Raw genomic sequence first — 56,710 nt, 5'->3', positions numbered from 1 at the left:
GCGGTCGCGAGTGGAGCCTCGCCGAGCTGGCCGCCGCCTACGCCTACCCCGTGCCGGAGCCGGGCGCCCCGCGGCCGTGGCTGCGGGCCAACATGGTCTCCTCCCTCGACGGGGCCGCCCAGCACGACGGGCACTCACAGCCCATCTCCAGCGCCGCCGACATGCGGATCTTCGGCACGCTGCGCGCGCTCGCCGACGTCGTCGTGGTGGGCGCGGAGACGGTGCGGCAGGAGGGGTACCGGCCCGCGAAGGCGCGGGCCGAGTTCGCGGGCGCCCGCAAGGCCGCCGGCCAGGGCCCGGCGCCCGCGATCGCCGTCGTCACCGCCGGCCTGGAGCTGGACTTCTCCCTTCCCCTGTTCACCTCGCCCCTGGTCCCCACGCTCATCCTGACCGGCGCCGCCGCGGCCCCCGAGCGGATCGCCGCCGCCGAGAAGGCCGGCGCCCGAGTCGTGATCGCCGGCGAGGGCATGGGCGTCGAGCCCGCGCGCGCGGTGGCCGCCCTCGCGGGCCTCGGGCACACCCGGCTGCTCACCGAGGGCGGCCCCCGGCTGCTCGGCCAGCTGATCGCCGCCGAGGTGCTGGACGAGCTGTGCCTGACGGTCTCGCCCACCCTCACCGCGGGGAACGCGCAGCGGATCGCCGGAGGGCCGTCGGTCGCCGTGCCGCACCGCTTCGAGCTGGCGTCCCTGCTGGAGGAGGACGGATTCCTGTTCAGCCGCTACCGCCGTCCGTGACATTAGGGGAATGTGCCGTTCCGTCCTGGTTTCCGCAGGCAGACTTGGTCCGGCAGTACCCGTGCGATCACGGGGAAGGATGGTTTCCGCAGAGGCCCTGCCAGGGCCCACGGAGGAGAAGAGGCGTTCGGTGTTCACAAGCGTTCTGATGATCGAGAAGGCCTTGACGTCCGCCGACGTGGAGTTCGTCACGACCTTGCACGGAGAGGAACCGGTGACCTTCCACGTGCTGCTCCAGCCGCGTGGCGACCAGGCGGACCGCCTGCTGCGGGCCATCGACGACATCGCGCTCGGCGAACTCGACGAGGCGGTCCGCGAGGGCGGGACACCTGAGGGCGAGGAGGCCCGGAGCGTCGGCGAGCGGGCCCTCGACGTGTCGTTGCAGGCCCTCCGCTCGGCGGGGAGCGCGGCACAGGGCCGGCTGGTCGAGGACCATCCGCTGGACGCGCTGAAGGGCCTGGTGGCCGAGGTGTCCGCCGACGAGGTGATCGTGCTGACGGATCCCCACTACGTGGAGGAGTTCTTCCACCGGGACTGGGCCTCCCGGGCCCGGCACAAGGTGGGGGTGCCCGTGCTCAAGCTGTTCTCGCACAGCAAGGCGTGAGCGCCGTCGGGGCTGCGAAGGGCCTGCCACCCGAGCGCATAGGCTAGGGACGCTCTGGCACGTACCGTCTCTGGGGAGAAACGCATGGCACCCGGCATTCCTACCGCCATGGACCGACCGCACTTCATCGGCATCGGCGGCGCCGGCATGTCGGGGATCGCCAAGATCCTCGCCCAGCGCGGGGCGAAGGTCGCCGGCAGCGACGCCAGGGAGTCCGCGACCGCCGAGGCGCTGCGGGCGCTCGGCGTGACGGTGCACATCGGGCACGCCGCCGAGCACCTCGCCGACGACGCGAGCTGTGTCGTCGTGTCGTCGGCCATCCGCGAGGACAACCCCGAGCTCGCCCGCGCCGCCGCGCTGGGCATCCCGGTGGTCCACCGCTCCGACGCGCTCGCCGCGCTGATGACGGGGCTGCGCCCGATCGCCGTGGCCGGCACCCACGGCAAGACCACCACCACCTCCATGCTGGCGGTCTCCCTGACCGAGCTCGGACTGCGGCCGTCGTACGCCATCGGCGGCGACCTGGACGCGCCCGGCTCCAACGCGTTGCACGGCGACGGCGACGTCTTCGTCGCCGAGGCCGACGAATCGGACCGCAGCTTCCACAAGTACGCGCCCGAGGTCGCCATCGTCCTCAACGTCGAGCTGGACCACCACGCCAACTACGCCTCGATGGACGAGATCTACGAGTCCTTCGAGACCTTCGCCGGGAAGATCGTCCCCGGCGGCACCCTGGTGATCTCCGCCGACCACGACGGGGCGCGCGAGCTGACCCGGCGCCTCGCCGGGTCCGTCAGGACCGTGACCTACGGCGAGGCGGCCGACGCCGACGTGCGCGTCCTGTCGATCGTCCCGCAGGGGCTCAAGAGCCGGGTCACCGCGGTGCTGGACGGGCAGGAGCTGTCCTTCACGGTGTCCGTGCCCGGGCGGCACTACGCCCTGAACGCCGTCGCCGCGCTCGCCGCCGGCGCCGCCCTCGGCATCCCGGCCGACGGACTGGCCCCCGCGCTCGCCGCCTACACCGGCGTCAAGCGCAGGCTGCAGCTGAAGGGGGAGGCGGCGGGCGTCCAGGTGATCGACTCCTACGCCCACCACCCGACCGAGATGACCGCCGACCTGGAGGCCATGCGGGCCGCCGCCGGCGACGCGCGGATCCTCGTCGTCTTCCAGCCGCACCTGTTCTCCCGCACCCAGGAACTGGGCAAGGAGATGGGCCAGTCGCTGGCGCTCGCCGACGCCTCCGTCGTGCTCGACATCTACCCGGCCCGCGAGGACCCGGTTCCCGGCGTCACCAGCGAGCTGATCATCGAGGCCGCGCGCACGGCCGGCGCCGAGGTGACCGCCGTGCACGACAAGGCGGAGATCCCCGCGGTGATCGCGGGAATGGCCAAGCCCGGTGATCTCGTTCTCACCATGGGCGCGGGCGACGTGACCGACCTGGGCCCGAAGATCCTGGACCGCCTGTCGCAGCAGCAGTGAAGGGGCTGGAACCCATGTCGTACGAGGTCGAGAAGCCGGACGAGCAGTGGCGCGCGGAGCTGACCCCGGCGGAGTACGCCGTGCTGCGCCAGGCCGGCACCGAGCCGGCCTTCACCGGTGAGTACACGGACACCAGGACCAAGGGCGTCTACTCCTGCCGTGCCTGCGGTGCCGAACTGTTCACCTCGGGCACCAAGTTCGCGTCGCACTGCGGCTGGCCGTCCTTCTACGACCCGAAGAACACCGACGCGGTGGAGCTGATCGAGGACCGTTCCCACGGCATGGTCCGCACCGAGGTGCGCTGCGCCCGCTGCGGCTCCCACCTCGGGCACGTCTTCGAGGGCGAGGGCTACCCGACGCCGACGGACCAGCGGTACTGCATCAACTCGGTCTCCCTGCGCCTGACCCCGGACGAGGACTGACCGCACCGGGCGAGGACTGACCGCACCGGGCGACCCCGTGCCATCCCGGTGCCGTGCCGTGCCGTGCCGTGCGGTGCCGTGCCGTGCCGTGCCGTCCCGGCGCCGCGACCCTCGCCGTCTAGACTCGGCCCGCAACGGCCCGCGCGTCGACGACCGTGGCCGCAAGCGGGCGGACGTCTGCCACACCGAAGGGCTTCGGCGTTTTGATTCGGATAGATTCAGTCACGAAGCGGTACCCGGACGGCACGGTCGCGGTCGACCGGTTGTCGCTGGACATACCGGACCGCGCGATCACCGTCCTCGTCGGGCCCTCGGGCTGCGGCAAGACGACGACCCTGCGGATGATCAACCGGATGGTGGAGCCCAGCGAGGGCAGCATCCTCCTCGACGGCCGCGACATCCGGCAGCAGCCGGTCAACACCCTGCGCCGGTCGATGGGTTACGTCATCCAGAACGCCGGGCTCTTCCAGCACCGCACCATCCTCGACAACATCGCCACCGTGCCCCGCCTGCTCGGCTGGAGCAAGCAGAAGGCGCGGGACCGGGCCGCGGAGCTGATGGCACGGGTCGGTCTGGACACCTCGCTGGCCAAGCGGTACCCGTACCAGCTCTCCGGCGGCCAGCAGCAGCGCGTCGGCGTGGCCCGCGCGCTCGCCGCCGACCCGCCGGTGCTGCTGATGGACGAGCCGTTCTCCGCCGTCGACCCCGTCGTCCGCAAAGGACTCCAGGACGAACTCCTGCGCATCCAGGACGAGCTGGGCAAGACCATCGTCTTCGTCACGCACGACATCGACGAGGCCGTCAAGCTCGGCACCATGGTCGCCGTCCTGCGCACCGGGGGCCGGCTCGCCCAGTTCGCCCCGCCCGCCGAACTGCTCAGCGCGCCCGCCGACTCCTTCGTCGAGGACTTCCTCGGCGCCGACCGGGGCATCCGGCGGCTCTCCTTCTTCTCCGCCGGCTCACTGGAGCTGCAGACCGCTCCCGTCGTGTCCGTCGACGCGGACGCCGCGACCCTCGCCGCCCGTGCGGAGGCCGCGCCCTACCTCCTCGTCACCGACTCCGACGGCAGGCCGCTCGGCTGGAGCGAACCGGACGGGCTCACCGCCGGAGCCGTCGACCGGGACCGGCTCCTCGACCACGGACGGCCGTTCGCGCCCGCCACGGACTCGCTGCGCGCGGCGCTCGACGGGGCCGTGCTCTCGCCGACCGGGTGGGCCGTCGCGGTGGACGGTGAGGGCCGCGTCGTCGGCGTCGTCTCCCAGCAGGTCATCGGCGAGGCGATCCGCGCCGCGCACACCCGGGTGGCGCGGGACTCCGCCGTGAAGGCCGCGCGATGAACGGCTTCTTCGACCTCCCGAGCGACCTGCAGTACGGCTACCTCGGACTCGTCGGCCTGCACCTGCGCGAAGGCCTGATCCCGGTGCTGGCGGGCCTCCTGATCGCCCTGCCGGTGGCCCAGCTCTGCGTCCGCTTCCGCTGGGTCTACCCGCCCGTCCTCGGCCTCACCACCGTTCTCTACTCCATCCCCTCGCTGGCCTTCTTCGTCGTCCTCATCGACTACTTCGGCCAGAGCGAGACCACGGTGATGGTGCCCCTCGCGATCTACAGCCTGGTGGTGCTGGTCCCGGCGATCGTGGACGGCGTCCGCTCGGTCCCGCAGGACACCCTGGCGGCCGCGCGGGCCATGGGCTTCGGGCCCGTACGCCGCTACCTCCAGGTGCAGTTGCCCATCGCCGTCCCCGCGATCATCGCCGGCCTCCGGGTGGCCACCGTGTCCAGCCTCTCCCTGGTCAGCGTCGGCATGCTCATCGGCAACCAGGGCGCCCTCGGCAACATGCTCTACTCCGCCACCACCTACAACCGGCCGGCCCTGGCCGTGAACTCGGTGCTCACCACCGCCGTGCTGGGCGTCCTCGCCGACGCCCTGCTGGTCCTCGTCCGCCGCCTGCTCACCCCCTGGATGCCGCCGACGAAGGGTGCCGCCCGGTGAACGTCCTTCACTTCGCCCAGGCCTTCTTCAGCGACGGCTCGCACTGGCACGGTCGCGACGGCATCCCCACCCGGCTCTCCGAGCACGTCAAGTACTCCCTGGAAGCACTGCTGTTCGCCGCCGCGGTCGGCCTGCCCGTCGGCCTCGTCACCGGTCACTACGGGCGGGGCGGCAACGCCCTCGCGCTGATCGCCACCGCCGGCCGCGCGCTGCCCAGCTTCGGACTGCTGGTGCTGATGTTCATCTGGATCGGCTTCGGCATGGTGCCGGTGATGATCCCGCTGGTCGTGCTCGCCGTGCCGCCGATCCTGGTCACCACCTACGAGGCGGTCCGCTCCGTCGACCCGTCCCCGGTGGACGCCGCGCGCGGCATGGGCATGCCCGAGTCACGCGTGCTGCTCCAGGTGGAGCTGCCGGTCGCGCTCCCGCTGGTCCTCAGCGGTCTGCGCACGGCGGCCATCCAGATCGTGTCCACCGCCACCATCGCCGCCTACGTCAGCCTCGGCGGCCTCGGCCGGTACATCATCGACGGCCTCTACCAGCGCGACTACGAGAAGGTCGTGGGCGGCGCCGGCCTGGTCGCCGGGCTCGCCCTCGCCACCCTCGTGGTGTTCTGGGCCGCGGCCCGGCTCGCCGTCTCCCCGGGGGTGCGCCGCAGCGGATGAAGGCCGCCCGCCGGCCCCCTTGCCCGGCTCGCGAGGGGGCGCCTGGCGTTCCTCCACCCGCCGATCCGCCGATCCGGTGATCCGAAACACTTGACTGACCGAGAACCGGCTGGATTGGATCGACGGGTGACTTCAACGACCCACATCAGCAGGTCCATCCGGAGGAACCGAGGCGTGGCGGCGATCGCCCTCGCGGCGGCGACGGCTCTGCTGGCGGGCTGTTCCTCCAGCGACGGCAAGGCCGACAACCCGCTGTCGGACGGCGGCCAGGCGAGCGGCGACAGCGTGGTCGTCGGATCCAACAACTTCCCCGAGAGCACCCTGCTCGCCGACATCTACGGCGAGGCGCTCAAGGCCAAGGGCATCAAGGTCACGTACAAGCCGAACATCGGCAGCCGCGAGACCACCTACGGCATGATCAAGAACGGCACCATCTCGGTCCTGCCCGAGTACAACGGCGCGCTGCTGGCCTACCTCGACAAGAAGGCGGCCCCGAAGACCGCCGACGCCACCACGGCGGCCATCGAGGCGAAGCTGGACTCCGGGCTGACCCTGCTGAAGCCCGCGGCCGCGCAGTCCAAGGACTCCGTCACGCTCAGCGCGGACACCGCGAAGAAGTACGGCCTCACCGGGGATTCGTCCATCGCGGACCTCAAGGACGCCGCCGGGGACCTGGTCATCGGCGCCTCGCCGGAGTTCCAGACGCGGCAGCAGGGTCTGGTGGGCCTCAAGTCCGTCTACGGCCTGGAGTTCAAGTCCTTCAAGGCGCTGGACGCGGGCGGCCCGCTCACCCGGACCGCGCTGCAGAAGAACGCCGTGCAGGTCGCGGACATCTTCACCACCGACCCGGTCATCTCCAAGGAGAAGTTCGTCGTCCTGAAGGACCCGAAGAACCTCTTCGGCTTCGAGAACGTCCAGCCGCTCGTCCGCAAGGGCGCGCTGAACCAGAAGGGCGCCGACGCGCTCGACGCGGTCTCGGCCAAGCTGGACACCGCGACGCTGCTGGACCTGGACACCCAGGTGCAGGGGCAGAACAAGGACCCGCTGGACGTCGCCAGGGCCTGGCTGAAGTCCGCCGGCCTCGCCTGACCGCGCGGCCGCGGACGACCTGACGCGGGTGCCCCCGAACTCGGGGGCACCCACACCACGTTCGTCCCGCCGTCCGTGTGACGGGTGCCTTCACGCCGTGGTCCCCGCACCCTCCGGAGCCGCCGCCCGCGCCGCCCTCGCCTGCCTGCGGCGCTTGCGGCGGCTGACGCGCGGCTCCTGGTCCGGCAGCCAGCCGAAGGCCAGGCAGCTGCCGGTGACGCCGAGCAGGAGACCGAGGAGGAAGCCGCCGAGGTTCGAGGTGAGCCAGGTCCCCAGCGAGAGCAGGACGCCGGTGATGGAGTAGAAGAGCCGCTGGCCGGGATTGAAGAGGATCAGCAGGCCCAGCAGCAGCATGAGCGTCGGCAGCAGGTAGCCGGCCAGGCCCTGCATGCCGATGTGCATCACGACCTTCAGCGAGGCCTTCTCGGTGAGCAGGATCTCGCCGCCCCCCAGCGCGAGCAGCAGCCCGCCCCAGAAGGGCCGGCGGGCCCGCCAGCCGCGGAAGGCGCGCCTCGCTCCCTGACGTGGCCGGTCCGGCACGGCGATCAGCAGCCCGAGTCGCTGAAGCGGAGCTTGAGACCGGGCAGCTTGAACACTCCGGCGGTCGTCGCGTAGTTGGTCTGGCGCAGGTTGCCGATGCGCACGGTGTCGGCCTGCTGGCTGAAGACGCCGATCGGTCCCTTCACCCCGGCCTTGGTCAGCGTGCTCGCGTCGTTGCCGATCTCGATGTTGTCGAACGCCGCGTTGCCCGACAGTTCCGTGGAGTCCGTGGTCAGGTCGGTCGCGGTGACCTTGTCCGCCCCGCTGCCCGCGGTGATCAGCAGGTTGGTGCCGCCCAGGTCGACGCTCTGGCACAGCTTGTCGAGCGTGGCGTGCTTGATCGCGGAGGTGACGACGAGCACCTGACCGCCGGTGTCCCCGGCGTTCGGGCTGCCTTCGGCCATGTTGTCGAGCGCGCCGAACTGCTCGAACCCGGTGCCCCTGAGTTCCGTCGCGGTGACCGTGAACGGCATACCGGAGACGGCGAACTGCACGCCCAGCGCGCCCTGGGCGGTCAGGACCGCGAGGCCGGCGGCGACGAGGGTGGCGGGTACCGCCATCACCGCGGCCCGGCGCGCCCGGACCCGCCCCCGCCTCTCGCCGCCGGCCCCGGCGCTGCTCGGTGCTTCGGACGGTGAACCGCTACCCGGGTTCCCGGGGGTGTTGCCGGTGGACGAGACGTCCGGGGACGAGGCCATGTCTGCTCCCATGGGCATGAATCAATGCGGATCGGGCTTCAGTGGCGCGGTGTCCTGGCGCGGACAGCGGCTGCCGCGTACACCTCCCCGCACTCCCGGCGGCTGCAAGGGCTTTCTCGTTACGCGGCGGTAGCTTTTCAGGAAGTTACCGCCGGTTACATTGAAGGGTCAAGGGAGTTGTGGAAAAAGCGTGTGGGGTGTGCGCGACCGTGCCCGCATGCCACAACTCACGTCCGGAACCTTGACGTTGACGCGTGGTCAGGTCTACAACTTGCCCTGTTTCGCGGATCCGTGGCGCCGGATCCGTCGGGCGGAACCGGCCCCGTTCCCGGCCGTGTCACGGCAACCGCTCACACCGGCTCACAGCAACCGCTCACGGTGGCCGCACGCACCGGTTCACCGCACCCCGCACGTCGGCGCGACTCGGACGCGGTTCCCTTCCTTCCCGCGTCCGGCCGCGTCGTGCCCGGCCCGGCCGCAGGCGCTCCCGCGAGGCCCGCGGCCGGATCCCGGCCTGCCGCCGTCGCGGATCCGTCGTGCACGGAGAAGGCGCGTCGGACCCGCGGCGGCGGCCCCCATGGTCGCCACCCCCCACATCACCTCCTCCTCACCCCACTCAGGAAAGAGGCACCCGCATGCACAAGCGCGCACTTCTCGCCCTCGCCGGCGCCGCCACCGCGCTCGCCCTCGCCACGGCCGGACCCGCCTCGGCCGGCGCCGAAGCCGGCGCCGTCCTCACCACCGGCAGCGCCGGCGGCACCGCCGCCGCGGTCGGCGACACCCTCACCGCGCCCCTGGCCTCCGGCACCTCCGCGACGTTCTACTCCAGCGCGACCGGCACCAGTGGAGTCAAGTGCACGGGCTCCCAGTTCACCGCCAAGGTCACCGACAATCCGGCCGCCCCCGGCACGGCGACCGAGTCCGTCACCGCCCACACCTTCGACAGCAGCAGCTGCACCAGCAACGTCACCGGGGTCCTCGGCGTCAGCGGCATCACCGTCGACAACCTGCCCTACACGGCGACCGTCACCTCCGACGGCACCCTCACCGTCAAGCCCGCCAGTGGCAGCGTCGTCCAGACCACGGTCAAGCTGCGCACCCTGCTCGGCACCGTCACCTGCGTCTACCAGGGGGCCGGTCTGACCGGGAAGGCCGACAACGCCGACAGCAGCATCACCTTCGCGAACCAGCAGTTCACCAAGACCTCCGGCTCGTCGCTGTGCTTCGCCAACGGCTACTTCACGGCGAAGTACGCGCCGGTCACCGACGCGGGCGCCCGGGTCTACGTCAACTGAGGCATCACTGCGGTGACTTCAGCGTCGCCGTAGCCGCAAGCCCAGGGCGGCGCCCCCGGTGAGCACCAGCACCGCGGCGGCGCCGCCCGCCACGAGAAGTGCCGAGGGGCCGGACCCGCCGTCCGTCGCCCCGGCCACCGGAGTGCTGTCCCCGGCGGCGGAGGCGTGTTCCTCGCGCGGGGCCGGCGTGCCCGGGCGAGCCGGCTCCGCCTCCGCCGTCCTCGTGGCCTTCGCCGCCCCGGCGGCCTGTCCCTTCCCGGGGAAGACCACGTCGGAACACGAGTAGTAGGTGTCCGGCGTGCTGCTGTTCTGCCAGACCGTGTAGAGCACCTGACGTCCCGTCCGGTCCGCGGGCAGCGTCACGCCGATGTGGTACGCGCCGTTCCTCAGGGGCGGGTCCGCGACCTCGGCGAAGGGGCGCCGGGACAGGTCGGACCACTTCAGCGGCTTCGCCGGGTCGTAGCCGGGCCTGGTCAGGTACAGCCGGAACGTGCCGGCGTGCGCGATCGTCGAGGCGTATGTCATCGTCAGCCGGCCGCCGGGCCTCAGGCGGGTCGCCGGCCAGTCCCGCCGGGCCAGGTCGAGCCCCCGGTAGGCCGGCAGGTTCCCGCTGCACAGCCTGCCGTCCGGAATCACCTGCCGGTCACGGCCGTTCACCCCGGCCACGCGCAGGTTGTCCCACGCCGTGAACGGAGCACCGTTCGACGCGACCGCCGCCTCGCAGGCCGCCGAGCGGACGGCGCCGCCCTCGGGGGAGCAGGCGTAGACCCGGCTGACCGGGTCCGTGGGGGCCCCGTGCGCCTGGGCCGGCGCCGCCGCCGCCCACGACAGGAGCAGGAGCGGGACCGCCACTGCGGTCGCCGTGGCGCTCAGGGCGGTCGTCCGGGTCATCCGGGAACGTCTCCTCGGCAGGCGGGAAAGGGGTCTGCGGCCTCCAGTACGTCCGCCGCGTCCAGCGCGTTCAGCGCGTTCGGCGACGGGCGGGGCGTCCGTCCGTGGGGGGCGCGAAGGCACCGACCGGTTCGGCTGTTTCGCGCCTGCCCCGAGACACCGTTGAGGAGCCGGGCGTCCGCCTCGTATCGTGGCGATCATGGGTGCGGCACCCGCTGCCCGGCGGCGGTCTGGGACAGTGGGGTGACGGAGGGGGGAGGCGGTCCGGTCTTGTCCGTTCACAGGATGCGAAGGGCTCGTGCATCCGGTGCCGCCCGAAGCGCCGGCCTGCGCCCGGAACGTGCCGAACCGTGCGGTCCCGCCCTGGATCTCCGCTGCCGCCCGGTGAGTTATCGTATGCAATGGGTCAAAAACAAACCGCATGTCCCGTTCGTTGAGTCGCAAGGAAGGGTCCACGATGGCGAGGCAGTTACGTGCTGAGCAGACCCGGGCAACGATCATCACGGCTGCCGCCGACCTGTTCGACCGCCAGGGCTACGAGTCCACCAGTCTGAGCGACATCGTCGCGCACGCGCGGGTGACCAAGGGCGCCCTGTACTTCCACTTCGCGGCCAAGGAGGACCTGGCCCACGCCATCCTGGAGATCCAGGCGAAGTCCGCCAAGCAGGTCGTCGCCGACGTCGAGAGCCGGGGCTACTCCTCGCTGGAGGCCCTGATGCGCACCACCTTCGGCGTCGCCCGGCTCGCCGTGGAGGATCCGGTACCGCGCGCCGGACTCCGCCTCGCCACCGCGGACATAGCCGTACGGCCGCCGCTGAACCATCCGTTCACCGCGTGGCTGGACTACGCACACCGGAAGTTCACCGGAGCCGTCAGGGAAGCCGATGTGCACGGCGACCTCGACGTCGGCGTCGTCGCGCACTCCCTCGTCTGCTTCTTCGTCGGCACCCGGGTGGCCGGCCGCTCGCTGGAACCGGTCGGACGGCTGCCACGCCGGATGGCCGAGATGTGGCACCTGATGATCCGCGGCATGGTCCCGGTCCACCGCCGTCCCCGCTACGTCACGCTCGCCACGCAGCTGGAGCGGGAGATCCGAACCGTCTGACGCGCGCGGTACGGTGACGGGCATGCCCGACACCCCGCCCGCACCCGTGATCCGCGGCGACGAGCCCGGTTCCTTCCCGCACAGCGTGCTGGCCGAGCGGCACCCGGCGATCATCAGGCAGGTGCGGGACGCCTTCCCGTACGGCCCCGGGCAGCACCGGGCGCTGGACGAACTGCTCGCCAGCTGCACCGAGGGGACCATCGGGTCCCTCCCCGCCGACGCCCCGGACCGGGACCGCTGGCTCGCATGGGGGCTGGCCGACCACACCGGACGGTCCTGGTACGACGTGCCGTGGCTGTGGTCCGAGAGCTACTTCTACCGCCGGCTGCTGGAGGCCGTCGGCTACTTCGGCCCCGGAGCCTGGCAGGGCATCGATCCCTTCCGCCCGTTCAAGCGTGCCGAACTCGACGCCGCGCAGACCGACGGGGAACTGGCCGCCCTGGACGGCCTCGAGGACCTGACGGAGCAGGAGCGGGCGCGCGCCCTCCTGCACGGCTCGCTCTGGGGAAACCGCGCCGACCTCGGCTTCCGGCTCTCCGCCGAGGGCACCGGGACCCGGGAACCGGTTCCCGCACTGGTGGCCGACGACACCGAGACCCTGTGGTCGCTGCTGCCACCCGACGGCAGGGGCACGCTCGTCCTCGTCGCGGACAACGCGGGCCGTGAACTCGTCCCCGACCTGCTGCTGATCGCCCACCTCCTCGCCGGGGCGCGGGCCGCCCGGGCGGTGCTGCACGTGAAGCCGTACCCGTACTACGTCTCCGACGCCACCACCGCCGACGTGGTGGAGGCCCTGCGCCGGCTGTGCGCGGCCGGAGGCGCGGCCGCCGCCCACGGGCGCGTGCTCTGGTCGGCCATGGCCGACGGCCGGCTCGCCGTGCGCGCCCACCCCTTCTCCTGCGCCCCGCTGCCGTACGAGCGGATGCCCGGGGACCTGCGCGCCGAGTTCGCGGCGGCCACGGTGACCGTCGTCAAGGGCGACCTCAACTACCGGCGCCTGGTCGGCGACCGGTGGTGGCCGCCGACCACGCCGTTCCAGGAGGTGACCGGCTACTTCCCCGGTCCGGTCGCCGCACTGCGCACCCTCAAGTCCGACGTGATCACCGGCCTGTCGGCGCCGGACGAGGCCGCGCTGGAGGCGTCCGGGGACCGGCGCTGGCGCACCAGCGGCACGCACGCGCTGGTCCAGGTGCGCGCCGCCGGGTGAGCACGCGGGTGCGGAGCGGGCCATCGGCGCGGTGTTTCCCGGTCGTTCACGCGATGGTGTGATCATGTCCGGCGCGGCGGATGGCCGTTCGGGCCCACGGGTAGGGCCCGGCCATGACGCAGCCGTTCGAACTCCCGCACTTCTACCTGCCGTATCCCGCGCGGCTCAACCCCCACCTCGACGAGGCCCGTGCCCACTCGACGCGGTGGGCACGCGAGATGGGCATGCTGGAAGGTTCCGGGATCTGGGACCAGGCCGACCTGGAGGCGCACGACTACGGTCTCCTGTGCGCCTACACCCACCCCGACTGCGACGGCCCCGCGCTCTCGCTCATCACCGACTGGTACGTCTGGGTGTTCTTCTTCGACGACCACTTCCTGGACATGTACAAGCGCACCCAGGACCGCGCCGCCGGAAAGGCCCACCTGGACCGTCTGCCGCTGTTCATGCCCCTCGACCCCTCGGCCGCCGCGCCCGACCCGCTCAACCCGGTGGAGGCGGGCCTGAAGGACCTGTGGGCGCGCACCGTGCCGGCGATGTCCGCCGGCTGGCGCCGCCGCTTCGCCGTGGCCACCGAGCACCTGCTCAACGAGTCGATGTGGGAGCTGTCCAACATCAACGAGGGCCGGATCGCCAACCCGGTCGAGTACATCGAGATGCGCCGCAAGGTGGGCGGCGCCCCCTGGTCGGCGGGGCTCGTGGAGTACGCGGCCGCCGAGGTACCGGCCGCCGTCGCCGGCACCCGGCCCATGCGCGTGCTGATGGAGACGTTCTCCGACGCGGTCCACCTGCGCAACGACCTCTTCTCCTACCAGCGCGAGGTCGAGGAGGAGGGCGAGAACAGCAACGGCGTGCTGGTCCTGGAGAAGTTCTTCGGCTGCACCACCCAGGAGGCGGCCGACACCGTCAACGACATCCTCACCTCACGGCTCCACCAGTTCGAGCACACCGCGCTCACCGAGGTCCCGGCCGTGGCCCTGGAGAAGGGGCTGGGACCGGACGAGGTCGCGGCCGTCGCCGCCTACGCCAAGGGACTGCAGGACTGGCAGTCCGGCGGGCACGAGTGGCACACGCGCTCCAGCCGCTACATGAACGAGCGCGCCCGCGCCGGCTCGCCGTGGCGGGTCCCGGGCGGACCCGGCACCTCGGCCGCCGACGTCGGCGCACTCCTCGCCGCCGCCGCGCGGGAGCGCCTGCGCGCCCACTCGCACGTGCCCTACCAGAAGGTCGGCCCCGCGCTGCTGCCCGAGTTCCACATGCCGTTCCAGGTGGAGCTGAGCCCCCATCTCGACAGCGCCCGCCGCAACCTCCTCGCCTGGACACGCCAGGTCGGCATCCTCCAGGAGGGCGTCTGGGACGAGGACAAGCTCGCCGCCTACGACCTCGCGCTGTGCTCCGCCGGACTGGACCCCGACGCCACGCCCGAGGCCCTCGACCTCAGCGCCCAGTGGCTCGCGTTCGGGACCTACGGCGACGACTACTACCCGCTCGTCCACGGCCACCGCCGTGACCTGGCCGCCGCCCGGCTCACGACGGCCCGGCTGTCCGCCTGCATGCCCGTCGAGGGCGAGTCCGCCATCGTCCCCGGCAACGCCATGGAACGCTCGCTGACCGACCTGTGGGCGCGCACCACGGCCGGGATGACGGCCGACCAGCGGCGCACCCTGAAGGCGGCCGTGGACACGATGACCGAGAGCTGGGTGTGGGAGCTGTCCAACCAGCTGCAGAACCGCATCCCCGACCCGGTCGACTACCTGGAGATGCGGCGCGCCACCTTCGGCTCCGACCTCACCCTGAGCCTGTGCCGGATGGGCAACGGACCCGCGGTCCCGCCGGAGGTCTACCGCAGCGGGCCGGTGCGCTCGCTGGAGAACGCCGCCGTCGACTACGCCTGCCTCCTCAACGACATCTTCTCCTACCAGAAGGAGATCGAGTACGAGGGCGAGATCCACAACGCCGTCCTGGTGGTGCAGAACTTCTTCGGCGTGGACTACCCGACCGCGCTCGGCGTCGTCCACGACCTGACCACCCAGCGCATGCGGCAGTTCGAGCATGTGGCCGCACACGAACTACCCGTCCTTTACGACGACTTCGACCTGTCCGAGGAAGCACGGGCCGCCATGGACGGCTACGTCCTGGACCTGCAGAACTGGCTGGCGGGCATCCTGAACTGGCACCGCGGCGTCGACCGCTACAAGGCGGAGTGGCTGGGCCGCCGGGCCCACGGCTTCCTGCCGGACCGCCCCCCTGCGCCCCCCGTCCGGCTCGCCGGCTGACCCCTGCGACCCGTCGGCCGGCCTCCCCGGCGGCGCACGCGCGCGGCCGGGGAGTGGCTCCGCGCGCACTGCGCGCGCCGACCGACTGGGCCTTCACCATTTCGAACCGGCCGGGGTCCCGCCCGCGTCCCCTCCCGTCCATCCCCGCGACGGTCCACCTGCACGTACGACGCCTATGACTACCCTCCGCCACCCTCCGGCCAGTCTCACTCGTTCGTGTCTCGTCGTGGCCCGGTGGTGCGGGTAGAGCACCAGCCGGAGGCGAGCGAATCATGGAACAGAGTGTGTTGCGTCCCAAGCCCCTGCCCGGCCAGGTGCGGCGCGAGGGCGGCGCCCCCGGCGAGGTCCCCCGCCCCCACGCCGCGCCCCGGCGCGGGCGGCTGCCGTGGCGCCTGCTGCCCGGCCTGGTCACCGGCGCCGTGCTGGTGCTGACGGGAATCGGCATCGGCCTCGGCATCGTCGGGACGACGCCGGCCGGTACGGGCGGCCCGGCGGGACCGCCGCCCCCTGCCCAGCGGCCCGCGCCCCGGGCCGCCGGCGCCGCTCCGGCCCCTCCCGGCGCGACCCTGGGCGTGGAGACCGCCGACGCGGAGAAGGCCGGTGCGCTGGTCGTCGGTGTGCACGTGCCCGGACCCGGCTACACGGCCGGTCTGGTCCGCGGTGACGTCCTGCTGCGGTACGGCGGCACCCTCGTCGGCGACGCCGCCGACCTCGCCCGCGCGGTGGCCCGCACCCGCCCCGGCGGAAACGTCCTCCTCACGGTCCGTCACGCCAGCGGCGCATACCAGGAACTGACGGTCCTGCCGGCGGTGACGACCTGACCCACTGCGCCCCCCGTACCGCCGTGGCTGCCAGCATCCGTGCCGCTGGGGCTGCGGGCAGTCGTGCCGCCGGGGCGGTACGGGTGGGCGCTGGGGGCACCCCCTCCGGAGGAGGCACCCCGCACGCGCGGGCAAGCGAGTCACCGCCGACGGCCCGCACCCCACGCACACCGCCCCGGGCCACCGAATGCGCTCGCGCGCCACCGCCCGGACGGGCAAGATGCTGCCCGAGACGCCCGCGCCCGCTTCCCCACCCGCGCTCGGAGGCCAGGATGACCGGTAGCACGCCCGCGCCCTTCACCGCCGCCGACCACAGGACCCGCATGGAGCGCGCCGCGCGCTCCGCGGCCGGCGCCGGCCTCGCCGGCCTGCTCGTGGCACCGGGACCGGACATGGTCTGGCTGACCGGCTACACACCCACCGCCGTCACCGAACGGCTCACGATGCTGGTCCTGGCCCCCGGGCGCGACCCGGTCCTCGTCGTACCCACCCTGGAGGCCCCGGACGCCGAGAAGGCGGCCGGCACGGCCGCGCTGACCCTGCGTGACTGGACCGACGGCGACGACCCCTACGCCGTCACCGCCGGCCTCCTCGACGGCCACGGACGGTTCGGCATCAGCGACAACACCTGGGCGATGCACCTGCTGGGCCTCCAGCGGGCCCTGCCCGGCACCTCCTACGCCGCACTCACCGACGCCCTGCCCATGCTGCGCGCGGTCAAGGACGCGGCGGAGCTGGAGCTGCTGGCGGCCGCGGGCGCGGCCGCGGACGCGGCGTTCGAGGAGATCCGCGAGGTCCCCTTCGCCGGCCGCCGGGAGTCCGACGTCGGCCACGACCTCGCCGGCCTGCTGCGCCGTTTCGGCCACTCCCAGGTCGACTTCACCATCGTCGGCTCCGGACCCAACGGCGCCAAACCCCACCACGAGGTCGGCGACCGCGTCATCCGGCGGGGCGACATGGTCGTCCTCGACTTCGGCGGCCTGAAGGACGGCTACGGCTCCGACACCACCCGCACGGTCCACGTCGGCGAGCCCACCGAGGAGGAGCGCCGGGTCCACGACACCGTGCGCGCCGCCCAGGAGGCCGGCTGCCGGGCCGTACGGCCGGGCGTGCCCTGCCAGGAGGTCGACCGCGCCGCCCGCGCGGTGATCACCGACGCCGGCTACGGCGAGTACTTCATCCACCGCACCGGCCACGGCATCGGCGTCACCACGCACGAGCCGCCGTACATGATCGAGGGCGAGGAGCAGCCCCTCGTGCCCGGCATGTGCTTCTCCGTGGAGCCCGGCATCTATCTCCCGGGCCGGTTCGGGGTGCGCATCGAGGACATCGTCACGGTCACCGAGGACGGCGGTCGCCGCCTCAACAACACCACCCGTGAGATGGTCATAGTGGACTGAGAGGCACGGAAGAGACACCCGCGACGACACCCGGAACGGCACACGCGCGACCCATGACCCACGCACCGACACCCACCGCGGACACCGTCCGCAGACTGGTCCGCTCGCTGCTCGAGGAGGGCACCGGCGGCACCGGCGGACCCGGCCTGCGCCCCGTCGGGGAGGAGCACGAGTACACCTGGTGGGTCGGCACCCGCCATGTGCTGCGCCTCGCTCCCGACCGTGAGGCCTCCGTCCGCCGCCGCCGGGAACTGCGGCTGCGCGAGCTGGTACGCCCGCACGTGCCCGTCGCCGTCCCGGCCAGCGTCGCCCACGGCGACTGGGCGCCGGGCCTCGCCTACACCCTCGACGCCCTGGTGCCCGGCGGCACGGCCGACGAGCACGACGTCTCCGCCGTCGGCGAGGCCGACCTCGCGGGCCTGCTCACCGGTCTGCGGGCGGTGCCGGCACGCCAGGCCGAGGCGATCGGCGTGCCGCGCACCGCCCCCCGCTCCCTGGAGGCCCTGCGCCGGATGGCCGTCCACGCGGCCGAGCGGCTCGCCGCCGCCGACGAGTTCGACGCCGCCCGGCTGCTCCAGCTCACCCCGCCCGGCGCGGCGCAGCTCGCCACGCAGCCCGGCGCCGCCGTCCTGACCCACCACGGGCTGACCGGCGAGCACGTCGTGGTCAGCGCCGACGGCCGGGTTCGCGGCATCCTGGACTGGACCCGGGCGGCCCTGGGGGACCCCGCCGAGGACATCGCCGGGCTGGCCGTCGCCGTCGGCTCCCCGGCGGCCGTCCGCGCCGCCACCCTGGCCGGCTACGGCGCCCGCCCGTGCCTGCGCGGTCTGTGGCTCGCCCGCTGCGACACCGTCATCCGCCTCACCGACCGCCTCGAAGGCCGCGCGGCCGGCACCACGGCCCTGCTGCGCACCCAGCTGCGGCGGGTCTGGGAGCCGATCATGCTGGAGCGGGTGACCGACATCGAGAAGGGCGAACCGGAGCCGTAGACGCGCCGGCGGCACTCCGCGCGCCACCCCCGGCCGCGCCCGGCGGCACACCGGCGTCACCCGGCCGCCCCCGGCGGCTCAGGGCTGCACCAGTACCACGCAGGACTCGCCGGGAACCTGGAGCAGACCGTCCGGGCCCGGTGTCCCGAGCGGCTCCCAGGCGGCCAGCACCTCCACCCGGCCGGTGCCCAGCGGGATCGCCGCCGGCTCCTTGGCCAGGTTCACCGCCACCCGCACGTCCCCGCGCCGGAAGGCCAGCCAGCCGGCCTCCTCGTCGTAGGCCACCTTGGTGTCGGCGAGGTCCGGATCGGTGAGGTCGGGCTGCTCGTGGCGCAGCGCGATCAGCCGCCGGTACCAGGCCAGCACGCGCGCGTGGGGATCGCGGTCCGGTTCCGACCAGTCCAGGCAGGACCGCTCCCGGGTCGCCGGGTCCTGCGGGTCGGGTACCTCCTCCTCCGCCCACCCGTGCGCCGCGAACTCACGCCGCCTGCCCCGCCGTACCGCCTCGGCCAGTTCGGGGTCGGTGTGGTCGGTGAAGTACTGCCACGGCGTGCCCGCCGCCCACTCCTCGCCCATGAACAGCATCGGCGTGAACGGCGCGGTGAGCGTGAGCGTGGCCGCGCAGGCCAGCAGGCCGGGGGAGAGGCGGGCGGAGAGTCGGTCGCCCTGGGCGCGGTTGCCGACCTGGTCGTGGGTCTGGCTGTAGCCGAGCAGCCGGTGCCCGGCCACCCGCGCCCGGTCCAGTGGACGGCCGTGGTGCCGGCCGCGGAAGCTGGAGTACGTGCCGTCGTGGAAGTAGCCGCCGGTGAGCGTCTTGGCGAGCGAGGCGAACGGGTCACGCGCGAAGTCGGCGTAGTAGCCCTGGGACTCGCCGGTCAGGACGGCGTGCAGGGCGTGGTGGAAGTCGTCGTTCCACTGCGCGTGCAGCCCGAGGCCGTTCGCCTCGCGCGGGGTGATGAACCGCGGGTTGTTCATGTCGGACTCGGCGATCAGGAACAGCGGCCGGTCCAGTTCCCCGGCGAGGCCGTCCACGGCCGCCGACAGCTCCTCCAGGAAGTGGCACGCGCGCGTGTCGTACAGTGCGTGCACCGCGTCCAGGCGCAGTCCGTCGACGCGGTAGTCCCGCAGCCACGCCAGGGCGCTGCCGACGAGGAACGCGCGCACCTCGTCCGAGCCGGCCGCGTCCAGGTTCACCGCCGAGCCCCACGGGGTGTGGTGCGTGTCCGTGAAGTACGGCCCGAACCGCGGGAGGTGGTTGCCGGACGGCCCCAAGTGGTTGTGCACGACGTCCAGGACGACGCCGAGGTCGAGTTCGTGCGCCCGGTCGACGAAGCGTTTCAGGGCGTCGGGGCCGCCGTACGGCTCGTGCACCGCCCACAGCGACACTCCGTCGTACCCCCAGCCGTGCCGTCCCGGGAAGGGGCACAGCGGCATCAACTCCACGTGTGTGACACCCAGTTCCACCAGGTGCTCCAGGCGGGCCGCGGCCGCGTCCAGGGTGCCCTCCCGGGTGTACGTGCCCACGTGCAGCTCGTAGAGCACCGCGCCGGGCAGGCCACGCCCGGCCCACCGCGCCCGCCACGTGTACCGTCCGTGGTCCACGACCGCGCTCAGCCCGTCCGGCCCGTCCGGCTGGCGGCGCGAGCGCGGGTCGGGCAGCACCGGCCCGTCGTCCAGCGCGAACCCGTACCGGGCGCCGTGCTCCGCCTCCGCCTCCCCCGTCCACCAGCCGTCGCGTTCGGGATCGCGCGCCAACGCGCGCGTCGCGCCCTCGCACTGGAGCGTCACTCGGTCTGCCTGCGGTGCCCACACCTCGAACTGCACGGACGGTTCCCCTTCGTCTGCTCACCGTGATGTCCCGCGTCCCCATCGTGCCGTCCGCGCGGCCGATCCGCTCCCGAACACGCCCTTTCCCCGCGGGTGTCGCACGAGTACGCACACCCGGGCACCGATCCCGGGTCTTCTGGACACCCGCCGTTCACTGCCCGACAATCACCAGCGTGACGTCGTCCTTCGAGTTCTCCACGTACCCCGCGCGGCTGTCCGACGCGGAGCGCGACAAGGCGCTGCAGGTGCTGCGTGACGGCGTCGCCATGGGCCGGCTGTCCCACGACACGTTCGTGCACCGGATGGAACTGGCGCTCGCCGCCCGCCGCTCCGACGAACTCGCCGTCCTCGTCGCCGACCTGCCCCAGGAGAACCGCTTCTCCCGCGCGGTCCTCGGCACCGTCGAGGCCGTCTCCTCCTTCACCGTACGGCTGCGACGGGCCTGGCAGGCGGAGCGGCTGCCCAAGCTGCTGCTGCCGCACCCGGCGCACACGCAGCCGCTGCGGATAGGCCGGGACCCCGCGAACGGGCTGCGCCTCAACCACGAGACGGTCTCCAGGGCGCACGCGGAACTCAGCCGGCAGGGCGGCATGTGGGTGCTCAAGGACCTCGGGTCCACCAACGGCACCACCGTCAACGGCCGCCGGGTGACCGGCTCGGTCGTCGTGCGCGAGGGCGACCAGGTCGCCTTCGGCAGGGTGGGCTTCCGCCTCGCCACGCGCTGAGGCCATCCGTTCGAACAGGTGCCCGCTACGGGCGCGTGCCCGTTCCGAACGGGTGAGCCGGACTGCGGAACACCGGCGGACCTGCCGATGGAACCGGCATGACGTACATCACCAGAGCGACAGCGGCCGCCGGCGCCCTGCTGGCGGCCGGTCTCCTCGCCGCGGGCCCGGCCCGGGCGGCGACCCATGACACCCAGCCGGGCAACTGGCTCTACCTGACGGTCACCAAGGGCGACGCCCGGTCCGGTGACACGCGCGACACCCTGCTGCTGTGCGATCCGCCGCAGGGCCACGCGAAGGCGGCCGACGCGTGCACCCAACTGGCCGCCGCCGACGGCGACATCGGCCGCATCCCGGCCAGGAACGTCTTCTGCCCGATGATCTGGGCCCCGATCACCGTGCAGGCGCAGGGGCGGTGGGGCGGACGGACGGTACGGTTCGAGGAGACGTACGCCAGCCGGTGCGTCATGACCGCGCGGACCGGAGCGGTCTTCGCCCTCGACGACTGAGCCGCACGGCCGGCCCGGGTGGCGCGGGGCGCGCCACCCGGCCTCACCCCACCTGGTCCCGGGCGTGCCGCGCAGCCGCCAGCACCGTCCGGGACTGGTGCTCCACCTGGTGCTCCAGGGGCACCCAGCGGGCCCGGAAGCGCGTCGCGAAGGCGTCGCACCAGGACGCGACGAGCTGTTCCAGCCGCGGTGCCGCCACGTCGTCCGTCTCCCGCAGCACCCGGAGCAGCATCGCCGCCGCACGCAGCGGCAGCCGCCGCCCGAACGCGTCCACGCTGCCGACGTACGCCATCGTGGTACCGGCCGGAGGAGTGTGGATCCAGTCCGCGGCCAGCCCCGGGGTCAGCCCCAGCACCCACCGCGCGGCCCGCAGCAGCGGGCCGTCCGCGCCGTCCAGCCGGGGCAGCGCCTCGGCGAGCACCCGCTCCACCTCCAGCGAGTCCCGCAGCAGCCGCTGGGCCAGGCGCCGCATCGCCGCCGCCGGCGCCGGGTGCGGCGCCGGATCGCCCACCAGGTCGCTCGCCCACATCGGCACCTCCACCACGGCGGTCAGACCGCCGTGGCGGTGCACGTGGTACCAGGTGCTGTGCCGGGCGTCGTCGGGCATGCTCGGGTAGGCGACGCCCGACTCCGGACCGGGCATCACATGCACCCCGGGTCCGGAGGCCGGCCAGCCCGCCGCGTCCGACGCGCCCGTCTCCACCGGGATGTGCAGCTCCGCCGCTGACTTGCCGAACGGCTCGGCGAGGCCCGGCACGTCCTTCGTCAGCTGCACCCAGCTGCCGCCCAGATCGGTGCCGTGCAGCGTCACCTGGAGGTAGGGGCGCAGCTCGTCGATCACCGCGGTCAGTGCCCGGGTCTCGGGCGGCAGCCGGTCCGGCGGCAGCACCGACGGAGACCACTCCGGCTGCTCGGCGCCCGTCGGCCGGTAGAAGCCCAGGTGGTAGTCGAGCAGGCTGCGCGGCGCCGGTGTCGTGTGCAGGCTCGCGCCGTCCGGGTCCGCGCACAGCAGGAAGTGCCAGGACGTGTCCGCCCGCAGCTCCCGTTCCGCCAGCACGCGTTCGGCCAGCACCCGCAGGGTGGAGCCGCCGGTCGGCTCGTTGGCGTGCGCGCCCGCGACCACCAGCACGGCGCGATCGGCGTGTCCCACCGACAGCAGGTGCAGGGGCCGTCCGGCGCGAGAGCGGCCCACCTGGCGCAGGGCGCACAGTCCCGGCTCCTGTACGGCCAACGCCTCGGCGGAACCGACCAGTTCGGGAACGCTGGGGTAGCGCAGCTCCGGCAGGAGACTCACCCCCGTTGTGTTCCGCCCGGCTTCGCCCCTCAAGTCCCGCACGGGAAGGGTGAGCTGTCAAGCGTCCCGCAGGGGCCGTGACCGGCGCTCGAAGCAGTCGCCCGGCGGCTTCCCGGCCGCTGCGTTCCGTGGGACCACAGCTGATGCGGACGGCGGCCCGCGAGCGCCTGGAACACCGCTCGCGTACCCGTCAGCCCGCGGCCTCGCCGGTCCGTTCCAGCAGCGCCACCGGCAGCCGGTCGAACAGGTCTTCCACGCGCGCATCACCGGTGAACTCGCGGCCCGGGGTGAGCACGTCCGTCCAGCGGCCCGGCGGCAGCGGGAGCCGGGTGCCGTGCCAGCCGCCCGCCTGAGCCAGCCGCAGCGACAGCCGGGTGACCGCCGTGACCACGTCACCGGAGCGCGTGAACGCGAGGCAGTGCTCCGCCGCCGGGCCGTCGGCCGTCAGCGGGGCGTACGAGGCCGTCGCGCCGAAGGCGCCGGGCCGCCGGGCGCGCAACCGCAGCGCCGCCGCGGTCAGCGCGTCCTTCTCGCCGGGCTCCTCGGGCGGGAACGGCACCGGCCGCCGGTTGTCCGGGTCCACCAGGGCCCGGTACTCGCCCTCCGTGCCCTGGTACACGTCGGGCACCCCGGGCATCGTCAGATGGACCAGCGCGGTACCGAGGACGTTGGCCCGCACGTGCGGCTCCAGCGCCTTGCGGAACGCGGTCACCCGCTCACCGGGCGGCCCGCACGGCCCGGCCGCGACGAAGGCCGCCACCGCCTCCTCGTAGGGCGGCTCCTGCTCCGTCCAGCTGGTGTACATGCCCGCCTCGCGCGCGTGCTTCAGCAGCGCCCGACGGACCCGTTCCTCCTCGGCCGTGCCCAGCCCGAACACCGTCTGCCAGGCCGCCCAGGCCAGCTGTCCGTCCGGTACGCCCTCCTCCGGCCGGGTCACCTCGGCGAGCAGCCGCTCCCACCGCTCCGGGCACTGCGTGAGCACGGCCTGCGCCGCGCGGACGTCGGCGCTGCGCTTGGTGTCGTGCGTGCTGACGACGGTCCCGGTGTGCGGCCAGTCGCGCTGCACGCGCGCGCAGTACGCGTGGAAGTCCTCGGCGGACACGCCGGGCCGGCCCGGGTCGCCGCCCACCTCCGTCGCCGAAAGCAGCGGCACGTAGCGGTAGAACGCGGTGTCCTCCACGGCCTTGGCGCGCAGCGCGGACGCCGTCTGCGCGAACCGGGTGCGGAACTCCACCCGGGCGGCGTGGTCCGGCGCCGAGGGGTCCGGGTCCTCGACGAGCAGCCGCCGCACGATGCCGACGGCCGCCGCCTCCTCGGGCACCACGAACGCCAGCCGGGCCTCCTCGGCGGCCTCCTCGGTGATCACGGCGGCCGCGTCCCCGGAGGCGTAGGGCCGGTACACCCGCATCCGCACCAGCAGCTCCTCCAGGGCCGTGCGCAGCGCCCACGGCGCCCGGTCGCGCAGCGAGAGGTCCGGCGAGGAGGCGCACAGCCGGGCGGCGACCCGGGTGAGCCGGTCGGTCTCGGTGGCCAGCTCGTGCGTGAGCACCTTGTAGGCGGCCCGCCGCACGGTGGCCTCCCAGTTGCCGCCCCGGTCGGTCTGGGGCGCCGCGAACCGCCGGTAGGCGGTGAGCAGTCCGGCGGCGCCGGCCCGGTCCGTGAACAGGCCGTCGACGTGGCGCAGGGCGTCGTAGCCGGTGGTGCCCGCGACGGGCCAGGCGGCCGGGAGGCGCTCACCGTCGGCGAGGATCTTCTCCACGACCGTCCAGCGCCCGCCGGTCGCGTCGTTCAGCCGTGCCAGGTAGGCGTCGGGGTCGGCGAGTCCGTCGGGGTGGTCGACGCGCAGCCCGTCGACCACGCCCTCCGCGAGCAGCTGGAGGATCTTGGCGTGGGTGGCGTCGAACACCTCCGGATCCTCCACGCGCAGCCCGATCAGCTCCGAGACGCTGAAGAACCGCCGGTAGTTCAGCTCGGTACGGGCCAGCCGCCACCACACGGGGCGGTACCACTGGGCGTCCAGCAGCCGCGGCAGCGGGAGGTCCTCGGTCCCCGCGCGCAGCGGGAGGACGTGGTCGTGGTAGCGCAGCACGTCACCGTCGGCCACGAGGTGCTCCAGCTGCGCACCCAGGGGGCCGCCGAGCACCGGCAGCAGCACCCGCCCGTCCTGCGCCTCCCAGTCGATGTCGAACCAGCGTGCGTAGGGTGACTCGGGCCCCTCGCGCAGCACCTCCCACAGGGCGCGGTTGTGCCGCGGCGCCATGGCCATGTGGTTCGGCACGATGTCCACCACCAGGCCGAGGCCGTGCTCCCGCGCGGTCCGCGCGAGGGCGCGCAGCCCGGCCTCGCCGCCCAGCTCCTCGCGCACGCGCGCGTGGTCCACCACGTCGTAGCCGTGCCCGGAGCCCGGGACGGCTTCCAGGACGGGCGACAGGTGCAGGTGCGAGACGCCGAGCGACGCCAGGTACGGTACGGCCGCCGCCGCGGCGGCGAACGGGAACGCGGGCTGGAGCTGCAGCCGGTAGGTGGCCGTGGGCACCGCCGGTCCGGGTCGCGCAGAAGTCATGCAGAGCTACGTACCCAGCGCATGGTGTTTCGTGTCATCCGGCTCGCGCGCGGGGGGGCGCGCGGTGAAGCACATGCGCTCCCAGGCGCACGCCCCCCCCGCGCGGACTCACGCCGGCCGCTGCAGCACCGTCAGGCTGCGGTCCGGCAGCGTGAGCCGGTCGCCCGCGCCGACCTTCGCGCCGGAACCGGGCGGCACCCCCTCCGGGCGGGCCGTGTCGACCACGACCTGCCACTGTCGGCCGTGGTCCACCGGCACCAGGAAGCCGAGCGGCTCGGGGGAGGCGTTGAACATCAGCAGGAAGGAGTCGTCGGTGATCCGCTCGCCGCGCGGGCCGGGTTCGGAGATGGCGTTGCCGTTGAGGAACACCGTCAGCGCGGACGCCTGTGCCGAGTCCCAGTCCCGCTGGGTCATCTCCTCGCCCTCCGGGGTGAACCAGGCGATGTCGGACAGCTCGTCGTGCGTGCCCTCCACGAGACGGCCGTGGAAGAAGCGGCGCCGGCGGAAGACCGGGTGGTCACGCCGCAGCCACACCATCGCGCGCGTGAACTCCAGCAGCTCCCGGTCGTCCTCGGGCCACCCCACCCAGGAGATCTCGTTGTCCTGGCAGTAGGCGTTGTTGTTACCGCGCTGGCTGCGGGCGAACTCGTCCCCGTGGCTGATCATCGGCACGCCCTGGGACAGCATCAGCGTGGCGATGAAGTTACGCATCTGCCGCGCGCGCAGCTCCAGCACCCGCGGGTCGTCGGTCTCGCCCTCCGCCCCGCAGTTCCAGGACCGGTTGTGGCCCTCCCCGTCCCGGTTGTCCTCGCCGTTGGCCTCGTTGTGCTTGCCGTTGTACGAGACGAGGTCGTGCAGGGTGAAGCCGTCGTGGCAGGTGACGAAGTTGATGGAGGCGAGCGGGCGCCGCCCGTCGTCCTGGTAGAGGTCCGAGGAACCGGTCAGCCGGCCCGCGAACTCCGCGAGCGTGCGCGGCTCGCCCCGCCACAGGTCCCGGACCGTGTCGCGGTACTTGCCGTTCCACTCGGTCCACAGCGGCGGGAAGTTGCCCACCTGGTAACCGCCCTCGCCCACGTCCCACGGCTCGGCGATCAGCTTCACCTGGGAGACCACCGGGTCCTGCTGGACCAGGTCGAAGAACGACGACAGCCGGTCCACCTCGTGGAACTGCCGGGCCAGGGTCGCCGCGAGGTCGAAGCGGAAGCCGTCGACGTGCATCTCGGTCACCCAGTACCGCAGCGAGTCCATGATCAGCTGGAGCACGTGCGGGGACCGCATGAGCAGGGAGTTCCCGGTGCCCGTGGTGTCCATGTAGTAGCGCGGATCGTCCGTGAGCCGGTAGTACGAAGGGTTGTCGATGCCCTTGAAGGACAGCGTCGGACCCAGGTGGTTGCCCTCCGCCGTGTGGTTGTAGACCACGTCGAGGATGACCTCGATGCCCGCCTCGTGCAGCGCCCGGACCGCCGACTTGAACTCCAGCACCTGCTGGCCGCGGTCGCCCCAGGAGGCGTACGCGTTGTGCGGGGCGAAGAAGCCGATGGTGTTGTAGCCCCAGTAGTTGCTCAGGCCCATGTCGGCCAGCCGGTGGTCGTTCACGAACTGGTGCACCGGCATCAGCTCCAGGGCCGTCACCCCGAGCTCGGTCAGGTGCTCGATGATCGCCGGGTGGGCGAGTCCGGCGTACGTGCCCCGCAGCTCCTCCGGCAGCCCCGGGTGGCGCATGGTGAGACCCTTGACGTGAGCCTCGTAGATCACCGTGTGGTGGTAGGCGGTGCGCGGCGGCCGGTCGTCGCCCCAGTCGAAGTACGGGTTGATCACCACCGAGGTCATGGTGTGCGGCGCCGAGTCCAGGTCGTTGCGCCTCTCCGGGTCGCCGAAGTGGTAGCCGTACACCTCCTCGCCCCAGCGCACGGAGCCGCTGACCGCCTTCGCGTACGGATCGAGCAGCAGCTTCGCCGAGTTGCAGCGCAGCCCCCGCCCGGGGTCGTACGGGCCGTGCACCCGGAACCCGTACCGCTGTCCCGGCATCACGCCCGGCAGGTACGCGTGCCGCACGAACGCGTCGCTCTCGCGCAGTTCCACCGCCGTCTCCGAGCCGTCGTCGTGCAGCAGACACAGCTCTACTCGGTCCGCGGCCTCCGTGAAGACCGCGAAGTTGGTTCCGGCGCCGTCGTACGTGGCGCCGAGCGGATACGCCTCTCCAGGCCAGACCTGCATGGATACGACTCTCCCAGGTGTGCCGCCCCGCCGGGGTCGCGTTGGGTGCGAGTCTGCCCGAAAGTGAGGGAACCTCCGGCGACCCGCACCCCTCTTACCGGCCGACCAGTGCATACGGCGGACCGTGTACCCGCCGTGTGCCGAAACAGTGGGGCGAACGTACTCCCGGTGAGGTTCGGGGAGTAGGGGGAAGATGTGCGCAGGCTAGTGCACCGCCATCTGGGGAAGGTGGTGACCGGTGCGGCCCTGGCCGTGGCCGGCACCGCCGTGATGGTCGGAATCACCCTGCCGGGCACGGCAGGAGCGGACGAGACGGGAGGAGGCGGGGGCGGCGGCCGGGCCGCCCGGCAGACGGGACAGGGGCCGGACGGGGCCCCGCCGGGCGTCGTGGCACAGGCGCCCGCCACGGGGAAGAAGGGCACGGGCCGCGACCCGCTGACCGACGACGAGATGCGGCGCGCCGCCGCCCTCGCCGTCAGCAGGCAGATGCGGAGCGCCGGCGAGGACGTCGGCGGCGGCCACGGGCCGCAGCGGCTGAGCGTCGACCTCGCCGACCCGGAGACGGACGAGCTGGACGATCCGCGGGCGCCGCGCCGGGCGGACGTGAGCTTCTACGACTACGGGAACGACACCCTCGTCACCAGGACGGTCGACCTGGCGACCGGCAGGGTGGAGCGGACCGGCGTCCAGCACGGCGTGCAGCCGCCGCTGAGCCGGGCCGAGAACGCCGAGGCCGCCAGGCTGCTCATCGCCGACCCGCTGGGCGCCGGACTGAAGGCCGACTACAAGGACGCCACCGGGCACGAGCTGACCTCACCGGACCAGCTGCTGCTCAACGGCGCCGTCTACCGGGCCACCCCGGGCGGCCAGCCCGGCGTCCTCGACAAGTGCGGCGAGCACCGCTGCGTGCGGCTGTTCCCGAAGATCAGGAACGGCTCCTGGATCGACGCCCGCTGGCTGGTCGTCGACCTGAGCGCCCGCAAGGTAGCCGAACTCCAGCACCGCTGAGCCGTACTCCGTCCCGTTTCCCACCTTCCTGTGAGGGAGTCTCTTCGTCATGCGCGAGAACAGGACCGGCCGGGCACGCACGCGTGCGGCGGTCGGCCTCACCGCGGCCGCACTGGCCGTCGGCGCCACGGCCGGCACCGGACCCGCCGCCGCCCAGCCCAGGTCCGCGCCCGCAGCAGCCGCCGACTGCAGCGCCGCCTACCGGATCGAGCAGAAGCTCTCGAGCGGCACCACCTGGCGGATGTGCTGGCGCTACGACAGCAAGGCCGGCCTCGTCCTGGAGAACGTCTCCTACCAGCCCAAGGGCGAAGCGAAGCCGATCAAGGTCCTCAACAGCGCCCGTCTCGCCCAGATCGACGTCCCGTACGACGACGGCAGCGTCGAGTACGACGACCTGACCGGCTTCGGCTTCGCCCAGGGCCTGGTCAACCTGGCGCCCGGCGAGTGCCCCGGCGGCACCATCAGGACGATCCGTGTGCCCGACGCCTGGGACCCGCAGCACCCGGACGTCAACGGGCTGTGCACCACCACCCGGTCACGCGGCCACGCCTACCGGATGCAGGGCAACAGCGCCAACAAGGTCTTCCAGGCCCAGGGCAAGGACCTGCTCGTCTACACGGTCAACCAGGTCGGCTGGTACGAGTACATGACGGAGTGGCGCTTCCAGGACGACGGCACCGTCAACATGAACGTCGGCGCCACCGGCAGCCTCTCCTACCAGGACTACGACGCCGGCGACGGCCGCGGCTGGCCCATCGGCAAGGGCGCCAAGGCCTACGCCACCAGCCACAGCCACAACGTCTTCTGGCGGCTGGACTTCGGCCTCGACGGCTCCTCGAAGACCAAGGTCGAGCAGTACGACTCGGCCGTGACGGCACCCGCCCGCGGCCAGCGGGCGCCCACGGCCAGGACCACCCGCACCAAGGTCACCAAGGAACTCGCGGGCGACTACCGGACCTACCGCTGGTGGCGGGTGGTCAGCGCGACCGGCAAGAACAAGGACGGGCACGCCCGTTCGTACGAGATCGTTCCGGGCCCCACCACCAAGTACCCGGGCCGCAGCTTCACCAAGCACGACGTGTACTTCACCGAGTACAACAAGTGCGAGCAGTTCGCCAGCAACAACCCCGGCAACTGCGGCGCGAACGCGGGCAAGTCCGTCGACAAGTGGGTGGGCGGCCAGACCCTCACCCACCCCGTGGTCTGGATGAACGTGGGCTTCCACCACATCGCCCGGGACGAGGACCAGCAGCCCATGCCGATCCACTGGCAGGGCTTCGCCATCGCCCCGCGGGACGTCACGGCTATGAATCCGCTCACGCCGGACGAACTGGCGTGGCAGAACGGCCACTGGCGGCCGCGTAGTTGAAGCGAGTGAGCCGGAAACCGACCTGTCCATCCGGCTGCACCGCCGACCGCTCACGGAGTACCCTTCCTTGATCGTTGAGACGGGAAAGGCCCGGGGGAGCGGAAGGCGGTGCGCGGGTGGGCTCGGGAGGGCTGGAGCTGCCCCCTGGTGACGAGGGTCACGAAGGGAACTCCACAGAAGTCCCGCCCGGCGCGGTGTCCCTGGCCCGGCCGATGGACGCGGGGTCCATCGGGCCGGAGCTCGACTGGGACACCGACGCCTGGCGCGAGGTGCGCACCCGCGCCCAGCGGGCCGGCCGGGCCTACATCTGGCTGAACCTCGTCGAGCAGCGGCTGCGCGCGGTCGTGGCCGCGGTCCTGCGCCCCGTCTACGAACCCGTCCACGGCGACGACTGGGTGGTCGCCGCGGCGGGACCGGCCGGGCAGGAGTGGGTGCAGCGCGCGGTCGCCGTCCGCGAGGTCAGCAGGCGCAAGGGCTATCTGCTCGATCCGGCCGACGACAACGTGCTCAGCTTCCTCACGCTGCCGCAGCTGCGCGAGCTGATGGTGCAGCACTGGCCGTGCTTCGAGCCGTACTTCGACGAGCGGCGTGACCTCGAACTCGCCCTGGACGAGCTGGAGGTGACCCGCAACGTCGTCTCCCGCAACCGGGCCCTGTCCGAGGCGGTGCTGAACCAGGCCGAGCGGGCCTCGGCCCGGCTGCTCCAGACGCTCGGCACCGGCGGCGACGTGCCCTCGGCGCGCCGGCTGCCGGTCGACGCGGTCGAGGACCTGGTCGGCGACCGGTACGCCGACGTCGTCGCCGTCCACCCCGACCGGGTGCGGCTCATGCGCCAGTTCCCGGCCGAGGACATCTTCGGCGCCGCCCGCCGCCTCGACGCGATCGGCATCGGTCTCAACATGCTGGTGCAGAACTTCTCCGGACGCCGGCTGATCCGGCTCGCCGAGGCCGGCTGCCGGATACGGCTGCTCTTCCTCAACCCGGCCTCCAGCGCGGTCAAGCGCCGGGAGCGCGAACTGGGGATGAAGCGGGGCGAGCTGAGCCGGTCCGTCGAGATGAACATCCTGCACATGCGCCGGGTGCGGTCCCGGCTGCGCGACCCGGACGCCTTCGCCATCCAGGTGTACGACGAGACGCCCCGCTTCACCGCCTACCTGGTGGACGGCGACGGCGCCGACGGAGTCGCCGTGGTGCAGTCCTACCTGCGGGGTGCGCGGGGGATGGAGTCGCCGGTGCTGGTGCTGCGGAGCGGCAGCCGGCTGGTCAAGCCGGACGACGCGGGCGAAGCCGGGCTCTTCCCGACATACCGCGAGGAGTTCGAGCTGGCTTGGGCGGATTCACGCCCCGTGTCCTGAACTGTCCGCGGGGGGCGGGCGGAACGCCACCCCAGGACTGTCAGTGCCGCGTGCGATGGTGGAGGCCACTGGGGGAAAGCACCACCGAGAAGGGGGGCCGCCATGGGCTGGCACCGGGAGCTGCTGATCGGCTTCGACCTGGAGACGACCGGAACCGATCCGGGCGAGGCGCGCATCGTCACGGGCGCGGTGATCGAGGTCAGGGCCGGTGAGCCCATGGGGCGCCGGGAATGGCTGGCCGATCCGGGCGTGGAGATCCCGGCCGACGCGGTCGCGGTCCACGGCATCACCAACGAACGCGCGGCGGCCGGGGGCAGCCCGGCCGACCAGGTGGCCGACGCCATCGCGGACGTGCTGGCCTCCTACTGGCGGGCGGGGGTCCCGGTCGTCGCCTACAACGCGGTGTTCGACCTCACCCTGCTCTCCGCCGAACTGCGCCGCCACGGCCTGCCGTCGCTCGCCGACCGCCTGGGCGGCACCGCACCCGCCCCGGTCATCGACCCCTACACCATCGACCGCTGGGTCGACCGCTACCGCCGCGGCAAGCGGAACCTGGAGGCGGTCTGCACCGAGTACGGCATAGCGCTCGGCGCGGCCCACGACGCCGGTGCCGACGCCCTCGCCGCGGCCCGGCTCGCCTTCGCGATAGCCGAGCGCCACCCCAAGATCGCCGCACTGGGCGCCGCCGAGCTGCACCACCGCCAGATCGAGTGGTACGCGGCCTGGGCGGCGGACTTCCAGGCGTTCCTGCGCCGCAAGAAGGACGCGGACGCGGTGGTGGACGGGGCCTGGCCGCTGCGGGAGCCGGCCGGCGAAAGGGTCTGAGCGGGGCCGGCCGCCGCGTCAGAACGGATACCAGCGCACCGTCGCGTCTCCGTCCCGCAACGACGCCACCCGCCGCCGGAACTCGGCCAGCGCCCCGGGGCTGGACGGCGCGTGCTGCGCGACCCACGCGCAACTGGCCGTCTCCCGCGCCCCGCGCAGCACCGCACACCCCTCCCACTCCCGCACGTCCCACCCGTACGCCTCGGTGAAGGAGTCGTACGCCCGCGCCGGCAGCCCGTACCGGTCGCGGGAGAGGGCCATGACCACCAGGTCGTGCTCGCGCAGATCGGCGGAGAAGGTCTCCAGGTCGACCAGGACCGGCCCGTCCGGCCCGACGTGCACGTTGCGGGGGAGCGCGTCGCCGTGGATCGGCCCCGGCGCCAGACGCGGCGTCAGCGCGGCCGCGGCCGCCGCGAAGCCGTCCCGGCGCTCACGCAGGTACGCCGCGTCCGCCGGGTCGATCGCGTCACCGGCGAGCCGCAGCCAGCGCTCCACACCGCCCAGCAGCTCACGTGGCGGCAGCGCGAAGGAGGGGGCGGGAAGCGCGTGCACGATCCGCAGCAGCCGCGCCAGGTCCGACGGCTCGGCCGGCCGCACCGGCTCGGGCAGCCGGTGCCACACGGTCACCGGGTGCCCCTGCACCAGCCGCGGTTCCGGTTCGGCCGCCCGTACCGCCGGGACGCCCGCCCCGGCCAGCCAGCCGGCGATGTCCAGCTCGCGCCGCGCCCGCTCCAGCAGCTCCGCGTCGCGCCCCACCTTCACGACCAGGTCACCGGCGGCGAACACCGCGTTCTCACCGAGGGCGAGGAGCCGCGCGTCCGGGACCGCACCGGGCAGCACTTCCGCCGCGGCCAGTACGTCCCGTGCCCGTGCCTCGTCCATCGTGCGCGCCTCCGTGCCCTCTTCCGGTGCCTTCTCCCCGCTCCGTCGGTGGCCCTGGCGGGCGCCGGCGGGCGGGCCGTGCGCGGTCAGTCTCGCATCCGTACTGGTCGGCCGCCGTGCGCGGTGCCTTGACGGGGTATCCCGCCCCTACGACCATGAACACGCCAACCGGAGCAGGCAAAGGGGCTGATTCCGTGACAGCAGTGGCCGAAGCGCGGACACCACCGGCCGAAGCGCGGCGTCCGGCCGGCCGCCGCGTCACCGATCGCGGCACCTGGTTCCTGGTGCTGCCCGCCCTCATCCCGATCCTCGTGCTCAGCGTCGGCCCACTGCTCTACGGCATCCTGCTCGCCTTCACCGACGCCCAGTCCGGCCGGACGGCCGCCACCCGGTGGATCGGCGCCCTCAACTTCCGGGACCTGCTGCACGACACCCTCTTCTGGGAGTCGTTCCGCATCGGGCTGGTCTGGGCGGCCGGTGTGACCGTCCCGCAGTTCCTGCTGGCGCTCGGCCTGGCCCTCCTCCTCGACCAGGACCTGCGCCTGCGCCCACTGGCCCGCGCCCTCGCCATCGTGCCCTGGGCGATGCCCGAGGTGGTCGTCGGCATCATGTGGCGGCTGGTCTACAACCCGGATGCCGGCGTCCTCAACGAGACCCTGCGCGACCTCGGCCTGGGGGACGGCCGGGACTGGCTGAGCGGCCTGGCCACCGCGCTGCCCGCGGTGATCGTGGTCGGCGTCTGGGCGGGCCTGCCGCAGACCACGGTCACCCTGCTCGCCGGACTGCAGAACGTCCCGCGCGAACTCCACGAGGCGGCGGCGGTGGACGGCGCGGGCGCCTGGCGCCGCTTCCGCACGGTCACCTGGCCCGCGCTCAGACCGGTGGCCCTCGCCATCACCGCCCTCAACCTGATCTGGAACCTGAACTCCTTCGCCCTGGTCTACGTCCTCACGAACGGCGGACCCGGCGGAAAGACCCGGTTGCCGATGCTCTTCGCGTACGAGGAGGCCTTCCGCTACGGCCAGTTCGGCTACGCGGCGGCGATGGGCTGCGTGCTGGTCGCGGTGGTCTCGGTCCTGCTCGCGGTGTTCCTGGCCGGCCGGCTGCGAGGCGGTGACGACGCATGAGGACCCGCCGCGCCGCCCGTGCCGGGCAGTACGCCGCCCTGCTCGGCTACCTGCTCTTCCTGGCCTTCCCGCTGCTGTGGCTGCTGTCCACCGCGCTCAAGTCCCCGCGCGAGCTGGGCAGTCCGCACCCCACCTGGATCCCGCGCCACCCCACCCTGGCCAACGTCCGGCAGGCCTTCACCGAGCAGCCGCTGGCGCACGCCGCCCTCAACTCCCTGCTCGTGGCCCTCGCCACCGCCGTCGTCGCCGTCACCCTCGCCACCCCGATGGCGTATGTCATGGCCCGCCACCGCACCCGGCTCGCCCGGGCCGCCACGGGCTGGGTGGTGGTCAGCCAGGCGTTCCCGTTCGTCCTGGTGATCATCCCGCTGTTCCTGGTGCTGAAGAACCTGCGGCTCATCGACTCCCTGACCGGACTGGTGCTGGTGTACGTGGTGTGGGCGCTGCCGTTCGCGCTGTGGACGCTCACCGGCCACGTCCGGGCGGTGCCCGCGGAACTGGAGGAGGCTGCGGCCGTCGACGGCGCCGGCCGGCTCAGAACCCTCGTGTCGGTGACCGCGCCGCTGCTCGCGCCGGGCATCGCGGCGACGGCGCTGTTCGCGTTCGTCACCGCGTGGAACGAGTTCTTCTTCGCACTGGTGCTGCTGAAGAGCCCGGGCAGGCAGACACTGCCGGTCGTGCTCACCCACTTCATCGGCGCGGAGGGCGTGGCCGACCTCGGCCCGCTCGCCGCGGCGGCGTTCCTCGCCACACTGCCCTCGGTGGCCGTCTTCGCCCTCGTCCAGCGGCGGATCACGAGCGGACTGCTCGCCGGGGCGGTGAAGAGCTGATGCGGACCCTGGCCAAGGCACTCGTGCTGCTGCTGCTCCTCGCGGGCTGCTCCGCACCGGGTCACCGCGACGGCGGCCCGATCACCCTGCGCTTCCAGTCCCTGGCCTGGCAGCAGGAGTCCGTCGCCGCCGTCAAGGACCTGGTGAAGGAGTGGAACGCGACCCACCCGGATGTCCGGGTCGAGTACGTCCAGGGCAGCTGGGACAGCGTGCACGACCAACTGCTCACCGCCTTCGAGGGTGGCGAGGCCCCGGACGTCGTCCACGACGCCTCCGACGACCTCGCCGACTTCGCCTACGGCGGCCACCTCGCCGACCTGACCGGCCTGCTGCCCGCCCGGCTCAAGTCCGGCATCCCGCCAAGCAGCTGGCGGACGACCACCTTCGGGCACGGCGTCTACGGCGTGCCCTTCCTGCAGGAGCCCCGGGTGCTGATCGCCGACGCCGCGCGGCTGCGTGCGGCGAAGGTGCGGGTGCCGACACCCGAGCGCCCCTGGAGCTGGACGGAGTTCCGGCAGGTGGCCAAGAGGCTCAGCGGGCCCGGCAGGTACGGCGTGGCCTGGCCGCTCAAGGAGCCCGTCTCCGCCACGCTCAACCTGTCCCTGTCCGCGGGCGGCGGACTCTTTCACCGGGACGCGGACGGCAAGGTCGCCGTGCGGTTCACGGCCGCGGACGCGGTCGTCCCGCGCACCATCCACGACCAGGTCGCCGTCGACCACAGCGCCCCCGCCTCGACCCTCGGCAGCGGCGGCTCGGACACGCTGCCCGGCCTGTTCGCCGGCCGCTACGCGATGGTCCCGCTGGGCTTCTCCTACCGTCAGCAGATCGCGCAGCAGGCTCCGAAGGGCTTCCGCTGGCAGGTGCTGCCCGCCCCGGCCGGCGCGGACGGGCTGGTCCAGGGCGTCAGTCCGCAGACCCTGTCCGTCGCCGCGGCCTGCCCGCACAAGAAGGAGGCCGTCGCGTTCGTCGACTTCCTGCTGCGGCCTGAGAACATGGTCCGGCTCGCCCTCGGCGACTGGATGCTGCCCACCGGCACCGAGGCCCTCAAGGACCCCGCCCTGCACACCCGGGAGAACGGCTGGGCCACCGGCACCGCCCTGGCGGCCCGGCTCCGCCCGGCGCCCGCCCAGTCCGTCCGCGGCTACCCGGAATGGAAGGACAAGGTCGCCACCCCGGCCTTCCAGGAGTACTACAGCGGCGCCATCGGCCTGGGCGAGCTGCGCGGCCGCCTGGAGAAGGACGGCAACCTGGTGCTGGCCCGCTACCAGCGCTGACCCCGCCCGGCCTGCGGGCGCGGGCCGGCGCGCCCGCAGGCCGGCCGGACCGATGGCCCGGACGGCACGGGGCCCGCCGGTTCCCGGGGAACCGGCGGGCCCCGTGGCAGGGGGAGCGGCGTCAGACGGGCAGCCGCTCGTCCTCGCCGCGCGCGGGGGCCGCGATCGCCTCGGGCGCCTCGTCGTGGGTGAGGTCGGGCAGCCGCTCGAGCCACTTGGGCAGGTACCAGTTGCTCTCGCCGAGCAGCGCCATCACCGCCGGCAGCAGCACACCGCGGATGATCGTCGCGTCGATGAGGACGGCCGCGGCCAGGCCGACGCCCATCTGCTTCATGGACTGCATGGACAGCGTGCCGAAGATCGCGAACACGGCGACCATGATGACCGCGGCGCTGGTGACGACGCCGGCCGTCGTGACCACACCGTGCCGGATGGCGTCCTTGGTGTCCCGGCCGCGCATCCGCGCCTCACGGATCCGGGAGACCACGAACACGTGGTAGTCCATGGACAGTCCGAACAGGATCACGAAGAGGAACAGCGGCAGCCAGGTCACGATCGCGCCGACACCCTCCGCGCCCACCAGCGAGGCGCCCCAGCCGTGCTGGAAGACCGCGACGAGGATGCCGTAGGCGGCCGCCACCGACAGCAGGTTGAGCACGATCGAGGTGATCGCGACCGTCAGCGAGCGGAACGACAGCAGCATCAGCAGGAAGGCGAAGACGACCACGAACACGAAGACCGGCACGACCGAGCCCATCAGCTGGTCGTTGAAGTCGTGGTTGCCCGCGACCTGCCCGGTGACCGGCGCCTCCACGCCGTCGACCTTGCCCAGCGTGGCGGGCCGCACCTCGTCACGCAGCTTCTCCAGGCTCTTCGTCGCCTTGTCCATGTCGGAGCCGCCGACCAGCGGCACCGAGACCAGGGCCACGTTCTGCGCGTCGTGCATCTTGATGTCGATCGGGCCGCGGGAGGCGCCCGAGGCGATGGCCTGCTTCTTGAAGTCGGCCAGCGCCTGGCGCACCGCGGGGGCGTTGACGTCCTTCGCCTTGACGACGACCTGGGCCGGTTCGCTGCCGCCCGGGAAGGCGTCGTTGACGCGCTTGTACGTCTGCACGATGGACAGCGAGTCGCCGAACTCCTGGTCCAGCGTGAGCTGCTGGGTCTTCATGCCGAGCGCGGGCGCTGCGATCGCCAGCAGCGCGCCGGCCGCGACGACGACCGAGACCAGCGGCTTGGCCAGCACGCCCCGCAGCACGGCCGTCCAGAAGCGGCTGCCGCCGTCTGAGCCACCCTGCCGGCGCCGGCGCCCCAGGAACGGGATGCGGCCCTTCTCGACCCGCTCGCCGAGCAGCGACAGCAGCGCGGGCAGGACCGTCACCGAACCGACCATGGCGACCGCCACGACCATCAGCGAGGCCAGTCCCATCGCCTCGAACTCGGCGAGGCCGGTGAAGAGCATGCCCGCCATCGCCACGCACACGGTGACGCCGGAGACGATGACCGCACGGCCGCTGGTGGCGGCGGCGATCTGCAGGGCGGTGGCCGGGTCGCGCCCGGCGGCCCGCTCCTCGCGCTCGCGGCGCAGGTAGAACAGGCAGTAGTCGACGCCGACGGCCATACCGACCAGCAGCATCACGGAGTTGGCGGTGTCGCTCATCGCCTGCAGGTGGCTGACGAGGCCCATCAGGCCCATCGTCGCCATGATCGCGGTGACCGCCAGGGCCACCGGCAGCAGCGCGGCCACGAGCGCGCCGAAGGCGATCAGCAGGATGCCGAGGGCCACCGGCACGGCCGAGTATTCGGCCTTCTGGAAGTCGTCGCCGAAGGCGTCCTTGTACTGCTTCTGCATGCTGGCGCCGCCGATCTCCTCGATCCGCAGCGAGCCGTGGTCCTTCTGGACGCCGGCGACCGCGTCGAGCACCGGCTCGATCCGGTCGGCCGCCGTCTCGGCGTCACCGCGCAGGTCGAACTGGACCAGCGCGCTGCGACCGTCCCGGGAGATGGTGTGGGTGTCGTACGGCGAGGTCACGTCGGTGACCTTTCCGGTGCCGTCGACGGCCTTGACGACGTCGGCGACGGCCGCGCGGAACTCACCGCTCCGGGCGTCGACCGTGCCGCCCTTGGACTGGATCAGGACGGTCTCACCGGCCGGCTCCTCGATCCCCGCGTCGTCGATGATCTGCGCGGCGGTGTGGGTCTCTCCCTTGAGCTGGTCGCTCTCGTCCACGTCGACCCGGCCCGCCGCCGAACCCAGCCCCATCGCCAGGACGACGAACAGCACCCATATGCCGACGGCCGCCCAGCGGTGCCGGGCGCTCCAGCCGCCGGCGCGGGCGGCCAGCCCCCGCACCTTTGTGTTCCCCATGACGGGTATGCCCCCTCGTGTGCGGTGACGGCCCCCTGCCGCCACATCAGCGTTTGCTCCGCTTCGACGGTATGGGGCGGACGGCCGCGTTCCCTCCTGCTGCCCGGTGAAGTGCGGTCGCCACGGGTCACCGCTGGGGAGTAGGCGGTCCCTTACATCTATTCCCGTGTTCTCAGGGACGGCCCTCAGGGTGCGCGGTGTCCGATCCGCCGACAGAGATCCACTTTGTGATTACGAAACCTTGTTGAACAAATCACAGCTGCGTGTAGGAGTTGATCCGCACCCGCCTGATCGGCAAGAGTTTCGCGCAACCCGGCCCGCGCCGGGCACGGCCGTCGTGCCCACCCCCACGGGGCACGACGGCCGTTCTATCGTGGCCGCATGACGACCTATGCGGCGCTGCTGCGCGGTATCAACGTCGGCGGCAGCAAGAAGCTCCCCATGGCCAACCTGCGTACGCTGATGACCGGCCTGGGACTCACCGGCGTACGCACCCATCTGCAGAGCGGCCAGGCCGTGTTCACCACCGACCGGGGCGACGCGCAGTCGGCGGCGGCGGAGCTGACCCGGGCGATCGAGGAGCGCTTCGGCTTCCCCGTCGACGTGATCGTGCGCGACCACGGCTATCTGAGGGCGGTCGCCGAGGCCTGCCCCTTCCCGGCCGCGGACCTGGAGCCCAGGCAACTGCACGTCACCTACTTCTCCGCCCCCGTCGGCCCCGAGCGCTACACCCACATCGACCCGGCCGCCCACCTCCCCGAGGAGTTCCGGCTCGGCGACCGCTGCCTGTACCTGTACGCCCCGGACGGTCTCGGCCGCTCCAGGCTCGGCGAGGCGCTGGCCCGCCCGCGGACCACCAAGGGCGTGATCGCCACCACCCGGAACTGGAACACCGTGCGCAAACTGGTCGAGCTGACGGCCCCGCGGGCCTGACCCGGCACCGCCGCGGCGGGTGGGGCGGCGCGGCGGGGAAATGGACCAGGGAAAGTGGCGGTGAGTGGGCCGGGACCATGTCCCACCGGCGCACTAGCGTCGCCGGTATGACGCACCGCGACACCCGTACCGGCACCCCTCCCACCCCGATCCGGATCGACTTCGCCTTCGATCCCGCCTGCCCCTTCGCCTGGATAACCTCCCGCTGGCTGCTGGAGGTCGAGCCGCTGCGTCCGCTCGACCTCCGCTTCCACGTGATGAGCCTGTACCTGCACAACACCGGCAACGACCTCCCGGACTGGTACCGGGACCTGGTCGACCGGTCGGCCGGCCCGGTGCGCGTCGCCGTGGCCGCCGCCGAACGGCACGGGGAGAAGGTGCTGCGCGACCTCTACACCGCCCTCGGGACCCGCATCCACGACGGCGGGAACGAGGACTTCGACCTGGTGGTCGCCGAGGCGCTGGCGGAACTGGGGCTCCCCGCCGACCTCTCCGCGGCCGCCCGGGACCCCGCGTACGACGACGCGGTGCGCCGCAGCCACGCGGCCTGGACCGAGCCGGAATCGGGCGGCTACGTGGGCACACCCACCCTCCACGTCGACGGAGCGGCGTGGTTCGGACCGGTGCTGCGCGCCGTGCCGCGCGGCGCCGACGCGGCGGAACTCTTCGACGCCTTCCGGGTGCTGGCCCGGCATCCCGACCTCTTCGAGCTCAAGCGCACCCGCACCGGCCGTCTCCGCTTCGACTGAGCCGGGGCCGGTTGGCCGATAAGCGCCCCTGGGGGACGGAGATCCTCCCTCACGAGTGACACACACGCCCCGCTCGGCGCAGAACGAAGAGCCACCGCGTTCCGACGTCACAGGGGAGCGCCGGACCGCGGTGGCCCCTACCACGTAGTCGCCCCCGCGGGGCCGTACTTGCCGAACCCGGCGACAACCCGGGCGCCTCGTTCCTAAGGTCGTGTCCGCGAAGTCGCGCCTGCGACGCGACGCCCGCCCTGCGGGCGAACGACGCGACTTCGCGGACACGACCCGGGCTGGGGCGCGCCGGGCGGCCGGAGGGGGACGGGATGAGGGCTGTGTGCGCGGACCGGGGGCTCACCGGCCTCCGCACGCGCTGCCACGCGTCCTGCCCACCGCCGGCCGGGGGCCGGTCAACGGACGCGGGCCACCCGGACGGGTGGCGATTTTCGGACCTCTTGGCGAGCGCGCGGCCGCCCGGGGCCGGACGACCGCGCGGAATCACCGGCCACGGCCCGCCCCGCCACCGGCGCCGCTTCGGGGCCGAACCGGCCGCCCGTACGCGAACTGACACCATCGGTGGCGCCGGTGGTCCCGGCACCGCCCGCGCCGAAGCCGCGGCCCCGGGTCCCCGGACGACCGCCCCGGACCGCGAGACCCCCTAACGCGAGGACACCACATGAGCACGTACAACCCCGGACACGCGGGCGGACCGGCCGGCTACGACGAGCTCGGCCGGATCCGCGGCGGCGGCCACGCACCGGGCCTGGAGGCGCTGATGGACATCGCCGGCCGGCTCACCGAGACCCTGCGCACCGAGTACCCGGGGCTCGTGAGCCAGGGCGAGGTCATCGAGCGTGAGCTGGCGCTGTCCGCCGAGGACGGCCTGCCGCCCAACCGGGGCCGGATCCGCAGCGCACTGGAGCACATCGCCATCGGGGCGGCGGCCGGCACCGGCAGCCTCACCTTCACCCAGCACCTCACGCACGCCCTCGACCTGTGACCGGCCGGCGTCCGCCCGGACGCGACGGGCCCGGTCAGGCGCCGAGGGCGGCGAGGGCCGGTCGGCGGGCCGCGTCGTAGCGCTCCAGCAGCAGTCGCGCCACCTCCGGCGCCGGACCCAGCACGTCCGCCCGCACGTCCGCCCCGGCCGCGCCCCGCGCGATGCGGTCCGGCAGGAAGCCGGGGGCCAGGACGTACGGCGCGACCGCGACCCGCTCGCAACCGAGGGCGCGCAGCTCCCGCACGGCGTCCTCGGTGCGCGGAAGGGATGCGGAGGCGAACGCAGGCCGCACGGCGCACCAACCGGTGTGCCACCACTCCCGCGCGATGTCGGCGATCACTGCGATCGCCTCCGGGTCGGAGGACCCCGCCGAGGCCAGCACGACCCCGGTCGAGGACTTTTCGGCGGGCGTCAGGCCCGCCTCGTACAGGCGCCGTTCCAGCGCCGACAGCAGCAGCGGCGACGGGCCGAGCACGTCCGCCTGCCGGATCCGCAGGCGCGCGGGAGCCTCCCGCAGCACGGCCGGGATGTCGGCCTTGGCGTGGAAGGCGCGGGTCAGCAGCAGCGGCAGCGCCACCACGTCCCGCACGCCCTCGGCCGCGAGTGACTCCAGCACCCCCTGCACCGAGGGGACGTTGAAGTCCAGAAAGCCGGTCTCCACCCGCAGTCCCGGCCGCTGCGACCGCACCCGCTCGATCAGGGCGTGCACGGTCGCGGCGTGCCGCGGGTCACGGCTGCCGTGGGCGATGACGAGGAGAACAGGCCTGGTGTTCATGGGACTTCAGCTCTTCACCAGGAGACCGCGGCTGCGCAGCACCCACCGCTCCAGCGGACTGAAGATCAGCAGGTCGATGGCGATGCCGACGAACAGGATCAGGAAGATCGCCTCGAACACCATGGACATGGAGCTGGCGTTGCGGCCGTTCTCCAGCAACGCGCCCAGTCCGACGCCGAGGTCGGGGGAGGATGCGATGATCTCCGCCGCCATCAGTGAGCGCCAGGAGAAGGCCCAGCCCTGCTTCAGGCCGGCCAGGTAGCCGGGCAGCGCCGCCGGCAGGACGATGTGCCAGGCGCCCTTCAGGCCCGTCGCGCCCATCGTGCGGCCCGCCCGCAGGAACAGCGGCGGCACCTGGTCGATGCCGGAGACCAGGCCGTTGGCGATGGAGGGGACGGCGCCCAGCAGGATCACCGCGTACATCATCCTGTTGTCCAGCCCCAGCCAGATCACCGCCGGCGGCACCCACGCCACCGACGGCAGCGACTGCAGGCCGGACAGCACCGGCCCGATGGCCGCGCGCACGAACTTCACCCGGGCCACCAGCAGGCCCAGCGGCGTGCCGATGGCCAGCGCGAACAGGAAGCCGAGCAGACCGCGCGAGACGCTGGTCCATATGTAACCGAGCAGCTTGCCTTCCAGCCACGCCTGCTTGAACTCGTCGCCGACGTCGCCGGGGGAGGGCAGCTTGGTCGGGTCGTCGACGATCTTGAAGGAGATCAGCGCCTGCCAGAGCACCAGCACCACCACGACGGCGACCACCGGCGGCAGGATCTTGTCGACGAGGGTCTGCCGGAACGGCGTGCGGCCGACGACGCCGGCCTCCAGGGCGTCCAAGCCGGCCTCGACGCTCGCGGCGTCCCGCAGGACGTCCTTGGTCGTGTCAGTGCTGGCCATGTCGGCGGATCTCCCCACGCAGGACTTCAGTGATCTCCAGGGACAGTTCGGCGACCGGGGCGTCCTCGATGCGCCGCGGCTGCGGGATGTCCACCCGCCACTCGCGGGCCACCCGGCCCGGACGGGAGGACAGCAGCACGACCCGCTGGGCGAGCCGCACCGCCTCACGCACGTTGTGCGTGACGAACAGGACGGACAGCCCCGTCTCCGCCCAGATCCTGGTCAGTTCGTCGTGCAGCAGGTCGCGTGTGATCGCGTCCAGCGCCGCGAACGGCTCGTCCATCAGCAGCAGCCGGCTGTCCTGCGCGAGCGCGCGGGCCATGGCCACGCGCTGCCGCATGCCGCCGGAAAGCTCGTGCACCCGCTTGCCGTAGGAGCCCTGCAGCCGGACCAGTTCGAGCAGTTCCTCGGCCCGCCCGCGCCGCTCGCCGCGGGCGACCCCGCCCAGCTTCAGGGCGAGTTCGATGTTCTTGCCCGCGGTCAGCCACGGAAACAGGGCGTGCTCCTGGAACATCAGGGCCGGGCGCCCGTCGGTCGAGATGCTGCCGGCGGAGGGCTGGTCGAGACCCGCCACCAGGTTCAGCAGGGTCGACTTGCCGCAGCCCGAGGCCCCCAGGAGGGTGACGAACTCGCCCGGCGCGACATCAAGACTGATGTCGTCCAGGACGAGCTGCTGCCCCCCGGGCCCCGGGAAGGACTTCGAGACGTGCTCGATGCGTGCCGCCTGTTCGACGGACTCGGCCGCTTTGACGAAGGTCGTGGCCATGGTCGTCACCTCCTGGGAACTCATCGGCTACGGATCACTCGGCGCCGAGACCGGCGTCGTCGACGGCGGCCCTGCCCTCGGCCTTGAGGACCTTGTTCAGGAGGGCGAGATCGTAGATGCCGTCCAGCTTCGGGTTCTCCAGCAGGCCCGCCTTGGCCGCGTGCCGCGCCTCGCTCGCGAGGGTGGCGGCCAGCGGGTCGTCGGTGAACCGGATCGACTTCCACGCCGGGTCCAGCACGTCGGCCGGCAGCGCCTTGCCGGAGTCCGACTCCAGCCGCTCGTTCGCGGCGGCCTTCGCCTCGGCCGGGTTGGCGGCGATCCACTGGTTGGTCTCGACCGACGCCCTCAGGACGGCCTCGACCGCCTTCGGGTGCTCCTCGAGGAAGGACTGCCGCACGACGATGTTCGTGATCACGAACTTCTCGTCCGGCCACAGCGACGCCTCGTCCAGCAGCACCTTGCCGCCCTCGGCGACCAGCTTCGACGCGGTCGGCTCCGGCACCCAGGCACCGTCGACGGAACCGGACCTGAACGCGTCCGGGGTCACCTTGTTGTCGGTGCGGACGACCGAGACGTCACCCTTGCCGCTCTGCGCATCGACCTTCCAGCCCTGCTCGGCGGCCCAGTTGAGGAACGCCACGTCCTGCGTGTTGCCCAGCTGGGGCGTCGCGATCCGCTTGCCCTCGACGTCCTTCAGCGACTTGATCCGCTTCGGGTCCACGACGAGCTTCACGCCCCCCGACGCCGAACCGCCGATGATCCGCAGGCTCCTGCCGTCCGACCTGGTGTAGCCGTTGATCGCCGGGGACGGGCCGATCCAGCCGATGTCGATGGAGCCCGAGTTCAGTGCCTCGATCTCGGACGGGCCGGCGTTGAAGATCTGGTACCTGGCCCGGGTGGCGCCCAGCTCCTTCTGGAAGAAGCCCTTCTGGTTGCCGACCAGGGCGGTCGCGTGCGTGAGGTTGCCGAAGTAGCCGATCCTCACGGTGTCGAGACCGTCGGTCTTCTCGGCCCCGGCGGCGATCGCGACGGTGGTGTCGTGCTTGGCCTGAGAGCCGTAGCCGCAGGCGGCGAGGGCCAGCAGGGGGAGTGCGGCCATCACGGCGAGACCGCGGCGTAGCCGGGGATCGGGTTGGTTGGCAGGCACGGGAGGGGTTCCTCTCGTTGGCCCGGCGGTCACGGTCTCTCAGGTCGTGGCCGGGAGGTCGGCAGGTCTTCGTGCACGGCGGTGGGGGGTGCGGGCGCGCGATCGGTGCGCGGACGTCACCGCGCACATCGCCCGACTCCGCCCTGCCCGCTGCCGAGGGCGCCGCTGCCGACACGGCCGCCCTCCTTCGCGAACGTGGAGTAGACATCGCTGGTCGGGGCCATCGTCAGAAGTCCCAACCGTCGTTCTCGGTCTCGTCCTTGACCGGCTCGGGCGCCGCGAACGACTCGCCGACCATGCCCGCGGTGAGCGTGGTGCCGTCGCTCGGGTCGATCAGGATGAAGGAGCCCGTGCGGCGCGAGTCGGCGTACGAGTCGACCGGCAGCGGCTCGGCGGTGCGGACCTTCACGCGGCCGATGTCGTTGGCGACGAGCTGCCCGGGGTGCGGGTGCAGGGACAGGTCGTCGAGCGTGAGCCGGGACGGGATGTCCTTGACGATCGCCTTGACCGTGCGGGTGCCGTGCTTGAGCAGGACCCGGTGGCCCACGGTGAGCGGCGCGTCCGCGACATGGCAGACCGTCGCCTCCACGTCCTGCGTCGTGGCCGGCGCGTCCTTCGTCGGCACGATCAGGTCGCCGCGCGAGACGTCGATGTCGTCCGCCAGCAGCACCGTCACCGACTGCGTCGTCCACGCCACGTCGACCGGTTCGCCGAGCAGGTCGATGCCGGCCACCGTCGTGGTCCGCCCGGACGGCAGGACCGTGACCGCGTCGCCGACCCGGAAGGTGCCGGCCGCGATCTGGCCCGCGTAGCCCCGGTAGTCGGGGTGCTCGGCGGTCTGCGGCCGGATGACGTACTGCACGGGCAGCCGGGCGTGGCAGTGCGCCAGGTCGTGGCTGACCGGCACGGTCTCCAGGTGCTCCAGCACGGTCGGGCCGCCGTACCAGTCCATGGTGGCCGACGGCTCCACCACGTTGTCACCGGCGAGCGCCGAGATCGGGATCGCGGTGACCTCGGGGACGCCCAGCTCGGTCGCGTACGCCGTGAACTCCTCGGCGATGGCGGCGAAGACCGGCTCCTCGTAGCCGACGAGGTCCATCTTGTTGACGGCCAGGACCACGTGCGGGACGCGGAGCAGCGCGGCGATGGCCGCGTGCCGGCGGGTCTGCTCGACCACGCCGTTGCGGGCGTCGACCAGGATCACCGTCAGCTCGGCCGTGGAGGCGCCGGTGACCATGTTGCGGGTGTACTGCACGTGGCCCGGCGTGTCGGCGAGGATGAAGCGGCGGCGGGGCGTGGCGAAGTAGCGGTAGGCCACGTCGATGGTGATGCCCTGCTCGCGCTCGGCGCGCAGGCCGTCCGTGAGCAGCGCGAGGTCGGGGGCGTCCTGGCCGCGGCTGGCGGAGGCGCGTTCCACCGCCTCCAGCTGGTCGGTGAGGACCGACTTGGAGTCGTGCAGCAGCCGGCCGACGAGGGTGGACTTGCCGTCGTCGACGGAGCCGGCGGTGGCGAACCGCAGCAGAGTGGTGGCCGGGAGCGCCTCGGTCGTGGTCGTGCTCATGCTTAGAAGTACCCCTCGCGCTTGCGGTCTTCCATCGCGGCCTCGGAGAGCTTGTCGTCGGCGCGGGTCGCGCCGCGCTCGGTCAGCCGGGAGGCGGCGATCTCGGTGATCACGGCATCCAGCGTGGTCGCGTCGGAGTCGACGGCGCCCGTGCAGGACATGTCACCCACGGTGCGGTAGCGCACCCGGCGCCTGACGACGGTCTCGCCGTCCTTCGGGCCGCCCCACTCGCCGGCCGTCAGCCACATGCCGTCCCGCTTGAACACCTCGCGCTCGTGCGCGAAGTAGATCTGCGGCAGCTCGATGCCCTCGCGGGCGATGTACTGCCAGACGTCCAGCTCGGTCCAGTTGGACAGCGGGAAGACCCGGACGTGCTCGCCGGGGGCGTGCCGGCCGTTGTACAGGTTCCACAGCTCCGGGCGCTGGCGGCGCGGGTCCCACTGCGAGAACTCGTCGCGCAGGGAGAACACCCGCTCCTTGGCGCGGGCCTTCTCCTCGTCCCGCCGGCCGCCGCCGAAGACGGCGTCGAACCTCTCGCTCTGGATCTTCTCCGTGAGCGGGAGGGTCTGCAGCGGGTTGCGGGTGCCGTCGGCACGCTCCTTGAGCACACCCCGGTCGATGTAGTCCTGCACGGAGGCGACGTGAAGGCGCAGCCCGTGCGCGGCGACCACGCGGTCCCGGTACTGAAGGACCTCCGGGAAGTTGTGTCCGGTGTCCACGTGCAGCAGCGAGAAGGGCACCGCGGCCGGGGCGAAGGCCTTCAGCGCCAGGTGCAGCATGACGATGGAGTCCTTGCCACCGGAGAACAGGATCACCGGGTTCTCGAACTCCCCCGCCACCTCGCGGAAGATGTGCACCGCCTCGGACTCCAGCGCGTCCAGGTGCGAGAGCGCGTAGGGGCTGCCGGTGCCCTCCTCGACCTTGGCGACCGTGGTCATGCTGCGTCCCTTTCGTTCGCTTCTCCGCCCGCGCGGTGCGGAGGTGCGGCCATCGTCGTCGTCCGCGGCCGGGCGGCCGCGCGTGCGTCGCTCACAGCAGACTCCTCTCGCTCAGCAGTGCGTGGACGGCCGCCGCCGACTCCTGGACCGTCTGGTTCTGCGACTCGATCCGCAGGTCGGGCTTCTCCGGCTGCTCGTACGGGTCGTCGACCCCGGTGAGCCCGGTCAGCTCGCCCGCCGCCTGCTTGGCGTACAGGCCCTTCACATCCCGCTCGCTGCACACCTCGACGGGGGTCGCCACATGGATCTCCAGGTACGGGGTGGCGTTCGCCTCGTGCCGCCCCCGCACCGCGTCCCGGCTGTCCGCGTACGGCGCGATCACCGGCACGAGCGCCTTGACCCCGTTGCGGGCGAGCAGTTCGGCCACGAAGCCGATGCGCTGCACGTTGGTGTGCCGGTCCTCGCGGGAGAAGCCGAGGCCCGCCGAGATGAACTCGCGGATCTCGTCGCCGTCGAGCACCTCGACACGGTGGCCGTCGGCGCGCAGCAGACCCGCCAGCTCGTGCGCGATGGTGGTCTTGCCGGCGCTCGGCAGCCCCGTGAGCCAGACGGTGGCTCCGGTCGTCACGTGATTCTCCTGAATCTGATCGGTCGTCATCCGTGCAGTCCGCACTCGGTCTTGGCGCGGCCCGCCCAGCGGCCGGCGCGCGCGTCCTCGCCCTCCAGGACCCGGCGGGTGCACGGGGCGCAGCCGATGGAGGGGTAGCCGTCCATCAGCAACGGGTTGGTGAGCACGCCGTGTTCGGCGACGTAGGCGTCCACGTCGTCCTGGGTCCAGCGGGCGATCGGGGAGACCTTCACCTTCTGCCGCTTCTCGTCCCAGCCGACGACCGGGGTGTTCGCCCGGGTCGGGGACTCGTCGCGGCGCAGGCCCGTCGCCCAGGCCCGGTAGCCCTTCAGCCCCTCCTCCAGCGGCTGGACCTTGCGCAGCCTGCAGCAGAGGTCGGGGTCGCGGTCGTGCAGCTTCGGCCCGTACTCGGCGTCCTGCTCGGCGACCGTCTGCCGCGGTGTGAGGGTGATGACGTTGACGTCCATCACGGCCTCCACCGCGTCGCGGGTGCCGATGGTCTCCGGAAAGTGGTAGCCCGTGTCCAGGAAGACGACGTCGACTCCCCCGCGCACGCGGGAGGCGAGGTGGGCGACCACGGCGTCCTCCATGGAGGAGGTGACGCAGAACTCCGCGCCGAAGGTGTCCACCGCCCACCGCAGGATCTCCAGGGCGGAGGCGTCCTCCAGGTCGCGGCCCGCCTGCTCGGCGAGTGCCTTCAACTCCTCGGCGGAGCGCTCCTTGTGAGTCACCGTCATATCCGCTCGTCCCCTCCGTTGTCGGCTCGCTGGAGCCCCCGGGCGAGCAGCCCGAGGAACTTCAGCTGGAAAGCGCGGTTGCACGCCCCGCATTCCCAGGCGCCGTGGCCCTGCTCGCTCGGACGCAGGTCCTCGTCGCCGCAGTACGGGCAGTGGAAGGGCGCGGCACGCTCCGTCACGACAGCTCCTCCTCGGAGGCCCGCGCCGCCCAGGCGGCGAACCGCTCGCCGTCCTCGCGCCCGGCCAGGTAGCGCCCCAGCACCCGCTCGATGTAGTCGGGCAGTTCCTCCGACGTGACCTTCAGACCGCGCACCTTGCGGCCGAAGCCGGCCTCCAGGCCGAGCGCGCCGCCCAGGTGCACCTGGTAGCCCTCGACCTGCTCGCCCCGGTCGTCGAGGACCAGCTGGCCCTTGAGGCCGATGTCCGCCACCTGGATACGGGCGCAGGCGTTCGGGCAGCCGTTGAGGTTGATGGTGATCGGCTCGTCGAACTCCGGCAGGCGGCGCTCCAGTTCGTCGATCAGCTGCGCACCGCGCTGCTTGGTCTCGACGATGGCGAGCTTGCAGAACTCGATGCCGGTGCAGGCCATGGTGCCGCGCCGGAAGGAGGACGGCCGGGCGGTGAGGTCCAGCGCCTCCAGGCCGTCGACCAGCGAGTCGACCTGCCCCTCCTCGACGTCCAGAATGATCATCTTCTGCTCGACGGTGGTGCGCACCCGGCCGGAGCCGTGCGCCTCCGCGAGGTCGGCGACCTTCGTCAGCGTGGCGCCGTCGACGCGGCCGACACGCGGGGCGAACCCGACGTAGAACCGGCCGTCCTGCTGCCGGTGCACACCGATGTGGTCGCGCCACCGCTGCACCGGCTGCTCGGGCGCGGGGCCGTCGGTCAGTGCGCGCCCGAGGTACTCGTCCTCCAGCACCTGACGGAACTTCTCCGCACCCCAGTCGGCGACGAGGAACTTCAGGCGGGCGCGGTTGCGCAGCCGGCGGTAGCCGTAGTCACGGAAGATGGAGATGACGCCCTCGTAGACGTCCGGGACCTCGTCGAGCGGCACCCAGGCGCCGAGCCGCACACCGAGCTTGGGGTTGGTGGACAGACCGCCGCCGACCCACACGTCGAAGCCGGGGCCGTGCTCGGGGTGCCGCACGCCCACGAACGCGACGTCGTTGATCTCGTGCACGACGTCCAGCAGCGGCGAACCGGAGATGGCCGTCTTGAACTTGCGCGGGAGGTTGGAGTACGCCGGGTTGTTCAGGACGCGACGCTTCATCTCCTCCAGCGCGGGCGTGGCGTCGATGATCTCGTCCTCGGCGATGCCCGCCACCGGAGAACCGATCATCACGCGCGGCGTGTCGCCGCACGCGGTGACCGTGGACAGGCCCACGCCCTCCAGCCGGTTCCAGATCTCGGGCACGTCCTCGATCCGGATCCAGTGGTACTGGACGTTCTGCCGGTCGGTGATGTCCGCGGTGCCCCGCGCGAACTCCTGTGAGATCTCACCGATCACCCGCAGCTGACGGGTCGTGAGCGCGCCGCCGTCGATACGGACGCGGAGCATGAAGTAAGTGTCGTCCAGCTCCTCCGGCTCCAGGATCGCGGTCTTGCCGCCGTCGATCCCGGGACGTCGCTGGGTGTACAGCCCCCACCAGCGCATCCGGCCCCGCAGATCGCTGGGGTCGATCGAGTCGAAACCGCGCTTGGAGTAGATCGTCTCAATGCGTGTCCGCACATTGAGACCGTCGTCGTCCTTCTTGACCTGCTCGTTGCCGTTGAGCGGGGTGAAGTGACCCGCGGCCCACTGACCCTCACCGCGGTGACGACTCACCTTGCGGCGGGGCGCGGAGGCGGCAGGGTTCTGCGGGTTGGCGGCCATGTTCTACGTCCTTCGGGACAGGCGGGAAGCGTGCTCTGACCAGCGCGTACGAGCGGATGCGGGCGCGTACGGGCGCGTGCGGGCATACGTGCGCGTCGTTGCGCGGGCAGGGATCAGAAAAAGAGAGGTCTCGGCGGTGCTGCGGGCTCAGCTCGCCGGACAGATGGCGCTGGACATGCGGCCGAGGTCGACGTGCCGCCGACTCACCAAGGCAATTCCAGTTCCGGACATGGCGGAAGCCTGTCACGGCGATCTGGACACAGTCCAGCTTCGTCCATCATGCGGACACCCTTGTCCCGAAGTATGGGACAAGGGTGTCGTCGCTCACATGTGCCGCGGGGAGGCTTGTCCCGGCGGGGTCAGGCGGGGTACGCGCCGGGCCAGGGTCCGGGTGTCGGCACGTCGGGCTGCGTCCGCACCTCGGTGTCGAACAGCTTGAACCCGCGCCGCCGGTAGTTGTCCATCGCGTGCTCGCCGTCCAGGCTGCAGGTGTGCAGCCACACCCGCTTGGTCGGCGTGCGCCCGGGCCACCGCTCGGCCAGGTCCCAGGCGCGGGCCGTGCCGTACGACAGCAGGTGCCCGCCGATGCGCCGGCCCCGGAAGCCCGGGAGGAGGCCGAAGTAGACGATCTCCACCGCGCCCTCGTCCTGGGCTTCCAGCTCGACGTACCCGGCCGGCGTGCCCCGCTCGTAGGCGACCCAGGTCTCCACGCCCGGCCGGTCAAGGTGCTCCCGCCAGCGGGCGTGGCTCCAGCCGAGCCGGTCGATCCACTGGATGTCGCCGCCGACCGAGGCGTACAGGAAGCGGCTGAACTCGGGGGAGGGGACCTCGGCGCGGACGATCCGCACGTCGCCCCCGGGGGCGACGGCGGGCAGGAGGTCGGCCGGCGACGTCTGCTCCAGGGACCAGGTGGTGACGGGGATGCTGCTCATGCCGGCCAGGGAATCATCCCGGCGCCGGATCTGTCGACGGACCGGGCCACCCTGTGCGGGCCCGGCTCACCCCAGGGAACGCTCCAGCGCCGTCAGCGGCAGGGTGAAGAGCATCCGGTCCGACAGGGACCACACCTCGCCCGTCCCCCGCCCGTAGGAGAGGGACCCCGCCGCCTGCGCCCAGCAGCGGTGCGAGGCGTCCGCGCCGCAGTGGGCCGCCCGCGCGCCCTCGCGGTCCTGCCGCCACAGGCTCCCGTGTCCGTCCCGCGAGGCGGGCAGCTGTCCCAGATACCAGGACGCGCCCGCCGCGCCCGCCCGCCGGTCCGGCAGCACTCCGCGGATCCCGGCCGCCCGGGTCCGGTAGGCCTCCGCCGCGTCCACCCGGCCCGCCGGGTCAGCGGCGAGCGGCCCGCCGTGCTCGGGGGCCGTGCGGAAGGCGTACCGCCACAGGCGGGCGGGCCGGTCGCTGCCGGGAGCGGTCCACTCCGCGGCGACCAGGCCGCCGGGCCCCGTCGCGCCGTCGAGGGCGAGCGCGCCGGGACAGGGCGGCCCGGAGGGTGCGCAGCGGCCGGAGGTGAAGCGGTAGGAGCCGACCGCGGGCAGCACGTACCGGTAGCCGTCGGCCGACCAGCCCCCGGCCACCCGGCCGATCGCGGGTCCGTCGACCGTGGTGCGCTGGATGCGGTCGAGGTCGTAGACGTAGAGCGCGTCGGCGCTGCCGGCCGTGGTGGTCACCAGCAGCTTGTCCCGGTGCCAGACCATCCCGGAGATTCCGGAGTCCAGGCCCCGGTAGTCCCGGCCGCCCCGCACCGGCACCACCAGCAACGCCCAGCGGTAGGAGAGGTGGCCGAGGTCGTCGGCGTCGACGAAGGCGACCCGGGCGAGGCCGCGCTCGGCGGCGCGGCCGGTGGCGGTGCTGTGGGTCCAGCCGCTGAGGATCACCCGGTGGGTGCCCCGCACGCCGTCGGCGGCGTCGCCGGAGGTGGCCACCGAGGCGGGCCGCCAGGCGGTGGAGACCGCGTCGGACGGATCCCAGCAGTAGGCGCGGGTGGCGGCGGGGGCCACGGGCAGGGACGCGCGGTCCGTGGCGGAGCAGTCGGCTCCGGTGCCCATGGAACGGTCGGCGCTGTCGAGTACGGTGTCCACGCCGACCGGGCGGCCCATCGCGGCGGAGAGGCGGTTCAGCGTGCGGCCGGGAACCATGTGCTCCTGGAGGCGGAGCGCACCGGTGTCCGCCGGGGAGGTCAGCGGCTTGAGCGCGCCCGGGCCGGTGGCGACGTCGGCCTGGGACACGCTGATCAGGGTGGCCGCGGCGGTGAGCGCCAGCGCGGTCCCGGTCAGGAACGCCCGTACCGCCGCGCCCCGTCTGCGTCTGCGGTGTCTGCCGCGTTGCTTCATGTCTCCTCCCGGGCGGGCCAACTGCGCCTGGCGGTCCGTACGTTGACCGAGGGACAGGTGGGGAGGCCCGTAGGGGATGCTACGGCAGCAACGGGCCGTGCGGGGCCAAGACCCCGCAAATATGCTGAACGCACGCGCAGTCGGCGTGGCCGGGCGCGGTCAGGACCGCACCGGCCCCTCGTCCCGCGCGGCCGGCCGTCTGCGGGCCACCGCCGGTGCCGTCGACTGGGGGAGCAGGTCCCGGGGGTCGTGGGGGAGCAGCACCTCGACCTCCGTCTCCTCGCTCAGGCGGTAGGGCCGGTGCCGCAGGAGCTGCCCGAGGTAGCGCCTGATCCGGGACATCTCCGCGCGTACGGTCACCGTTCTGGTGGGATCGCCGAACAGGTCCTCCGCGAGGTCCGCCGCACCTCGCCCGGACGGGTTCTCGGTGAGCAGGAACAGCAACTCGGCATGCCGCGGACTCAGTTGCCGGGACCAGGAGCCCGCCGCGGACTCGACCGTCAGTGTCCTGCGCCCCGGCCGGGCGAAGTCCAGCACGACTTTGACGGCGGCGGTGGCGGGCGGTTCGCCGTCCGCCCGCAGCAACCAGCCCCCGGCCAGCGGCTCCACCGCGCACGAGCCGAGCGAGGGCAGCCACCGGTGGCCGGGTGACAGCGACTTGGGCAGCGCCACCCGCCGCACGTACGGCATCCCGGTCACCGCCGCCACCCAGCCGTCCCCGTCCACCGCCAGCGCCCGCCCCGCCAGGCGGGCCAGCACGGGCGCCGCCACCGCCCGCAGCCGCTCCAGCTGGACCAGGTGCAGTTCCCGCAGCCGCGCCTCGGCGAGCTTGGCCACCGAGTCCACCCAGGCCAGGGTCGCCGGGTGCATGGTCTCCAGCGGGCCGCTGACGTCCACGACACCGATCAGCCGGCCGTCCCTGGGGTCGGTGATGGGGGCGCCGGTGCACGTCCAGGACGTCTGCGAGCGCACGAAGTGCTCGCCGGCGAAGACCTGCACGGGTCTTCGCACGACCACCGGGGTGCCCACCCCGTTGGTGCCGACGACGTCCTCACGCCAGTCCGCGCCCAGTTCAAAACCGAGACCGTCCGCCTTGCGCAGCACCGGCCGCGACCCCTCCCGCCACAGCACGCGCCCCTCGGCGTCCGCCACGACCATGATGTGCCGGGCCACGTCCGCGACCGAAAGCAGACCCTCGCGCAGCACCGGCAGGACGTGCCGCAGCGGTGACTCCTCGCGCCGGCGCCGCACTTCGTCGGCGGGCAGCAGTCCCGATCTGAAGTCGTGCTCGGGATCGACCCCGCTGCGCAGCATCCGCCCCCAGGACTGCTCGATCACCGGCCGCGGCGGCACCCGCGCACGTCGGCCGGCGAGTGCGGCCTCACGCACCTCGCTCAGCACCCGCGCCGCCTGCGCCGCGTCCACGGCGGCCAGGCGCGCCACGTTCATCGGCGGGTTCGCCACGGGGATCCTCCCGGAAAAGGTGTCGAACGCACGTGTCAAGCCGTCCCGGGCGTCGGTTTCCGGTCCGGCTGTGCCTCTCATACTGCCGTCACGGGCAGGCCGGAGGCACATACTCCGCGCACGTGCGCCGACGAGTTGCAACCCTGTGCAACCCTGGTGGACCACGCCGCACCGGCCGAGACTTGACCCTGACGCACTGCGCGTCCGAGGGCTGCAACACGCCCGAGCGACGGGGGTGGTGCCGTGTCGGCGCAGCACCACCCCCTCCGGGGCTCCGTCAGGGCACCGGGCGCGCCCGCTCCACCACCGACGCCAGATCCAGCCCTCCCGGCAGTGTGCCGAAGGACGCTCCGTGGTCGCCGCCCAGCCGGGAGGCGCAGAAGGCGTCGGCGACCTGAGGCGGTGCGTGGCGCACCAGCAGCGAACCCTGCAGCACCAGGGCCAGCCGCTCGACCAGGCGCCTGGCCCGGCCCTCGATACCGTCCAGATCGGCGAGTTCGGTGAACAGGTCCTTCACCGCCCGGTCCAGGCGGTGGTCGGCGCCGTGCGCCCGGCCGATCTCCGTGAGGCACGCGTCCAGCGCGCCCGGTTCCCGCCGCAGCGCCCTGAGCACGTCGAGCGCCTGGACGTTCCCGGCTCCCTCCCAGACCGAGTTCAGCGGCGACTCGCGCACCAGCCGGGGCAGCCCCGAATCCTCCACGTACCCGTTGCCGCCCAGGCACTCGGCGGCCTCCACGGCCACCGGGGCGCAGCGCTTGGTGATCCAGTACTTCGCGGCCGGCACCGCCAGCCGCAGGAAGGCGCGTTCCCGCTCGCCGCCGTCGTCGTACGCGGCGGCCAGCCGCAGCGCGAGCGCGGTCGCGGCCTCCGACTCCAGCGCGAGGTCGGCGAGCACGTTGCGCATCAGCGGCTTGTCGACCAGCCGCCCGCCGAAGGCCTCGCGGTGGGTGCTGTGGTGGATCGCCTGCGCCACCGCCTGCCGCATCAGGCCCGCGGAACCGAGCGCGCAGTCCAGCCGGGTCGCGGCGACCATGCCGATGATGGTCCGCACCCCGCGCCCCTCCTCCCCGACCCGGCGCGCCCAGGTGCCGTCGAACTCGACCTCGGCGGAGGCGTTGGACCGGTTGCCCAGCTTGTCCTTCAGACGCTGGATGCGGAAGACGTTGCGGGTGCCGTCCGCCAGCACGCGGGGCACAAGGAAGCAGGTCAGCCCGTCCGGGGCCTGCGCGAGCACCAGGAAGGCGTCCGACATGGGCGCCGAGCAGAACCACTTGTGCCCGGTCAGCACGTAGGTGCCGGCCTCGGCAAGGGGCCGCGCCTCGGTGGTGTTCGCCCGTACGTCGCTGCCGCCCTGCTTCTCGGTCATGCCCATGCCGAAGAGGGCGCCGGCTTTCTGCCCGGCGGGCCGCAGCTCCCGGTCGTAGACCGTGGACGTCAGCCGCGGCTCCCACTCGGCGGCGAGCCCCGGGTCGGCGCGCAGCGCCGGGACGGCCGCGTGGGTCATCGACAGCGGGCAGCAGTTGCCCGCCTCGACCTGGGTCCAGACCAGGAACCCGGCCGCCCGCCGCACATGCCCGGCCGGGCGGCCCCAGGCGCCGGTCAGGCCCGCCGAGACGCCCTTGCCGAGCAGCCGGTGCCAGGCCGGGTGGAACTCGACCTCGTCGGTCCGGTGGCCGTAGCGGTCGTGGGTGTGCAGCCGGGGCGGGTGCTCGTTCGCCTGCACCGCCCACTCCTGCAGCTGCCCGGAGCCGGCGGAGCGGCCGAGCGCGGACAGCTCGGAGCGCACCTCGTCCGATACGTCCGGGTCGGTGTACCTCTCGACCGCCTCGACGAGGGCCCGGTCGGCCGAGAAGACGTCGTATCCGACCAGCGGGGGCGGCTGGTTCGTCACGGTGTGCGTGGAGGTGCCTGCCATGACTGCGAACCTACCCGGGACGGCGGCGGTGATGGCCCCCCGGAGCGGCACAGAGCGGAAACCCGGGGTGTCGAACGGATGACCGCCCCCGGAAGGTGAGAGGGGCCCGGCACGGCGGATACCGTTAGGACGTGCAGCCAGCAAGTGAATCCCCCGAGCCGCCCGCCGGCCGGCTCCACCGGGCCAGAGCCCTCTACCGGAACGTCTCCAAGCGCAGGACCGCCTGGCTGTTGCTCAAGGACACCGTCGATTCCTGCATGGAGTACCGCATCCTGGGCCTGGCGGCCGAAGCGGCGTTCTTCACGCTGCTGTCCGTGCCGCCGCTGCTGCTGAGCCTCATCGGGCTGCTGGGCTACGTCGACACCTGGACCGGCGCCGACACCATCCAGAGCCTGCAGGACAACCTTCTGAACGCGTCCCGCACGGTGCTGTCCGACAAGGGCGTCAGGGAGATCGCCCAGCCGATCCTGCACGACGTGATGAAGGGCGGCCGGCCCGACGTCATCTCCATAGGCTTCCTGTTCGCCCTGTGGTCGGGCTCCCGCGCGGTGAACGTCTTCATCGACACCATCACCGTCATGTACGGCCTCGACGGCGTCCGGGGCATCGTCAAGACCCGGATCATGGC

Annotated in this window: 52 protein-coding genes (2 of these 52 cut by a window edge); 28 read left to right on the top strand and 24 right to left on the bottom strand. The window is 72.8% G+C overall.

The features are described 5' to 3' along the window. From IE177_RS23120 to IE177_RS23085, 8 genes are all read left to right on the top strand, one after another. Positions 1 to 734, top strand: partial view of a pyrimidine reductase family protein gene (locus IE177_RS23120; RefSeq protein ID WP_190017298.1) — the 3' portion only. The gene continues 79 nt to the left of window position 1, outside the view; the window shows 734 of its 813 coding nt (coding positions 80-813); its start codon lies off the left edge, out of view; its stop codon occupies positions 732 to 734. A gap of 130 nt (positions 735 to 864) precedes the next feature. Beyond that, entirely contained in the window at positions 865 to 1,338 is a 474-nt protein-coding gene (locus IE177_RS23115; protein WP_190017297.1) for an indole-3-glycerol phosphate synthase, read from the top strand. Positions 1,339 to 1,422: 84 nt separating this feature from the next. Further along, positions 1,423 to 2,817, top strand: a complete 1,395-nt coding sequence (murC, locus tag IE177_RS23110) for a UDP-N-acetylmuramate--L-alanine ligase (protein WP_190017296.1) — start codon at positions 1,423 to 1,425, stop codon at positions 2,815 to 2,817. 14 nt (positions 2,818 to 2,831) lie between these two features. After that, positions 2,832 to 3,239 (top strand): peptide-methionine (R)-S-oxide reductase MsrB, encoded by a 408-nt coding sequence (gene msrB / locus IE177_RS23105; RefSeq protein ID WP_190017295.1) that lies wholly within the window; start codon positions 2,832 to 2,834, stop codon positions 3,237 to 3,239. Positions 3,240 to 3,442: 203 nt separating this feature from the next. Further along, positions 3,443 to 4,576 carry an ABC transporter ATP-binding protein gene (locus tag IE177_RS23100; RefSeq protein WP_190017294.1) on the top strand — a complete coding sequence of 378 codons (1,134 nt, stop codon included), beginning with the start codon at positions 3,443 to 3,445 and terminating at the stop codon, positions 4,574 to 4,576. Next, positions 4,573 to 5,229 carry an ABC transporter permease gene (locus IE177_RS23095; protein WP_190017293.1) on the top strand — a complete coding sequence of 219 codons (657 nt, stop codon included), beginning with the start codon at positions 4,573 to 4,575 and terminating at the stop codon, positions 5,227 to 5,229. The genes IE177_RS23100 and IE177_RS23095 overlap by 4 nt, the downstream gene beginning before the upstream one ends. Further along, entirely contained in the window at positions 5,226 to 5,894 is a 669-nt protein-coding gene (locus IE177_RS23090; RefSeq protein WP_190017292.1) for an ABC transporter permease, read from the top strand. Before IE177_RS23095 ends, IE177_RS23090 begins: the two co-directional genes overlap by 4 nt. Positions 5,895 to 6,020: 126 nt before the next feature. Next, positions 6,021 to 6,983: an ABC transporter substrate-binding protein gene (locus IE177_RS23085; protein ID WP_190017291.1), complete on the top strand. Its 963-nt coding sequence runs from the start codon at positions 6,021 to 6,023 to the stop codon at positions 6,981 to 6,983. Positions 6,984 to 7,073: 90 nt separating this feature from the next. On the opposite strand, the gene IE177_RS23080 is transcribed toward IE177_RS23085, so the two are convergent. Both IE177_RS23080 and IE177_RS23075 read right to left on the bottom strand, forming a co-directional pair. Next, a complete protein-coding gene (locus IE177_RS23080) occupies positions 7,074 to 7,523 on the bottom strand; it encodes a DUF6114 domain-containing protein (protein WP_229816227.1) in 450 nt (149 codons plus the stop codon). 5 nt (positions 7,524 to 7,528) lie between these two features. Next, on the bottom strand, positions 7,529 to 8,221 hold the full coding sequence (locus IE177_RS23075) for a DUF6230 family protein (RefSeq protein ID WP_190017290.1): 693 nt from the start codon (positions 8,219 to 8,221) through the stop codon (positions 7,529 to 7,531). Positions 8,222 to 8,856: 635 nt separating this feature from the next. On the opposite strand from IE177_RS23075, the gene IE177_RS23070 reads away from it, so the two are divergent. Continuing rightward, positions 8,857 to 9,516, top strand: coding sequence for a Tat pathway signal sequence domain protein (locus tag IE177_RS23070; RefSeq protein WP_190017289.1), 660 nt, complete (start codon positions 8,857 to 8,859; stop codon positions 9,514 to 9,516). 18 nt (positions 9,517 to 9,534) lie between these two features. Here IE177_RS23070 and IE177_RS23065 read toward each other — a convergent pair whose 3' ends face one another. Further along, the gene (locus IE177_RS23065) at positions 9,535 to 10,407 is read right to left on the bottom strand and encodes a lytic polysaccharide monooxygenase (RefSeq protein WP_190017288.1); all 873 of its coding nucleotides are present in this window, start codon (positions 10,405 to 10,407) and stop codon (positions 9,535 to 9,537) included. Positions 10,408 to 10,864: 457 nt separating this feature from the next. Between IE177_RS23065 and IE177_RS23060 the strand changes: the two genes are divergently transcribed. The 6 genes from IE177_RS23060 (at position 10,865) to IE177_RS23035 (ending at position 18,205) form a co-directional block, all read left to right on the top strand. Next, the gene (locus IE177_RS23060) at positions 10,865 to 11,512 is read left to right on the top strand and encodes a ScbR family autoregulator-binding transcription factor (protein WP_190017287.1); all 648 of its coding nucleotides are present in this window, start codon (positions 10,865 to 10,867) and stop codon (positions 11,510 to 11,512) included. Positions 11,513 to 11,534: 22 nt separating this feature from the next. Beyond that, positions 11,535 to 12,719 (top strand): damage-control phosphatase ARMT1 family protein, encoded by a 1,185-nt coding sequence (locus tag IE177_RS23055; protein WP_190017286.1) that lies wholly within the window; start codon positions 11,535 to 11,537, stop codon positions 12,717 to 12,719. A 113-nt stretch (positions 12,720 to 12,832) separates the two neighbouring features. Continuing rightward, complete coding sequence (gene cyc2 / locus IE177_RS23050) at positions 12,833 to 14,995, top strand: germacradienol/geosmin synthase Cyc2 (protein ID WP_190017285.1); 2,163 nt, start codon at positions 12,833 to 12,835, stop codon at positions 14,993 to 14,995. Positions 14,996 to 15,267: 272 nt separating this feature from the next. Next, positions 15,268 to 15,816 carry a PDZ domain-containing protein gene (locus IE177_RS23045; RefSeq protein ID WP_190017284.1) on the top strand — a complete coding sequence of 183 codons (549 nt, stop codon included), beginning with the start codon at positions 15,268 to 15,270 and terminating at the stop codon, positions 15,814 to 15,816. Positions 15,817 to 16,088: 272 nt separating this feature from the next. After that, positions 16,089 to 17,216, top strand: coding sequence for an aminopeptidase P family protein (locus IE177_RS23040; RefSeq protein WP_190017283.1), 1,128 nt, complete (start codon positions 16,089 to 16,091; stop codon positions 17,214 to 17,216). 53 nt (positions 17,217 to 17,269) lie between these two features. Beyond that, the gene (locus IE177_RS23035) at positions 17,270 to 18,205 is read left to right on the top strand and encodes a phosphotransferase (protein ID WP_190017282.1); all 936 of its coding nucleotides are present in this window, start codon (positions 17,270 to 17,272) and stop codon (positions 18,203 to 18,205) included. A 78-nt stretch (positions 18,206 to 18,283) separates the two neighbouring features. Here the strand turns inward: IE177_RS23035 and treZ are convergent, their stop codons facing one another. After that, on the bottom strand, positions 18,284 to 20,029 hold the full coding sequence (treZ, locus tag IE177_RS23030; RefSeq protein ID WP_190017281.1) for a malto-oligosyltrehalose trehalohydrolase: 1,746 nt from the start codon (positions 20,027 to 20,029) through the stop codon (positions 18,284 to 18,286). 176 nt (positions 20,030 to 20,205) lie between these two features. On the opposite strand from treZ, the gene IE177_RS23025 reads away from it, so the two are divergent. Then, positions 20,206 to 20,757 (top strand): FHA domain-containing protein, encoded by a 552-nt coding sequence (locus IE177_RS23025; protein WP_190017280.1) that lies wholly within the window; start codon positions 20,206 to 20,208, stop codon positions 20,755 to 20,757. Positions 20,758 to 20,855: 98 nt separating this feature from the next. Next, complete coding sequence (locus IE177_RS23020; RefSeq protein WP_190017279.1) at positions 20,856 to 21,266, top strand: SSI family serine proteinase inhibitor; 411 nt, start codon at positions 20,856 to 20,858, stop codon at positions 21,264 to 21,266. A gap of 43 nt (positions 21,267 to 21,309) precedes the next feature. Here IE177_RS23020 and IE177_RS23015 read toward each other — a convergent pair whose 3' ends face one another. The 3 genes from IE177_RS23015 to glgX form a co-directional block, all read right to left on the bottom strand. Continuing rightward, a complete protein-coding gene (locus IE177_RS23015; RefSeq protein WP_190017278.1) occupies positions 21,310 to 22,560 on the bottom strand; it encodes a M14 family zinc carboxypeptidase in 1,251 nt (416 codons plus the stop codon). Between the two features lie 190 nt (positions 22,561 to 22,750). Then, complete coding sequence (gene treY / locus IE177_RS23010; RefSeq protein ID WP_190017277.1) at positions 22,751 to 25,123, bottom strand: malto-oligosyltrehalose synthase; 2,373 nt, start codon at positions 25,121 to 25,123, stop codon at positions 22,751 to 22,753. A 108-nt stretch (positions 25,124 to 25,231) separates the two neighbouring features. Then, complete coding sequence (gene glgX, locus IE177_RS23005; RefSeq protein ID WP_190017276.1) at positions 25,232 to 27,340, bottom strand: glycogen debranching protein GlgX; 2,109 nt, start codon at positions 27,338 to 27,340, stop codon at positions 25,232 to 25,234. Between the two features lie 195 nt (positions 27,341 to 27,535). Between glgX and IE177_RS23000 the strand changes: the two genes are divergently transcribed. From IE177_RS23000 to IE177_RS22985, 4 genes are all read left to right on the top strand, one after another. Beyond that, positions 27,536 to 28,348, top strand: a complete 813-nt coding sequence (locus IE177_RS23000) for a Tat pathway signal sequence domain protein (protein WP_190017275.1) — start codon at positions 27,536 to 27,538, stop codon at positions 28,346 to 28,348. A 49-nt stretch (positions 28,349 to 28,397) separates the two neighbouring features. Continuing rightward, positions 28,398 to 29,717 carry a copper amine oxidase gene (locus IE177_RS22995; protein WP_190017274.1) on the top strand — a complete coding sequence of 440 codons (1,320 nt, stop codon included), beginning with the start codon at positions 28,398 to 28,400 and terminating at the stop codon, positions 29,715 to 29,717. Between the two features lie 116 nt (positions 29,718 to 29,833). Beyond that, positions 29,834 to 31,072 carry a DUF5919 domain-containing protein gene (locus IE177_RS22990; RefSeq protein ID WP_190017273.1) on the top strand — a complete coding sequence of 413 codons (1,239 nt, stop codon included), beginning with the start codon at positions 29,834 to 29,836 and terminating at the stop codon, positions 31,070 to 31,072. 102 nt (positions 31,073 to 31,174) lie between these two features. Then, positions 31,175 to 31,897, top strand: coding sequence for a 3'-5' exonuclease (locus IE177_RS22985; RefSeq protein ID WP_190017272.1), 723 nt, complete (start codon positions 31,175 to 31,177; stop codon positions 31,895 to 31,897). A gap of 18 nt (positions 31,898 to 31,915) precedes the next feature. Here the strand turns inward: IE177_RS22985 and IE177_RS22980 are convergent, their stop codons facing one another. Further along, complete coding sequence (locus IE177_RS22980; protein WP_190017271.1) at positions 31,916 to 32,779, bottom strand: phosphotransferase enzyme family protein; 864 nt, start codon at positions 32,777 to 32,779, stop codon at positions 31,916 to 31,918. Positions 32,780 to 32,973: 194 nt separating this feature from the next. Between IE177_RS22980 and IE177_RS22975 the strand changes: the two genes are divergently transcribed. Genes IE177_RS22975 through IE177_RS22965 form a run of 3 tightly spaced genes read left to right on the top strand, consistent with a single transcriptional unit; the run spans position 32,974 to position 36,010 of the window. Then, positions 32,974 to 33,906: a carbohydrate ABC transporter permease gene (locus IE177_RS22975; protein WP_373305150.1), complete on the top strand. Its 933-nt coding sequence runs from the start codon at positions 32,974 to 32,976 to the stop codon at positions 33,904 to 33,906. Then, a complete protein-coding gene (locus IE177_RS22970) occupies positions 33,903 to 34,736 on the top strand; it encodes a carbohydrate ABC transporter permease (protein WP_190017270.1) in 834 nt (277 codons plus the stop codon). Before IE177_RS22975 ends, IE177_RS22970 begins: the two co-directional genes overlap by 4 nt. Then, complete coding sequence (locus IE177_RS22965; RefSeq protein WP_190017269.1) at positions 34,736 to 36,010, top strand: ABC transporter substrate-binding protein; 1,275 nt, start codon at positions 34,736 to 34,738, stop codon at positions 36,008 to 36,010. The genes IE177_RS22970 and IE177_RS22965 overlap by 1 nt, the downstream gene beginning before the upstream one ends. A gap of 121 nt (positions 36,011 to 36,131) precedes the next feature. On the opposite strand, the gene IE177_RS22960 is transcribed toward IE177_RS22965, so the two are convergent. Beyond that, on the bottom strand, positions 36,132 to 38,375 hold the full coding sequence (locus tag IE177_RS22960) for an MMPL family transporter (RefSeq protein WP_190017268.1): 2,244 nt from the start codon (positions 38,373 to 38,375) through the stop codon (positions 36,132 to 36,134). Between the two features lie 381 nt (positions 38,376 to 38,756). Between IE177_RS22960 and IE177_RS22955 the strand changes: the two genes are divergently transcribed. The 3 genes from IE177_RS22955 to IE177_RS22945 all read left to right on the top strand — a co-directional run bounded on the left by IE177_RS22955 (position 38,757) and on the right by IE177_RS22945 (position 41,051). Next, positions 38,757 to 39,308 carry a DUF1697 domain-containing protein gene (locus IE177_RS22955; RefSeq protein WP_190017267.1) on the top strand — a complete coding sequence of 184 codons (552 nt, stop codon included), beginning with the start codon at positions 38,757 to 38,759 and terminating at the stop codon, positions 39,306 to 39,308. A 107-nt stretch (positions 39,309 to 39,415) separates the two neighbouring features. Further along, positions 39,416 to 40,057, top strand: coding sequence for a mycothiol-dependent nitroreductase Rv2466c family protein (locus tag IE177_RS22950; RefSeq protein ID WP_190017266.1), 642 nt, complete (start codon positions 39,416 to 39,418; stop codon positions 40,055 to 40,057). A 670-nt stretch (positions 40,058 to 40,727) separates the two neighbouring features. Next, the gene (locus tag IE177_RS22945; protein WP_190017265.1) at positions 40,728 to 41,051 is read left to right on the top strand and encodes a hypothetical protein; all 324 of its coding nucleotides are present in this window, start codon (positions 40,728 to 40,730) and stop codon (positions 41,049 to 41,051) included. 34 nt (positions 41,052 to 41,085) lie between these two features. Here IE177_RS22945 and IE177_RS22940 read toward each other — a convergent pair whose 3' ends face one another. From IE177_RS22940 to IE177_RS22875, 15 genes are all read right to left on the bottom strand, one after another. Beyond that, complete coding sequence (locus IE177_RS22940) at positions 41,086 to 41,826, bottom strand: sirohydrochlorin chelatase (protein WP_190017264.1); 741 nt, start codon at positions 41,824 to 41,826, stop codon at positions 41,086 to 41,088. A 6-nt stretch (positions 41,827 to 41,832) separates the two neighbouring features. Continuing rightward, entirely contained in the window at positions 41,833 to 42,723 is an 891-nt protein-coding gene (locus IE177_RS22935; RefSeq protein WP_190017263.1) for an ABC transporter permease, read from the bottom strand. Then, positions 42,710 to 43,513 carry an ABC transporter ATP-binding protein gene (locus IE177_RS22930; RefSeq protein ID WP_190017262.1) on the bottom strand — a complete coding sequence of 268 codons (804 nt, stop codon included), beginning with the start codon at positions 43,511 to 43,513 and terminating at the stop codon, positions 42,710 to 42,712. The genes IE177_RS22935 and IE177_RS22930 overlap by 14 nt, the downstream gene beginning before the upstream one ends. A gap of 10 nt (positions 43,514 to 43,523) precedes the next feature. After that, positions 43,524 to 44,588 carry an ABC transporter substrate-binding protein gene (locus IE177_RS22925; protein ID WP_190017354.1) on the bottom strand — a complete coding sequence of 355 codons (1,065 nt, stop codon included), beginning with the start codon at positions 44,586 to 44,588 and terminating at the stop codon, positions 43,524 to 43,526. Between the two features lie 274 nt (positions 44,589 to 44,862). Next, on the bottom strand, positions 44,863 to 46,197 hold the full coding sequence (locus tag IE177_RS22920) for a sulfate adenylyltransferase subunit 1 (RefSeq protein WP_190017261.1): 1,335 nt from the start codon (positions 46,195 to 46,197) through the stop codon (positions 44,863 to 44,865). A gap of 2 nt (positions 46,198 to 46,199) precedes the next feature. After that, positions 46,200 to 47,135 (bottom strand): sulfate adenylyltransferase subunit CysD, encoded by a 936-nt coding sequence (cysD, locus tag IE177_RS22915; RefSeq protein WP_190017260.1) that lies wholly within the window; start codon positions 47,133 to 47,135, stop codon positions 46,200 to 46,202. A 91-nt stretch (positions 47,136 to 47,226) separates the two neighbouring features. Beyond that, positions 47,227 to 47,793 (bottom strand): adenylyl-sulfate kinase, encoded by a 567-nt coding sequence (cysC, locus tag IE177_RS22910; protein WP_190017259.1) that lies wholly within the window; start codon positions 47,791 to 47,793, stop codon positions 47,227 to 47,229. Beyond that, positions 47,790 to 48,500 (bottom strand): phosphoadenylyl-sulfate reductase, encoded by a 711-nt coding sequence (locus tag IE177_RS22905; RefSeq protein ID WP_190017258.1) that lies wholly within the window; start codon positions 48,498 to 48,500, stop codon positions 47,790 to 47,792. The genes cysC and IE177_RS22905 overlap by 4 nt, the downstream gene beginning before the upstream one ends. Then, entirely contained in the window at positions 48,497 to 48,679 is a 183-nt protein-coding gene (locus IE177_RS22900) for a hypothetical protein (protein ID WP_190017257.1), read from the bottom strand. The genes IE177_RS22905 and IE177_RS22900 overlap by 4 nt, the downstream gene beginning before the upstream one ends. Beyond that, positions 48,676 to 50,373, bottom strand: coding sequence for a nitrite/sulfite reductase (locus tag IE177_RS22895; protein ID WP_190017256.1), 1,698 nt, complete (start codon positions 50,371 to 50,373; stop codon positions 48,676 to 48,678). Before IE177_RS22895 ends, IE177_RS22900 begins: the two co-directional genes overlap by 4 nt. A 147-nt stretch (positions 50,374 to 50,520) precedes the next feature. Next, the gene (locus IE177_RS35825; RefSeq protein WP_309486338.1) at positions 50,521 to 50,604 is read right to left on the bottom strand and encodes a putative leader peptide; all 84 of its coding nucleotides are present in this window, start codon (positions 50,602 to 50,604) and stop codon (positions 50,521 to 50,523) included. A gap of 128 nt (positions 50,605 to 50,732) precedes the next feature. Further along, a complete protein-coding gene (locus IE177_RS22890; protein ID WP_190017255.1) occupies positions 50,733 to 51,305 on the bottom strand; it encodes a GNAT family N-acetyltransferase in 573 nt (190 codons plus the stop codon). Positions 51,306 to 51,371: 66 nt separating this feature from the next. Further along, entirely contained in the window at positions 51,372 to 52,703 is a 1,332-nt protein-coding gene (locus IE177_RS22885) for a hypothetical protein (protein ID WP_190017254.1), read from the bottom strand. A 159-nt stretch (positions 52,704 to 52,862) separates the two neighbouring features. Then, entirely contained in the window at positions 52,863 to 54,167 is a 1,305-nt protein-coding gene (locus IE177_RS22880; protein WP_229816226.1) for a GAF domain-containing protein, read from the bottom strand. Positions 54,168 to 54,444: 277 nt separating this feature from the next. Next, positions 54,445 to 56,082, bottom strand: coding sequence for an acyl-CoA dehydrogenase family protein (locus tag IE177_RS22875; RefSeq protein WP_190017253.1), 1,638 nt, complete (start codon positions 56,080 to 56,082; stop codon positions 54,445 to 54,447). Between the two features lie 131 nt (positions 56,083 to 56,213). Between IE177_RS22875 and IE177_RS22870 the strand changes: the two genes are divergently transcribed. Beyond that, positions 56,214 to 56,710: the beginning of a YihY/virulence factor BrkB family protein gene (locus IE177_RS22870; RefSeq protein ID WP_190017252.1), read on the top strand. Its footprint extends 670 nt past the window's final position; the window shows 497 of its 1,167 coding nt (coding positions 1-497); the start codon lies at positions 56,214 to 56,216; the stop codon falls past the right edge of the window.

It is taken from the genome of Streptomyces lucensis JCM 4490, assembly GCF_014650035.1.
Lineage (GTDB): Bacteria > Actinomycetota > Actinomycetes > Streptomycetales > Streptomycetaceae > Streptomyces > Streptomyces lucensis.
The sequence above is the reverse complement of the archived record's forward strand: the minus strand, read 5'-3'. Positions and strand labels throughout refer to the sequence as shown.

Coding starts and splice junctions, on each gene's coding strand:
- murC (WP_190017296.1), top strand. CDS start 1,423: ATGGCACCCGGCATTCCTACCGCCATGGACCGACCGCACTTCATCGGC.
- msrB (WP_190017295.1), top strand. CDS start 2,832: ATGTCGTACGAGGTCGAGAAGCCGGACGAGCAGTGGCGCGCGGAGCTG.
- IE177_RS23095 (WP_190017293.1), top strand. CDS start 4,573: ATGAACGGCTTCTTCGACCTCCCGAGCGACCTGCAGTACGGCTACCTC.
- IE177_RS23075 (WP_190017290.1), bottom strand. CDS start 8,221: ATGGCCTCGTCCCCGGACGTCTCGTCCACCGGCAACACCCCCGGGAAC.
- IE177_RS23070 (WP_190017289.1), top strand. CDS start 8,857: ATGCACAAGCGCGCACTTCTCGCCCTCGCCGGCGCCGCCACCGCGCTC.
- IE177_RS23065 (WP_190017288.1), bottom strand. CDS start 10,407: ATGACCCGGACGACCGCCCTGAGCGCCACGGCGACCGCAGTGGCGGTC.
- IE177_RS23060 (WP_190017287.1), top strand. CDS start 10,865: ATGGCGAGGCAGTTACGTGCTGAGCAGACCCGGGCAACGATCATCACG.
- IE177_RS23055 (WP_190017286.1), top strand. CDS start 11,535: ATGCCCGACACCCCGCCCGCACCCGTGATCCGCGGCGACGAGCCCGGT.
- cyc2 (WP_190017285.1), top strand. CDS start 12,833: ATGACGCAGCCGTTCGAACTCCCGCACTTCTACCTGCCGTATCCCGCG.
- IE177_RS23045 (WP_190017284.1), top strand. CDS start 15,268: ATGGAACAGAGTGTGTTGCGTCCCAAGCCCCTGCCCGGCCAGGTGCGG.
- IE177_RS23040 (WP_190017283.1), top strand. CDS start 16,089: ATGACCGGTAGCACGCCCGCGCCCTTCACCGCCGCCGACCACAGGACC.
- IE177_RS23035 (WP_190017282.1), top strand. CDS start 17,270: ATGACCCACGCACCGACACCCACCGCGGACACCGTCCGCAGACTGGTC.
- IE177_RS23020 (WP_190017279.1), top strand. CDS start 20,856: ATGACGTACATCACCAGAGCGACAGCGGCCGCCGGCGCCCTGCTGGCG.
- treY (WP_190017277.1), bottom strand. CDS start 25,123: ATGACTTCTGCGCGACCCGGACCGGCGGTGCCCACGGCCACCTACCGG.
- glgX (WP_190017276.1), bottom strand. CDS start 27,340: ATGCAGGTCTGGCCTGGAGAGGCGTATCCGCTCGGCGCCACGTACGAC.
- IE177_RS22995 (WP_190017274.1), top strand. CDS start 28,398: ATGCGCGAGAACAGGACCGGCCGGGCACGCACGCGTGCGGCGGTCGGC.
- IE177_RS22985 (WP_190017272.1), top strand. CDS start 31,175: ATGGGCTGGCACCGGGAGCTGCTGATCGGCTTCGACCTGGAGACGACC.
- IE177_RS22980 (WP_190017271.1), bottom strand. CDS start 32,779: ATGGACGAGGCACGGGCACGGGACGTACTGGCCGCGGCGGAAGTGCTG.
- IE177_RS22970 (WP_190017270.1), top strand. CDS start 33,903: ATGAGGACCCGCCGCGCCGCCCGTGCCGGGCAGTACGCCGCCCTGCTC.
- IE177_RS22965 (WP_190017269.1), top strand. CDS start 34,736: ATGCGGACCCTGGCCAAGGCACTCGTGCTGCTGCTGCTCCTCGCGGGC.
- IE177_RS22960 (WP_190017268.1), bottom strand. CDS start 38,375: ATGGGGAACACAAAGGTGCGGGGGCTGGCCGCCCGCGCCGGCGGCTGG.
- IE177_RS22955 (WP_190017267.1), top strand. CDS start 38,757: ATGACGACCTATGCGGCGCTGCTGCGCGGTATCAACGTCGGCGGCAGC.
- IE177_RS22950 (WP_190017266.1), top strand. CDS start 39,416: ATGACGCACCGCGACACCCGTACCGGCACCCCTCCCACCCCGATCCGG.
- IE177_RS22945 (WP_190017265.1), top strand. CDS start 40,728: ATGAGCACGTACAACCCCGGACACGCGGGCGGACCGGCCGGCTACGAC.
- IE177_RS22940 (WP_190017264.1), bottom strand. CDS start 41,826: ATGAACACCAGGCCTGTTCTCCTCGTCATCGCCCACGGCAGCCGTGAC.
- IE177_RS22935 (WP_190017263.1), bottom strand. CDS start 42,723: ATGGCCAGCACTGACACGACCAAGGACGTCCTGCGGGACGCCGCGAGC.
- IE177_RS22930 (WP_190017262.1), bottom strand. CDS start 43,513: ATGAGTTCCCAGGAGGTGACGACCATGGCCACGACCTTCGTCAAAGCG.
- IE177_RS22925 (WP_190017354.1), bottom strand. CDS start 44,588: ATGGCCGCACTCCCCCTGCTGGCCCTCGCCGCCTGCGGCTACGGCTCT.
- IE177_RS22920 (WP_190017261.1), bottom strand. CDS start 46,197: ATGAGCACGACCACGACCGAGGCGCTCCCGGCCACCACTCTGCTGCGG.
- cysD (WP_190017260.1), bottom strand. CDS start 47,135: ATGACCACGGTCGCCAAGGTCGAGGAGGGCACCGGCAGCCCCTACGCG.
- cysC (WP_190017259.1), bottom strand. CDS start 47,793: ATGACGACCGATCAGATTCAGGAGAATCACGTGACGACCGGAGCCACC.
- IE177_RS22905 (WP_190017258.1), bottom strand. CDS start 48,500: ATGACGGTGACTCACAAGGAGCGCTCCGCCGAGGAGTTGAAGGCACTC.
- IE177_RS22895 (WP_190017256.1), bottom strand. CDS start 50,373: ATGGCCGCCAACCCGCAGAACCCTGCCGCCTCCGCGCCCCGCCGCAAG.
- IE177_RS35825 (WP_309486338.1), bottom strand. CDS start 50,604: ATGTCCGGAACTGGAATTGCCTTGGTGAGTCGGCGGCACGTCGACCTC.
- IE177_RS22890 (WP_190017255.1), bottom strand. CDS start 51,305: ATGAGCAGCATCCCCGTCACCACCTGGTCCCTGGAGCAGACGTCGCCG.
- IE177_RS22885 (WP_190017254.1), bottom strand. CDS start 52,703: ATGAAGCAACGCGGCAGACACCGCAGACGCAGACGGGGCGCGGCGGTA.
- IE177_RS22875 (WP_190017253.1), bottom strand. CDS start 56,082: ATGGCAGGCACCTCCACGCACACCGTGACGAACCAGCCGCCCCCGCTG.